37 protein-coding genes and 1 pseudogene (1 of these 38 running past the window's edge) are annotated in these 47,409 nt (G+C 60.8%); 18 read left to right on the top strand and 20 right to left on the bottom strand.

Annotated features, from left to right (window positions below; all coding sequences use genetic code 11):
• Positions 1-1,094: pseudogene (locus tag B1722_RS29575) on the bottom strand (autotransporter domain-containing protein); the annotation flags it as partial.
• Positions 1,095-1,595: 501 nt separating this feature from the next.
• On the opposite strand from B1722_RS29575, the gene B1722_RS11140 reads away from it, so the two are divergent.
• Positions 1,596-2,948, top strand: a complete 1,353-nt coding sequence (locus tag B1722_RS11140; RefSeq protein WP_041071679.1) for a HipA domain-containing protein — start codon at positions 1,596-1,598, stop codon at positions 2,946-2,948.
• Entirely contained in the window at positions 2,945-3,223 is a 279-nt protein-coding gene (locus B1722_RS11135) for a helix-turn-helix domain-containing protein (RefSeq protein ID WP_027610348.1), read from the top strand. The genes B1722_RS11140 and B1722_RS11135 overlap by 4 nt, the downstream gene beginning before the upstream one ends.
• A 31-nt stretch (positions 3,224-3,254) precedes the next feature.
• Here the strand turns inward: B1722_RS11135 and B1722_RS11130 are convergent, their stop codons facing one another.
• Complete coding sequence (locus tag B1722_RS11130) at positions 3,255-4,091, bottom strand: amino acid ABC transporter permease (protein ID WP_003229672.1); 837 nt, start codon at positions 4,089-4,091, stop codon at positions 3,255-3,257.
• Positions 4,088-4,909: an ABC transporter substrate-binding protein gene (locus B1722_RS11125; RefSeq protein ID WP_041071673.1), complete on the bottom strand. Its 822-nt coding sequence runs from the start codon at positions 4,907-4,909 to the stop codon at positions 4,088-4,090. The genes B1722_RS11130 and B1722_RS11125 overlap by 4 nt, the downstream gene beginning before the upstream one ends.
• Before the next feature lie 110 nt (positions 4,910-5,019).
• On the opposite strand from B1722_RS11125, the gene B1722_RS11120 reads away from it, so the two are divergent.
• On the top strand, positions 5,020-5,919 hold the full coding sequence (locus tag B1722_RS11120; RefSeq protein ID WP_041071671.1) for a homocysteine S-methyltransferase family protein: 900 nt from the start codon (positions 5,020-5,022) through the stop codon (positions 5,917-5,919).
• A gap of 88 nt (positions 5,920-6,007) precedes the next feature.
• On the opposite strand, the gene B1722_RS11115 is transcribed toward B1722_RS11120, so the two are convergent.
• From B1722_RS11115 to B1722_RS11105, 3 genes are read right to left on the bottom strand one after another with little or no spacing between them, the layout of a single operon-like run.
• Positions 6,008-6,679: a GNAT family N-acetyltransferase gene (locus B1722_RS11115; protein WP_086792494.1), complete on the bottom strand. Its 672-nt coding sequence runs from the start codon at positions 6,677-6,679 to the stop codon at positions 6,008-6,010.
• A gap of 12 nt (positions 6,680-6,691) precedes the next feature.
• A complete protein-coding gene (locus B1722_RS11110; protein WP_041071667.1) occupies positions 6,692-7,138 on the bottom strand; it encodes a GNAT family N-acetyltransferase in 447 nt (148 codons plus the stop codon).
• 10 nt (positions 7,139-7,148) lie between these two features.
• A complete protein-coding gene (locus B1722_RS11105) occupies positions 7,149-7,772 on the bottom strand; it encodes an FMN-binding negative transcriptional regulator (RefSeq protein WP_086792492.1) in 624 nt (207 codons plus the stop codon).
• Between the two features lie 92 nt (positions 7,773-7,864).
• Between B1722_RS11105 and B1722_RS11100 the strand changes: the two genes are divergently transcribed.
• Positions 7,865-9,421, top strand: coding sequence for a PLP-dependent aminotransferase family protein (locus B1722_RS11100; RefSeq protein WP_041071663.1), 1,557 nt, complete (start codon positions 7,865-7,867; stop codon positions 9,419-9,421).
• Between the two features lie 34 nt (positions 9,422-9,455).
• Here B1722_RS11100 and B1722_RS11095 read toward each other — a convergent pair whose 3' ends face one another.
• From B1722_RS11095 to aspA, 9 genes are all read right to left on the bottom strand, one after another.
• Entirely contained in the window at positions 9,456-13,970 is a 4,515-nt protein-coding gene (locus tag B1722_RS11095) for a hypothetical protein (RefSeq protein ID WP_086792490.1), read from the bottom strand.
• 22 nt (positions 13,971-13,992) lie between these two features.
• Positions 13,993-15,945 (bottom strand): hypothetical protein, encoded by a 1,953-nt coding sequence (locus tag B1722_RS29815; RefSeq protein WP_256578845.1) that lies wholly within the window; start codon positions 15,943-15,945, stop codon positions 13,993-13,995.
• 155 nt (positions 15,946-16,100) lie between these two features.
• On the bottom strand, positions 16,101-18,590 hold the full coding sequence (locus tag B1722_RS29810; protein ID WP_256578844.1) for a dermonecrotic toxin domain-containing protein: 2,490 nt from the start codon (positions 18,588-18,590) through the stop codon (positions 16,101-16,103).
• Between the two features lie 157 nt (positions 18,591-18,747).
• Positions 18,748-19,848: a polyamine ABC transporter substrate-binding protein gene (locus B1722_RS11085; RefSeq protein ID WP_086792489.1), complete on the bottom strand. Its 1,101-nt coding sequence runs from the start codon at positions 19,846-19,848 to the stop codon at positions 18,748-18,750.
• Complete coding sequence (locus B1722_RS11080) at positions 19,845-20,870, bottom strand: histone deacetylase family protein (protein WP_041071656.1); 1,026 nt, start codon at positions 20,868-20,870, stop codon at positions 19,845-19,847. Before B1722_RS11080 ends, B1722_RS11085 begins: the two co-directional genes overlap by 4 nt.
• 270 nt (positions 20,871-21,140) lie before the next feature.
• Positions 21,141-22,136: an AraC family transcriptional regulator gene (locus B1722_RS11075; RefSeq protein ID WP_086792488.1), complete on the bottom strand. Its 996-nt coding sequence runs from the start codon at positions 22,134-22,136 to the stop codon at positions 21,141-21,143.
• Positions 22,137-22,339: 203 nt separating this feature from the next.
• Positions 22,340-23,344, bottom strand: coding sequence for an asparaginase (locus tag B1722_RS11070; RefSeq protein ID WP_086792487.1), 1,005 nt, complete (start codon positions 23,342-23,344; stop codon positions 22,340-22,342).
• 166 nt (positions 23,345-23,510) lie between these two features.
• Positions 23,511-24,956, bottom strand: a complete 1,446-nt coding sequence (locus B1722_RS11065) for a sodium:alanine symporter family protein (RefSeq protein ID WP_086792486.1) — start codon at positions 24,954-24,956, stop codon at positions 23,511-23,513.
• 530 nt (positions 24,957-25,486) lie between these two features.
• On the bottom strand, positions 25,487-26,911 hold the full coding sequence (aspA, locus tag B1722_RS11060) for an aspartate ammonia-lyase (RefSeq protein WP_003229645.1): 1,425 nt from the start codon (positions 26,909-26,911) through the stop codon (positions 25,487-25,489).
• A 180-nt stretch (positions 26,912-27,091) separates the two neighbouring features.
• On the opposite strand from aspA, the gene B1722_RS11055 reads away from it, so the two are divergent.
• The 5 genes from B1722_RS11055 (at position 27,092) to B1722_RS11035 (ending at position 30,918) form a co-directional block, all read left to right on the top strand.
• Complete coding sequence (locus B1722_RS11055; protein ID WP_041071648.1) at positions 27,092-28,000, top strand: LysR substrate-binding domain-containing protein; 909 nt, start codon at positions 27,092-27,094, stop codon at positions 27,998-28,000.
• A gap of 331 nt (positions 28,001-28,331) precedes the next feature.
• The gene (gene purE, locus B1722_RS11050) at positions 28,332-28,823 is read left to right on the top strand and encodes a 5-(carboxyamino)imidazole ribonucleotide mutase (protein ID WP_003229641.1); all 492 of its coding nucleotides are present in this window, start codon (positions 28,332-28,334) and stop codon (positions 28,821-28,823) included.
• 10 nt (positions 28,824-28,833) lie between these two features.
• The gene (locus tag B1722_RS11045) at positions 28,834-29,916 is read left to right on the top strand and encodes a 5-(carboxyamino)imidazole ribonucleotide synthase (protein WP_086792485.1); all 1,083 of its coding nucleotides are present in this window, start codon (positions 28,834-28,836) and stop codon (positions 29,914-29,916) included.
• Between the two features lie 117 nt (positions 29,917-30,033).
• A complete protein-coding gene (locus B1722_RS11040) occupies positions 30,034-30,279 on the top strand; it encodes a GlsB/YeaQ/YmgE family stress response membrane protein (RefSeq protein ID WP_003229635.1) in 246 nt (81 codons plus the stop codon).
• Positions 30,280-30,381: 102 nt separating this feature from the next.
• A complete protein-coding gene (locus tag B1722_RS11035; RefSeq protein ID WP_027610367.1) occupies positions 30,382-30,918 on the top strand; it encodes a DUF3299 domain-containing protein in 537 nt (178 codons plus the stop codon).
• A 126-nt stretch (positions 30,919-31,044) separates the two neighbouring features.
• On the opposite strand, the gene B1722_RS11030 is transcribed toward B1722_RS11035, so the two are convergent.
• Positions 31,045-31,944, bottom strand: coding sequence for a D-hexose-6-phosphate mutarotase (locus B1722_RS11030; RefSeq protein ID WP_086792484.1), 900 nt, complete (start codon positions 31,942-31,944; stop codon positions 31,045-31,047).
• A gap of 58 nt (positions 31,945-32,002) precedes the next feature.
• Positions 32,003-32,407: an acyl-CoA thioesterase gene (locus B1722_RS11025; protein WP_003229628.1), complete on the bottom strand. Its 405-nt coding sequence runs from the start codon at positions 32,405-32,407 to the stop codon at positions 32,003-32,005.
• A gap of 376 nt (positions 32,408-32,783) precedes the next feature.
• Between B1722_RS11025 and B1722_RS11020 the strand changes: the two genes are divergently transcribed.
• From B1722_RS11020 to B1722_RS10985, 8 genes are all read left to right on the top strand, one after another.
• Positions 32,784-34,082 carry an MFS transporter gene (locus B1722_RS11020; RefSeq protein WP_041071641.1) on the top strand — a complete coding sequence of 433 codons (1,299 nt, stop codon included), beginning with the start codon at positions 32,784-32,786 and terminating at the stop codon, positions 34,080-34,082.
• 232 nt (positions 34,083-34,314) lie between these two features.
• Positions 34,315-35,319 carry a phosphate ABC transporter substrate-binding protein PstS gene (locus B1722_RS11015; protein WP_086792482.1) on the top strand — a complete coding sequence of 335 codons (1,005 nt, stop codon included), beginning with the start codon at positions 34,315-34,317 and terminating at the stop codon, positions 35,317-35,319.
• A gap of 454 nt (positions 35,320-35,773) precedes the next feature.
• Complete coding sequence (locus B1722_RS11010) at positions 35,774-37,807, top strand: ABC transporter permease subunit (RefSeq protein ID WP_174376841.1); 2,034 nt, start codon at positions 35,774-35,776, stop codon at positions 37,805-37,807.
• Between the two features lie 15 nt (positions 37,808-37,822).
• Positions 37,823-39,493, top strand: coding sequence for a phosphate ABC transporter permease PstA (gene pstA, locus B1722_RS11005; RefSeq protein ID WP_086792480.1), 1,671 nt, complete (start codon positions 37,823-37,825; stop codon positions 39,491-39,493).
• Positions 39,494-39,677: 184 nt separating this feature from the next.
• Complete coding sequence (pstB, locus tag B1722_RS11000; protein ID WP_007962289.1) at positions 39,678-40,511, top strand: phosphate ABC transporter ATP-binding protein PstB; 834 nt, start codon at positions 39,678-39,680, stop codon at positions 40,509-40,511.
• A 70-nt stretch (positions 40,512-40,581) separates the two neighbouring features.
• Positions 40,582-41,343, top strand: a complete 762-nt coding sequence (phoU, locus tag B1722_RS10995) for a phosphate signaling complex protein PhoU (protein WP_007962290.1) — start codon at positions 40,582-40,584, stop codon at positions 41,341-41,343.
• 178 nt (positions 41,344-41,521) lie between these two features.
• Positions 41,522-42,475 carry a response regulator gene (locus tag B1722_RS10990; RefSeq protein WP_086792478.1) on the top strand — a complete coding sequence of 318 codons (954 nt, stop codon included), beginning with the start codon at positions 41,522-41,524 and terminating at the stop codon, positions 42,473-42,475.
• A gap of 186 nt (positions 42,476-42,661) precedes the next feature.
• Positions 42,662-43,558, top strand: coding sequence for a M23 family metallopeptidase (locus B1722_RS10985; RefSeq protein ID WP_041071631.1), 897 nt, complete (start codon positions 42,662-42,664; stop codon positions 43,556-43,558).
• Positions 43,559-43,729: 171 nt separating this feature from the next.
• Here B1722_RS10985 and B1722_RS10980 read toward each other — a convergent pair whose 3' ends face one another.
• The 3 genes from B1722_RS10980 to phoB all read right to left on the bottom strand — a co-directional run bounded on the left by B1722_RS10980 (position 43,730) and on the right by phoB (position 47,244).
• Complete coding sequence (locus tag B1722_RS10980) at positions 43,730-45,070, bottom strand: hemolysin family protein (protein WP_007962298.1); 1,341 nt, start codon at positions 45,068-45,070, stop codon at positions 43,730-43,732.
• A gap of 123 nt (positions 45,071-45,193) precedes the next feature.
• Entirely contained in the window at positions 45,194-46,480 is a 1,287-nt protein-coding gene (gene phoR, locus B1722_RS10975) for a phosphate regulon sensor histidine kinase PhoR (protein WP_217436730.1), read from the bottom strand.
• Between the two features lie 74 nt (positions 46,481-46,554).
• Positions 46,555-47,244, bottom strand: coding sequence for a phosphate regulon transcriptional regulator PhoB (gene phoB, locus B1722_RS10970; RefSeq protein ID WP_003229608.1), 690 nt, complete (start codon positions 47,242-47,244; stop codon positions 46,555-46,557).
• A gap of 151 nt (positions 47,245-47,395) precedes the next feature.
• Here phoB and B1722_RS10965 point away from each other — a divergent pair, with 151 nt between their 5' ends.
• Positions 47,396-47,409, top strand: the 5' end (the start) of a protein-coding gene (locus tag B1722_RS10965) for a hypothetical protein (RefSeq protein WP_041071626.1). Its footprint extends 364 nt past the window's final position; only the first 14 of its 378 coding nucleotides appear in the window; its start codon is at positions 47,396-47,398; its stop codon lies off the right edge, out of view.

The following is a 47,409-nucleotide window of genomic DNA, read 5'->3' as shown; positions in this document are numbered from 1 at the left end:
TGAGGTTGCTGAGGTTGCTGAGGTTGCTGAGGTTGCTGAGGTTGCTGAGATGGGGAGGGTGTTTCGTCAATGCTTTGGGCGAGCGCATGGCTATTCTGCGTGGTCGCAAGGTTTTCGAGCCGCACATCGTTACGGGCATAGAGCAAGCCCACTCGTTGTGCTTCGTAGTGCAGCGTCGGGGTCATGTATGCCAGATCGTTTTCAACGGTGCCAAACTGTCCCTCAATCGTTTCCGCTTGCAGAACAGTGTGCTGACTGCTTTGCGGATAGTCGCCGGCGGTGACGAGTTTCAGGGTGGCGTCACCCAAATGCGCGGCTCCTTTTACGACCACCGTCTGACTGTTGCCGGATACATCCACGGCATAGGCCAGTACGGCAGAACGGGCCAGGCGCAGATCTCCCGAAACCTTGGGTGCGCCGTAGACATCGTCGACGGTCATGCGTCCGTACACATTCAAATGATTTACCGCACCATTCCCGGCTATATGGGCGTTTTCATGAACATCCACCGTGCCGTCAATGAGGCCCTGGTTGGTCAGGTCTCCGCCAGACGCGACAGTGGCGCCGCCATTGATCGCTCCTTTGTTGATCAGAATACCCTCGGTCACAGCCGTACCCAGAATTTGCCCATCGTTAACCAGCATTGCCTTCGGATGAACCAGTACGCCGATGTTGAAATCACCCGGTCCGCTACGGGTCCAGCTCCCGCGCCTGACCTCCAGCCCGCTGAAGTTACGGGTTTCACCCAGCACGCCTTTCTTGTTCGCGTCGAGTTGCAGCAGGTTGTCGCCCCCGCCACCGTCGACCAGACCGGCGAAACTGCCGCGAGATTGCACGATGACAAGATCGTTGCGCCCATCGAGCGCCAGCGCTACACCCTCCTGCGCCGGATACGCTTTGCTGACCTTCAGTTGGACGGTGTCCGGATGATTGGCGAAAGCGTTGATCGCTGATTTGAACGTTTCAGAGGGGGCGGGAGAGATGCCTTGAGTGTCGGGCGGTGTGTCCTGAGCCATGGACAGATCAGCACATCCCATCGCCAGAGTAATGGCCAGTGTCAGGTGTTTGGGTCGAAAGTGGGATTGAACGGGCATCGAGTTCAGCCTCTCTTGGAAGGAGGCCAAACTCTAAGTTGGAGCCTGCAGGCACCGATGTCAGCCGGATCGCCCGGTGCTGCGGGCTACGTCTGTTTGATCTTCGGAAAAGGGCGGCTCGACAAAGACTGTCGGATTGCGTCGTGCCGTCGCGTTGTCGTTTCCTACAAATTGAATTGCCATTAGCCGCTTGTAATGATCAGAAACTCATCTGCGACTGCCCGATCAACCCGTAGTTGCGACTGTTGGTGCCAATCTCGCCGCTGCAGGGCATGGATGGAGGGCCTTTTGTTATTAGCGGGCCGTTCGTATAGCGAGGGGTTCTTACAGAATGAAGTCGGAGGATGACCTGCATTATTTTGCGTTCAGATGATCTTAAGCTCAGTCTTATCTGCATTTTGTTGCATATTGCAATGCCCCATCATCTGTCGAAATGCACTATATTGCATCTACGGGCAATAAATCTCCTGTTTAAATGCAATTAAATGCAGGTGTTGAGACATGTACAACCTGACATTACAGATATTCAGTGCTGGAAAATGGCACGACGTCATGATTCTAAGTTTCGACAATCCTGAAATGGGGTTCGAAAGTCGCTGCAGTTTCGGCTACGAGACGCCATACCTTGTCGAAAATATTGAAGCCATAGGCTCTCCGTTTTCCAAGGCCGTCAGTGCGTTGTATCCATTGGATTGGGAAGGGCGACGCTCCAGTACGCCCGCATTTGTCTATGACATTGCCCCCGCAGGAGCGGCAAAAAAATTTCTGCTTGCGCGTCTGGGGCAGGAGAAACCGGCGCATATCGGTGCCGATCTGTATCTGCTCGGCCAGAGCACTCCAGCCCCCATTGGCAATATGCGCATAAAAGAGTCGGCCGAGGCTGTCGATGAGCGTGAACCCATCGGATTCAGGCGTGAGGATGTTATTCACCGCGACAGTCGCTTTCTGGAATACGCCTATGAGCAAGGCGCGGCAGTTGGTGGTGCTACAGGGGCAGGCGGTGAGGCACCGAAGCTACTATTGGCTGAAAACAAGACCGGCCTTTTGTACCCCGATGCGGTATTGGGCGATGAAGAGGTCAGGCAGCATTGGTTTATAAAATTTGCCAGAAACAAAGGAAGTCTGGTCGATCAAGATATCCTGCGCAGCGAGTTCCATTACTACAAGGCGCTTCAGAAACTCGGCATTGAAACGATCGCGGTAGAAGGTTTGGCATTAGAAGAAGCGAGTAAGCCGAGCTTGTGGATGCAGCGCTTTGATCGAGAAGTAACGAACGGTGAAGTCAATCGTTTTGCTGTCGAGTCAATCTATTCACTGGCTGAAGTAACGGCGCCGGGAAGTGCAATGAATCATCTGGATGTCATCCGCATGCTCGCCGGGCTCTGGCGAAAAGCAGGACAGGCCAGTCAGATCCCCGAACTTGTGACGGATTACTTACGTCGGGACCTGATCAACAAGATCCTCGGTAACTCGGATAACCATGGTCGTAACATCGCGATAATTCGCCAGGAAAGTTCGTTTCGTCTGGCGCCGATCTATGACTTGGCCCCGATGGTCATGGATGACGAGGGTGTGACCCGGACAACCAAATGGCCAAAAGATCTGGAGAGGGCGGGAGAGGTCGATTGGCGGGGAGTGTGCCGCGCATTGGCTGATATCACCGATCCCAAAGACCCTTTGGCAGGCTTGACCGACGCATCAGATCCTTTCGAACGCTTGCGTGAAGATGCCCAGCGTCTGGCGGCGCTCCCCGACATATTGACGGCGAGCGGTTTGCCCGACAGAACGATGAACCACCCGGGAATCCATCTGAAAAATCTGGAGCAACGTTTGAAAGAGTGGGATCTGAAATGAGCATGACGGTAGCCGAGCGCACGGTGCTCATCGAAAACATTCAAGAGGCGCTGGCCCAAGGGACACTGGAGATCGGTGAAGCGGTTCGCCGTCTACGCGTGGAAGTGACCGGTCTGCATCAAACCCAGTTTGCCAGGATGTGCAAAATATCGGTTCGCACGCTGGTGCATATCGAGCATGGCGAGGGCAATCAGACATTGAAATCGTTGAATGCAGTGTTTCGTCCGTTTGGACTGAAAATGGGCGTGGTGCGGATCCGACGAGAGATCAATTAAAACCCGACGCTGGCGCAAGGTGCTGATTAACCTAGCTGCGCCGCACATAAGCCTTGCCATAATGCCGTTCCATGCGCGCCTGAATCAGCTCCAGACCGATCGACATCAGCCAGTAAATGATCGCCGCCGTGGTCAGCATCTCGATGTAGCGGTAGCTCGAGCGTCCGTAGGACTGCGCCAGAAACATCACTTCCCAGACGCCCATCACCGAGATCAGTGACGAGTCCTTGAGCATCGAGATGAACTGGTTGGTGGTCGGCGGGATGATCGTGCGCATCGCCTGGGGCAGGGTGATGCGCCAGAAGATCACGCTCTCGCGCATGCCCAGCGCCAGCGAAGCTTCACGCTGGCCATAGGGCACGCCGAGGATGCCGGCGCGGAAAATCTCGCTGAGGTACGCGCCGTAGTTGAGTGACAGGGCAATGATCCCGGCCACCACTGCACCGGGCACCACGCCCAGTTGCGGCAGGCCGAGGTAGATCAGCAGGATCTGGATCAGCAGCGGCGTGCCGCGAAAGAACGAGGTGTAGAAACTGGCGATCCCGAATGCCACGGCGCTTTTCGAGAGGCGTGCCAGAGCGGTGACGAAGCCCAGCAAAGACGAAGCGACGATCGCGCAGGCGCAGAGAAACAGGGTCAGTGCCGCGCCCTGCAGAAAGCCGTTGGGCGCCAGGTGCACGCCGAGCAGATTCGGCAGCTTGTCGAGGATGATCGAGAGCTTCAGATCGAAGCTCAGGAAAAACCCGGCGAACAGGCTGAACATCGCCGCCCAGGTCAGGTACAGGCGCGTGCGGAAACCGAACAGCCGTTGCAGGCGCGATTCAGCTACCGGTTGTGGTGGCTGTGGAGGTGTCGGGAAGGCAGTCATTGGCTGATATCGGCGCCGATCCATTTCTGCGACAGCTTGCTCAGCGTGCCGTCCTGCTTGAGTTGCGCAAACACCTCGCGCACCTTGGCGTCCCACTCGGCATCACCCTTCTCGATGGCCACCGAGTTCGGCTCCGAGTACAGCGGCGCGCCGGCCAGTTTGAAACGCTGATCCTGATTCAGGCGCGGCTGCGCGGTCACCAGATTGGTGAGGATGGCGTCCAGGCGCACACCGGCGCCCAGGCCCAGATCCTGGAAGGCGACGTTGTCGGTATCGTACGGAGCGATCTGCACATCCTCGAACGGGTACTCCAGATGCGTGTCTTCGGCGCCTTCAATGACCAGATTCTTGTTCAGATAACTTTCGTAGCTGCTGGCGCTGGTCAGGCCGACCTTTTTGCCGCTCAGGTCCTTGGCGCCGTGGATGCGATCGTCCTTGGCGTTGACCACGATCACGGCGGGCGAGGCGTAGTACTCGACCGGGAAATCGAACACTTCGGCGCGCGCCTTGCTTGGGGTCATGGAGCAGATGCAGATGTCATAGCGCCCGCTCCAGCGACCGGCAGCGATCACGTCCCAGGATGGCGTTTCCAGGCGCAGCTTGACCCCCAGTTTTTCCGCGACGGCTTTGGCGACGTCGACGTCGAAGCCGTCGAGTTGATTCTGCTCATTGAGAAACGAGAAGGGCGGGTAGCTTTCCATCAGCACGCCGACCAGCTCTTTTTTCTGTTCGACGCGATCGAGTGTGGCGCCGCCGAAGGCTTGAGTGGACGCGGCCAGAATCGTCAGGCCCAAGGCCAGTAGCGGTTGAAGTTTCACAGTCGACACCTGAAAAAAGGGGTTGTTATTAACCGAATGGTGCGTATTAAATAGTTATAAGAACTACTCTGGTAGTGAGTAATTTTCATAAGCATATGAGCGAAAAGCATATGGGCACAGCAAGCACGGTAATTCTCGATGGCGGCATGGGCCGTGAGTTGCAACGCGCCGGGGCGCCGTTTCGGCAGCCCGAGTGGTCGGCGCTGGCCCTGATCGAAGCGCCGCAAGCGGTCGAAGCGGTGCACGCCGCCTACATCGCCAGCGGTGCCAATGTGATCACCAGCAACAGTTATGCGGTCGTGCCGTTTCATATCGGCGAGGCGCGGTTTGCCGCTGAAGGCCAGGCTCTGGCGGCGTTGGCCGGAGAGCTGGCACAGCGTGCGGTGCAGGCGTCGGGCAAAGCGGTGCGAGTGGCCGGTTCGTTACCGCCGCTGTTCGGTTCCTATCGCCCGGACCTGTTCGAAGCGACGCGGGTGAACGAATTGCTGGCGCCACTGGTGAACGGCCTGGCGCCGCATGTCGATTTGTGGCTGGCGGAAACCCAGAGCTCGATCATCGAGGCGCGTTCCATTCGTGCCGGTCTGCCGCAGGACGGCAAACCGTTCTGGCTGTCGTTTACTTTGAAGGATGAAGACACCGACGAAGTACCGCGTCTGCGTTCCGGTGAGCCGGTGGCTGAGGCAGCGGCCGTGGCGGCGGAGCTGGGCGTCGAGACGCTGCTGTTCAACTGCAGCCAGCCGGAAGTGATCGGCGCGGCGATTGACGCAGCGCGCGCCACCTTCGAACGCCTGGGCGTGCAGATTCACATCGGCGCGTATGCCAATGCATTTCCACCGCAACCGAAAGAGGCAACGGCCAATGACGGTCTCGACCCGTTGCGCGATGACCTGGATCCGCCGGGTTATTTGCACTGGGCGATTGACTGGCAGCAGCGGGGCGCCAGCCATTTGGGCGGTTGCTGCGGGATCGGGCCGGAACACATTGCGGTGCTGGCGCAGGAACTGGGGTAAACAACAGATCAAAAGATCGCAGCCTTCGGCAGCTCCTGCAGGGGATTGATGTTCACCCTGTAGGAGCTGCCGATTTTGCTTTGACGATTTAACGACGGCACTCGACCAAGCCTTTCACCTGCCCGGTCGGCGTCTGGTTGGCATCGCTCAACCACTGCTCGAACCCTGCCGCAATCGCCGGCCACTCTGAATCCAGAATCGAATACCACGCGGTATCGCGGTTCTGGCCCTTGACCACCATGTGCTGGCGGAACACGCCTTCGAAGCTGAAGCCCAAGCGTTCGGCGGCGTATTTGGAGCGGGCGTTGCCGTTGTTGCACTTCCATTCCAGGCGCCGGTAGCCCAGCGCGAAGGCATATTTGGCGAGCAGGTACACCGCTTCAGTGCTTTTCGGCGAGCGCTGCATCGACGCGCCGAAGGTCACGTGGCCGATCTCGATGCGGCCTTGCGCCGGGACAATCGACATCAGACTCAAAATGCCCTGCACCTGACCCGAGGCGCGGTCGATGATGCTGAAGAAATACGGATCGCTGCTGGCCGCATGGTTGTTCAGCCAGTCATTGAACGCGTTGCGCTGCGGAAACGGCCCGTAGGGCAAATAATCCCACAGCTTCGGGTCGGCGCCGGGGCCCTCAAGGGCGTTGAACAGCTCGTCGCCGTGGCGCGCCGGGTCAAGTCTTTCCAGGCGGATAAAGCGGCCTTCGAGCAGTTTGCTGGTGGGCGCCGGGACGCCTTTCCAGTCGGCGAGTGAAGTGGTCATGTACGCGGCTCCTTAAATGGCTTTGCGAAACTGGATGAACCCCGGGCGCTCGGCGATGCGCTCGTAGAGCTGGATCGCGGTGGCATTGGTTTCGTGGGTCAGCCAATGCACCTTGCAGCAACCGTCGGCCTTGGCGGTGGCGTAGACGTGTTCGATCAGCCGGCGTCCGACGCCAGTGCCACGGGTCTCCGGCGTCACCAGCAGGTCCTGCAGGTAACAGGAGTTTTCGATGCTCCAATTGGAACGGTGATAGATGAAATGCACCATGCCCACTGCTTTGCCGTCGGCCCAGGCGAGGGCAGCGTGGGTCGGCTCGCTCGGGTCGAGGAAACGCTGCCAGGTGCTGTGGCTGACGGCGTCCGGCAACTCGCTGTTGTAGAAGCGCAGGTAGGCCTGCCACAACGGCAGCCAGGCGGTGTGATCACCGGCAGTCACCGGGCGGATCTGGATCTGACTCATGCTGATTTCCTTAACGCATCAAGTGGGCGAGGGTCTGGTCATTGATGTCGGGGCTGGCAGCCAGGCCTTCGCGCACGCCGGCAATGTCTTCGGCGCTACGGTTCTGGCTGAGCTTGCGCTTGCCTTCGAGGCGGTCGATGGGAATGGCGAAACCGACGATGGCCTTGAGCATGCCGTCGATGTAGTCGGCTGGCGCGTCGTCGACTCTCCACGGTTGCGCGCGACCGGCTTCATGGCGATCAGTCAGTGTGCTGACGATGTCGAGCAGCCGCCCGCCGTCGCTGAAGGTTTCGGCGTGGCCGTAGGCGTGCACGGCGACGTAGTTCCAGGTCGGCACGACTTTGCCGTGCTCGGCCTTGCTCGGGTAAAACCCGGGGCTGACGTAGGCGTCGGGGCCGGCAAATATCAGCATCGCTTCAGCGCCGTCGCGCAGGTCTTTCCATTGCGGATTGGCTTTTGCCAGGTGCCCGTACAGCGTGCCGTTCGGACCCTGTTCGCGGTGCAGCAGCACCGGCACATGGCTGGCTTGCAGACCGTTTTCACCGTGACTCACAAGAATGGCAAGGCGAGTGGCGAGGATCAGTTCGTGCAATTGCGACAGGTCGTCGATGGCGAAGGCGCGGGGCGTGTACATGGAGAGATTTTCCTTGGCGAATGCCTGCATCCTAGGCAGGCTATTGGTCTGTTGTAAGAGCCATTGATGACCAATTTCATAGGTCCATTGCCATGCCCGAACCGACCACACTGTCTATGCCGTTCAATCCGGCCGGAATCGAACTCGACCGCCGCCAAGGCTTGAGCCGCCAGCTCTATCAGGCATTACGATTGCGCGTATTGGACGGGCGGCTGTGCAGCGGCACGCGGCTACCGGCCAGTCGTGATCTGGCGGCGGCGCTGGCCATTTCGCGTAACAGTGTGGTGCGCGCCTACGATCAACTGTATGCCGAAGGCTTCATCGAAGGTCGGGTCGGTGATGGCACTTACGTTGCGCATTTGCCTCACGCAGCGTTGCCAGCGAAAAAGTTGTCCACAAAAGTATCCACAGGGTTTTCAACAGGCTTACCCACAGCCTTATCCACAAAATGCCCGGATTTACCTGTGGATCCATCCAGCAACGTTATCCACAACGATCCGCTGACCCGGGTCAGAAATAACCATTTGGCCCGGCCGCCCAGTGGTCCGCCCCGGGCTTTTCGGGTCGGTGTACCGGCGTTTGATCTGTTCCCGTTCGACGTCTGGGCCAAGCTGAATGCGGCTTTCTGGCGAAAACCGGATTTGCAGCAGCTGTGTTATGGCGATCCGGCCGGTGATGCACGGTTGCGCGGGATGATCGCTGCCTATCTGCGCAGTTCTCGGGGCATGCAATGCACAGCTGAACAAATTGTGATCACCAGCGGTGCGCAGCAGGGAATAAGCCTTTGTGCACAGTTGCTGGTAGAGCCGGGTGACGGCGTCGCGATTGAAAATCCGGGGTATCGAGCAGCGGGTCACGCCTTCGCCGTGGCCGGTGCGAATCTGCACGGTGTGGCTGTGGATAACGAGGGCATCGACTGTGCCGAACTGACGAGGTTGAACGACTGTCGCCTGACTTATGTAACGCCTTCCCATCAATATCCCACCGGGGTGGTGATGAGTCTTGCCCGACGCCTTGAACTGCTTGCCTGGGCCGAGCGCACAGGAGGCTGGATCGTCGAGGACGACTACGATGGCGAGTACCGCTACAGCGGCGCGCCGCTGGCCCCTTTGGCGGCGCTGGATCGGCAGGGACGGGTGCTGTATGTCGGCACGTTCGGCAAGGTGGCGTTTCCGGCATTGCGCCTGGGGTATCTGGTGCTGCCTCCGGGGTTAGTGGAGGCGTTCGCTCAACGGCGTGCGGTGGATGTAAGGCATTCCGAAGTCAGCACCCAGGCGGTCATGGCCGAATTCATGGCGAGCGGACACTTCCAGCGGCACATCCGCCGTATGCGGCGAGCGGCGCTGAGCCGGCGCGACACGCTGCTCAAGGGGTGGCCGGCGCACATCCCGGGAGTCGGCCCGTTGCCCGTCGTGGCCGCAGGCCTGCATATGACCGTGCCAGTGGACAGCGTGGCGCGTGAGCGGGAGTTGATCGAATTGGCCCGTGACGTCGGGGTCGAGATCAATGGCTTGAGCAGCTATTGGTTGCCAGACTCCGGCGCTGAGCTGGAGCAGCGCGCCGGTCTGGTGATGGGGTTTGCTGCGGTGCCTGAACCGGCGATCGACGCCGCGCTGGACAGGTTGCGCAGGGCCTGGCAGGTGGATTGAAAGGGGCGGGCTCCAGACCGCCCCGTCGCCTGAGTCAGGGCTGGGGTTCAAGTTTGAAAAACAGCGCCGGGTCGCTGATTCGTCGCAGCACATAGTCAATCGGTGCCAATGTGCCGAGTGCCTCGCGGCGTTCGGCAGTGAATTGCTGCAAATGCGCATCAGCGATTTTCAGGTGCGCCGCTGTGAAGCTTTCCAGTGGAGCCTCCAGCGAGTCGTAGTGAAAATGCGCCAACCACAATGGTTGATGCTTGTTGGTTACATCCACAATCCGGTATTCCTGAAAGTAATCGCGACGTTTTTTGGTCCTGATCCTTCCCTGAACATTGCGTTCGATTTGCACTTGATGATTGTCCAGCATCCATTGCAGATAAGCCTGACGAGGCTGGCGCTGCTTGAGCATGCTGGCGCGGAGGTTGACGCCTTCGGTCCGTAATCGCTGGGCATCGGCGGTGAGATACGCCCCGATATTGCCCACCGGCGGCGTTGCGCCGCCAGTTGCGCGAATGCGGGCGAGGGCCTGGGCAGCATCGGCCGCCGCTCGCTCCAGAAGCGCTGCTCGTTGATCGAACAGATCCTGCATGTCCGCCGGAATCCGGTTGGGCCGTAACGCGTCCTTGCGTGTCTGTTGCGTGAAAGTCTGCACGTCATCAACCAGTTTCAGGCTATTGGCGACAATATCGATGTCTGCCAACGGCGGTTGCCGATTCGGACGCGGCCTCGGCGGCAGTACGCTCTCCAGAGGTTGTTCGGTTGTGGTTGAAGCGTTGATGGATTGCGGTTCGCGAGGACGGCTCTTGGTCACTTTTATGGCTGGGCGGGAGGGCCCCGCAACGGCCGGTCTGGGGGGGGCGCTGACAACGTTCTCGGGCAGCAGCGCGTTCAATTGATCCTGAGCCAGTTGCCGGAACTCGTTGATCAGGCCACGTATTCGTTCAAGCTGGGTCGGTTCCAGTTTGTCCGGCATTTCACCAGGAAGGTCTGTGAGGCGCTGATCGGTGTCGGCATAAACATCGATCAGCTTGCTCAGACGTTCGATGTGCAGCGCGATTGCATCTGTCGCGGTCGGCGTTTTGAGCAATTGTGCATGCTGATGGGTGGCGGTAGCTGCCTCGATGATCAGCAATCCCACCACGTCACGCTCCGGCGCGGCCGCTGCGCTGGCCGAGTTACGCATGCACAGCTCGTGGGACATGCCGATTTCGTTGGACTTCAGATCCCACTCGGTGAATGACGGCAGCAACGCGCGCAAGCGTTGTGCAGCGGTGATACCGGCACTTCCCAGGGTTTCGAGAGCGGCCAGTGAGGTCTGGGACAATCGCAGGCGCGTCACCATGTCCTGACTCAATGCCAATGTCTGTCTGACATTTTCGATATGAGTTTGCAGCGCGGTGTCCGATTCGATCTCGTTGTTCTCGACCAGCTTGTGGGCAAGGCTGGCATAGGCGTTGCGTTTGAGGGAAAGCCACAGGGCGAGGTTTTTCTGCAGCAGCGTGGTCAGGCGCAGCACATCATGCAAATAGCCTTCGCTGCCGCCTTTCTGGCGCCATTGCTCGAGGTTTTTCAGGGCGGCGTCATAATCGCCAATCAGCGTTTCAACCTGTGCGAGATAGCGCTCGGTGGCTTGCTCGTGCGCAGGGCCGCTGGCCGCGAGCATTTCATCCAGCGCCCGTTGCAACGCGGCATCGGCCGCGGGTTCCTGGCGTTTGAAGTCATTCAGCGCGGTTTCCAGCTGTTTTCGCTGTTGCTCCTTCTCCCTGCGTTGGGCCCTGAGCCGGTTTTGCAGACTCTGCCCACCGGCTCCCCCGCGCAGGCGCAGACGCGTATCGACCACCCACTGGCCTTGAGCAAATTGCGCCAGAAGCGGCCCGGTTTTCCGCGGATTGCCGGCAAATACGATCTGCAGTTGTTGATCATCGTTTTCGATCACCGTGTACCAGTGTTCGCCGACCTGTGCGTACAGCTGATCATTGAGCCTGTACAGGCTGGCACGACCGCGCCGCAGGGTCTGCACATTCGGATCAGTCAGGTCCGGAGCCGGGACTGCGGCATCTTGCAGATACGCGATCAAGGCCGCAGGGCTCCTGCGAGGTATGGAGCCGCTGGCTTCCAGTGAATTGTAATGAGCGGGAGGCAGTTCATCGGTCAGTGGCGTGGGAATCAGGGTCACGACAGGTTTGGCGGGCGCTACGGCCGGTTTCTGCGGCAAGTCGGCTACGTTGTTGTCGATGTCTGACCATGGGCGTGGGCCGGCCTTGCGGCGTACGGCAGCGTGATGGGCCAGGAGAATGCCCAAGGTCAGCAACATGTCGCCCACCGAACTCCATTCGTTGAGCCTGTCGCCGCGTTGATGCGCCTCCAGCGCATGTTCGATTTCAGTGAGGCTTTGCCAGATCCAGATGGCCGCGCCAGCCGGGCCGCTGAGAAAGTTCGCAGCAACATTGAACACGGCCCAGCCGCTGTCTCGCAGCAAGGCCCAGCGGCGTTCAGCATTGGATTGCGATTGCCGGTCAGCCAGTTGTGCCATCGCTTGGGCATGGGACTGGAACAATTTGGCGAATACATCGCCGCTCAGTTCCTGCGACCCGAGCTCGACCGGCCCGGCCCAGTTCACGGAGGTCCAGGGTTCCAGCAGCAACTCAGCGCCGAGCCATGGGGTGGGCAAGCCGATCGGGAAGGTGAATTGAGCGTATTTGAAGCTGATGGCTGCATCGGGCAACCACGCCAGCACCGAATCCCTCAGCTCTCCCGGTTGGTGCAAGGCGTACAGCAGGTTTTGCGCAGAAGGGAACTGCATCAGCGATTGTTCGAACAGTGGCCGGTACAGCACGCAGGGGCCGGCCTCGGGCTGACGGGGGCCGATGATGAACATGTTGTCCACCGTATCACCGATGCTTTCTCCGGAGCGGATGAAGGTCAGAGGGCGTATCACCACCGGTTGCGGATGAGCGGGTGTCGGTTTGAGCCATTCGCACACATAGCGATAGCCCTGCTCATTGAAACCGGCGATGCGACGGATTTTGTTCTCCAGTGCAACGAGCGGCAGCACAGCCTGGAGTTGTCTGATATAGAACTGTGCTTGTAATGCAGCTTGCGGCCGATCATTGATCAGTTTTTCCTTGATCAACTGTGGATAGGTCGTGCCGATGTTGACCTGGCTCGCCATGTTTGTCAGATAGGTCGCGTTCAACCAGCGGGGAACGGCTTGCGGCGGATTGAAGCGCAGGCTTGCCTGGTAGGGGGCGGCGTTCTGCAGTGCAAACTCACCCAGGGTTTCCGTATGAGTATCGTTGGGGTTGGGCAGCGTCAGGCCCCCCGACTCGAAGCTGTTGGTGATGGTGATTTCAAGGGTTTCCAGCGGCAGCCCGGCCGCAGATTTTTTATCGGCCAGAATGGCTTCGCGCATACACCTGCCAGCGAAGGTCGTGATGGACGCAATCCGGAACAGGTTCTTGTCTGCCAGTTTGTATAGCTTGCCCAGCGCACTGACCGATCGGCTGTAGCGCTCCATGTCCGCCGCCGAGGCGCCGATCAGCCAGTCGGGAATGGCGTCGTCCAGTCCGGTATCGCGGGGATGGTCGGCACGAGTGAAGTCCGGGGCGTACGGCGTGTGATCGGCGGCGAGTTCTGCGCTGGTGATCGAGGCGATGGCATCGAGTTGACTGGCAATCAACGCCCAGGCCATGTGATCGAAGAAATTGCCTGCAGGCTCGAACAACTGCCACTTCAGGTTGCGTCCGGCCAATTGTTCGGGCAGGCGATCAGATAAAGACGCTCCGAGCGATTCCAGAGTGTCGAACGACTCATAACCCTTCTCTACCGAGTACATCATCACCAGGTCGCGCTGCCGATAACGCCCCGTGAGCACGGCCGCGCCGCCGACGATCAGATGCCGGGTCTCGCCCTTGTCATCGACCGTATCGACGTCGATCAGGCAGGCCTTGATCGACGAAACCTCGGGAGCCCGAGTCGGCCTCTGCTGCTTGTCCGGGAACTGCGAGACGGCTCTGGCCACGTGGCATTGGCTTTCATCCCAGCCACTGTCGGTCTGCACATCAAGGGCTTTGCGCAGGGCATCGGACAACTCCTGCCAACGCGTTGACTTGGGTCCGGCGCTGTTCCAGTAATCCAGCTGACGTTCGCCAAAGGCGGTGAAAAGCAGGGGCGCGTAGTCGTTGAGCAAGGTGGCGATGGCTTCGATGCCGATGTCCAGGTGCAGCACGGGTGTGGCTTGCGGATCGGTTGTCAGGAAGTGTTCGCCTTCCAGGTAATTGGCGCTGGTGGCGGTGAAGAACTGCCGGACTACAGCTTGGGTCAGAGACTCGAACCGGATGGGCATTGCCGTCAGCGTACCGTCGTCCCATTGCCATTGAGGGGTGCCGATGAGCGTATGGTCGGGGTCGATATCGCGTTCGGGAAACCTCTCTTTCAGCGCTTTACGCAGCATTTGAGCCGCCACTTCGTCGACGGTGGGGCCTTGGCTCGTCTGCCGCACGACGAGGTTTTTCTTCAGCAGGACGGGGGGACGGAGGTTGTCGACAGAGTCGGTCATTGTCAGTTTCCTTTTTGACATTTCAGGCATGCGAAAAGAACAGGGCACGAGCCAGTTGCGGGCTGATCTCGCTGCGATAAATCGCGATGAGCTGCGGGTTTGCAGTGTCGGCGCGGACGTCGAAAGCCCCGGCCAGCAAGCGCTGCTCCCGGGTCTTCAAATGAGCTGCGGTAAAGGCGTTGATGGCCGCGTCGAGCCGTGGGTAATGAAAGTGTGCGTACCAGAGAGTCGCTGCCCCGCGACGCTCGCGAATCTCGTATTCCTGAAGAAAATCCTTGCGCGGCCCCTTGAGCCGGCGCCGATCACCGTTGCGCACGATGTCGATTTCACCTTTGCTCAGGAGCCATTCCACCCGCGCCGCCGTCGGCGGTTGCCGCTTGATCATGTCGACGCGAACCCGGTAACCCTCGGCGTACAGTCGCTCCTTTGCTTTCTCAAGCGCCGCCTGCAATCGGGTGGCGGTCTGGCTCTGGCCGTCAATCGTGCTGAGAGGGGTCATGGCTTGCGCCAGGCCACTGGCGCTTTGTCCGAGGTGTTCGGCTTGTTGTCGAAACAGCTCCTCGGTTTCCACCGGGATACGGCCGGGTTTCTTCGATTGGGCTTCGGTTCGCCGAATGAAATCCTCCAGGCCATCAAGCAGTGCCTGGCCCTGCACCAGCTGTACTGCCAGCGCCGGTGCAGGCGCGACCGGACGGCGCCGCGGGGCCGGGATGCGTTCCAGCCAGACCCCGGGTGTCTTTTCGTGAAAGGTGGCGATGACCTTGCCGGTCACGGGTGCGCGAACCTCCAGCAAAACGGGTTCACCGGGAGCCGAAGGGCGCATTTCGCCGACCACGGTGCCTTTGAAGCGCGTCTTGATGACCCGTTTGCGCGAGGTTCGCGGCGGTTGTGAAGGTACGGAACGTGACTCCGTCGTCGGCAGTTCACGCAGCAATTGCGCCAGATGATCTTCAGTGTCTTTGTGGAATTCGCTGACCCGTTTGCGCACTTGCTCGAAGGACGGCTGGATCAGCACTTCCTTGTGGCTGAGGGACATGTCTTCGAAGGCTTGAGTAATGCCCGTGAACTGCTCCAGCACGCCATCAAGCGCTTCGGCGCGCTGGATAATCCCCTCGGCGCTGTCTTCCTGAATCAGTTCCTGTGAGGTCTGGATCGCCAGGTTGGTGGTGTCGAGCAGGCGGGTGAAGTCGCCTCGCGCCTCATTCAGAGCAACGCTGTCGCCTGCTTCGAAGCAGACCTCACGCGCCAGTGAAACTTGCAGCGCCTTGAGGTCATTCACGCTGAAAGCGGGTAATTGCCTGCGGTACTTGTTGGTGATCTCGGCAGCGTTTCTGCCTAGCCTGCTCAGCGCCTGGAACCGCGAGTGGGCAAACTCGATCTTGCCGATTACGCCTTCAGCGAGATCAATCATCTGTCGATAGATCGTCCGGTCGCCCACGCCCGCGGCAGTCTCTTGCGCCTCCAGCAGTGCCAGGGTTTCACGCAGTGTCCGGCTGAAGGTGGCATTGTTCTCATCGAGCCAGCTCTGGTTGAAGTACAGCTGGGTATCCAGCATCGAAGTCATGGCGGAGCGGTAGTTGGGCAAGCTTTCAAGCAGGCTGAGCGCCTTGAGCTGTTCGATGGGGGCTTCGTACTGGCTGCTGCGCTGCTCGAGCAGGTCTAAAAATTGTTGCTGCAATGCCGGTCGAGCCTCGGTGCTGGCAGCTTTCATCTGGTTGTAAGCGGCGATCAGTTCGGTTTTGGCGTTGGCGCGTTCCTCATCAAACGCGGCCAACTGCTGCTTGAGCTCGGCGATCCGTTGAGCGTTTTGCTGTTTGATCGCTTTGCGCCGGGCAGACAAGCCGCCGCCTCGCAGACGCAGGCGGGTGTCGACGAACCATTGCCCACGGGAATTGCCGATCAACGGCGGCCCTTGGCGTGGCGGTTGTTGGCGAGCGTCGATGATCGAGACCTCGCCGTTTTCCTCCACGGCCACCTCGAACCAGCGCTCCCCGACCTGGGTGTAGTAGCGGTTGTCGTGGCTGTAGAGATGTCGGTACGCACCGCTATCGGCAGCGGGCGGAGTCAGAGGCTCGGGTCTGCTGATTTGGAAACGGTCCAGCGTTTCCCTAAGGCTCAGGGCCGGGCCGGTCAGTAGGGATACAGGGTGCCGGGCAGTAGCGGAATCGCCTGCCCTGTCGGGCAGTTGCACGATAGAGGCCGGTGGCGGTTCGACGGCTTGCCGAATCTCGGTCGTGATGGCACGACAGGCTTTTCTTCGATCTGGCGGGCCGTGGTATGACGCGTCGCACCGCGGTGCGCGAGGACCATGGCCAATGTCAGCAACAGGTCGGTCATCACGGCTTTCTGCTGGTCACGGTCGCCTGTTTCTGTGGCGTCCAGGCCTTGTTGCAGGTCCTCCAGAATCTGCCAGATCCACGCGGCGGTACCGGCCGTACTGCCCAGAAAGGGCAGCGCCGCATTGAGGATCGCCCACGCCGCCTGTTTGAAAGTCGCCCAGCGGTTTTGCGCGTTGGACACCGATTGCCGCTGTGCCAGATCCACCAGTGCCAAGGCGTTGCTCTTGAACACAGCAGCCAGGTAATCGTTGGCAATGACTTGCGTGCCAAGGGACAGCGTGCCGCCCATTTGCAGAGGGGTCAGCGGGTCTGCCAACAGCTGCGAGAGCGACCAGACCGAGGGCAGGCTGCCGGTGAATACGTAGTCGGAGTAATGGCTGCGTACCCTGTCCGGTAACCAGGCAAGCACCGATTGGCGCAGGGTGGCCGAATGCTTGATGGCATAAATCAGGTTGGCCGGTGTCGGGTACTGGCGCAAGGACTGGTCAAGTAACGGCTGGTAAAGCAGGCAGGGGCCCTTGTCCATCTGCCGAGGACCGATGACAAACATGTTGGCCACTTCGTCCGCAGAGGCAAGCAGCCGCCAACCGGGATTGAATGCCAGTGGGCGAATGACAATTTCCTGGCCGTCGACCCGGCGATTGGCATCGAGCACCTGCACCACGGCCGCGACATAGCGATAGCCGAGCTCATTGATCCCGCCCTGGCCGCGAATCTTTTGTTGCAAGGCCAACAGCGGTAGCTCAACCCGCATATGGCCGGTGAACAGATTCTGCCGGCGCAGGCTTTCCAGCGGATCGTCAAGCAATTTGCCTTTGATCAGGGCCGGGTAGGCCTTGCCGATGTCGACACTGACGATCAAGGCCTCCAGGTACGCCGCGTTCATCCAGGACGGCAGCGTCGAAGCACTTTTGCTGCGCACGGTCTTGTCACCCAGGGGGACGGCGATCAGGTTTTGCAGCGCCAGATCGACCAGGCTCAAGGTGCTACGTTGTGGTACCGTCGGTGGCACAAAAGTGCCCCAGACCACGACACTGTCGACCACGATTTCGATGTCTGCCAGATCCAGATCTGCAGCCTCGGGATGTTGCTTGAGCATGGCCTCGCGAAGTTTCTCCAGGGTGTACTCGCGGATCGGCTTGATCCCGTCCTGAAACGACTGGTTGGCGTTCTGTGTGCGAAGGGTCGCCAAGTCCATCAGATGACGACTGTAGGCCGTGAGATCGACGGAGGACGCGTTGAGCATCCAGTCCGGCAACCCTTGCTCGACCCGGTTGAAGCGCGAGGGTGCCTGCCTGTCCGTCGGGTCGTGTCCATCTGCCGCCCGACTGATGTGGGGGGCCAGATCGCGGTTGCGGATGTCGGTATCGGTCGCCAGTGCACCGATCGCATCGGCTTGCAGGGCAATCAGGTTACAGGCCAGGTGGTCGAAGTAATTGCCTTCGGGTTCGATCAGGCGCCACTGCCAGGCATTGCCGGCGTCATTTTCTGCCGTGTAGCTCAGCAGGGACTCGCCCAGAGCCTGCATTGACTCGTAGCTCTGAAAACCACCGGTTACGGTGTAAGTGAGGATCAGCGTGCGAGTGCCCAGCGTTCCGGTCAGCACCGCCATGTCGAGGGTGTTCAGGTGTCTTGCAGCACCGTCGTCGACCTGGTCGAGGTCGATCAGGCAGGCCCGCGATTGATAGCGGTCGTTGGTCAGGCGAGCGCCCTTTTCCGGATAAGTGAACAAGTGGCGGGCCATGGCAACCTGATCGGCATCCCATGATGGCCCGGGTTCAATGTTCCAGCGCTCGCGCAGTGAGTGGGACAACTGCTTCCAGCGTGGCGTCGAGGGGCGCGTGAGCTGGTTCCAGTAATTGAGCTGTTGCTCCTGAAACGCAATGAACAGCAAGGGCGCAAGTTCGTTGAGCAAGCGCCCGATAGCCTCGATGTTGACCGGCAATTGCACCGGTACCGGCGCCAGAGGTTCCAGGGTGAGGTAATGCTCGCCATCGAAATACAGCACGGGCGTGGATGCCACCCCATGACGGACCAGGGCGCCCGTCAGTGATTCGTAGCGTCTTGCGCCGGGGATGACCTGCGTTGCAGCAAAGGCCCAGGTCGGTGTCACCACCATGGCCAGACGCGGATCAATGGTCAGTTGCGGGTAGAGGGTTTTCAGGGCCGGCAACAGCGCCTGGGTGGCGACTTCCCTGATCGAGGGCCCCGTCACCAGTTGGGTGAGCAGGTCATTCTGCTCATTCGGGAGGGCGGCGGGTGGGGCGGAATCTTCGCTCATGGTCACTTCCTGTGAGGTGGGCGCGGGTACCGTTGGGCGTTCGGTGCGCGTTCGGGCTCAAGGTAATGACCGTCGGGGCCGGCATGGCGGTATATAGATATCGCGGACAAAAAAAGGCCTGCATCAACGCAGGCCAATAAAAAAACCGAAGTGAAGGTCAGGTGCCGGACTTGATCTTGGTCCAGGCCCGTGTGCGCGCCCGTTCGGCATCACGCGGCAGCGGTTGCAGGGTGTAGAGCGTGCTCATCGCCGCATCGGTCGGGTACAGGTTGGGGTTGTTGCGGATCGCCGGATCGACCAGTCCGGTAGCGTCCTTGTTCGGGTTCGGGTAGCCGACGAAATCGCTGACCGGGGCGATCACCGCCGGTTGCAGCAAGTAGTTGATGAAGGTGTAGGCGTCTTGCGGATTCTTCGCGCCCTTGGGAATGGCGAGCATGTCGAACCAGATCGGTGCGCCTTCCTTGGGCAGGCGCATGTCGACCACGACACCGTTCTTCGCCTCTTTGGCGCGGTTGGCCGCTTGCGAGAAGCTGCCGGAATAACCCACCGCGACGCAGATGTCACCGTTGGCAATATCAGCCATGTATTTGGACGAGTGGAAGTAAGTGACGTACGGGCGGATCTTCATCAGCAACGCCTCGGCCTTGGCATAGTCCGCCGGCTTCTTGCTGTTGGGGTCCAGGCCCAGGTGTTGCAGGGCCAGCGGCAGGATCTCCGACGGCGAGTCGAGCAGGGCGACGCCGCACTGCTTGAGCTTGCTGATGTTCTCTTCCTTGAAAATCAGGTCCCAGCTGTCCACTGGCGCGCTGTCACCCAGTGCGGCCTTGACCTTGGCCGGGTTGAAACCGATCAGGATGGTGCCGTACATGTACGGCACAGCGAACTGGTTGCCCGGGTCGTTGGCCTCGATCAGCTTCATCAGTTTCGGATCGAGGTGATTCCAGTTCGGCAGCTTGCTGCGGTCCAGCGGCTGGAACACCCCGGCCTCGATCTGCTTGGCGAGGAACACATTGGACGGCACCACCACGTCATAGCCGGAGTTGCCGGTCAGCAGCTTGGCTTCCAGCGCTTCGTTGGTGTCGAAGATGTCGTAGACCAGTTTGGTCTGGCTGTTCTGCGCCTTGAAGTCTTCCAGCGCCTTGGGCGTGATGTAGTCGAACCAGTTGTAGACGCGCAAGGTGCGTTCTTCGGCGTGGGCGCCGACGCTGAGCAGCGCCGCGCACAGGGCTGGTGCAATGCAGTGCTTGAGTCGGTTCATTGTTCGAACCCTTCGAGCACGTTCACTGCGTTGATGCCGATTTCCTCCACCGCGTAACCACCCTCCATGACGAACAGCGTCGGCTTGCCGAGGGCGGCGATGCGTTTGCCCATGGCCAGGTAATCCGGGCTGTCGAGCTTGAACTGCGAGATCGGATCGTCCTTGAAGGTGTCGACGCCCAGCGACACGACGATGATGTCGGCACCGTAGCTGTCGATCTCGTTGCAGGCCTGTTCCAGCGCCGCGCTCCACACCTTCCAGCCGGAGCCGGCCGGCAGCGGATAGTTGAAGTTGAAGCCTTCACCGGCGCCTTCGCCGCGTTCATCTTCGTAGCCGAGAAAGAACGGAAACTCCGCTTCCGGGTGGCCGTGGATCGAGGTGAACAGCACGTCGCTGCGCTCGTAGAAAATCGACTGCGTGCCGTTGCCGTGGTGATAGTCGACGTCGAGGATCGCAACTTTCTGGTGGCCTGCATCGAGGAATGCCTGAGCAGCGATAGCGGCGTTGTTGAGGTAGCAATAACCGCCCATCAAGTCGCTGGCGGCGTGGTGTCCCGGTGGCCGGCACAGGGCGAAGGCGCTGCGGGCGCCGCGCTGGATTTCGGCCTGCGCAGTCAGCGCCACTTGCGCTGCACTGTAGGCTGCTTGCCAGGTGCCGGCGGTGATCGGCGCGCCGCCGTCGAAGCTGTAGTAGCCGAGCTGGCCGTGCAGGCTGGTCGGTTTGATCTGCCGCAGAGTGCGTGCGGGCCAGGTGTAGGGCAGCAAGTCGCCGTCGGTGTTGAATTCGGTCCAGCGTGCCCACGCACCTTTGAAGAAGTCGAGGTAGTCGCGGCTGTGGATGCGCGCGATCGGTTCGAGACCGAAATCCTTTGGCGCTTCCACCGAACCGAGGTTTTGGTTCTTGACCCGTTGCAGCACGTGGTCGGCGCGCGACGGCATTTCGAAACACGGCTTGAGCTGGCCGTCGATGAGTTCGCAGCGACCGTGGTGCAGGTGGTGATCGTCCGAGTAGATCGTCAGCATTTGTTGTTCTCCGCAGGGGGCTGATTCGGTTGCCCCCAGTGTTGCGGTGCGCGGCGAATCGGAGAACGGCAGGAAAGGCCAAAAGGGGATCGATATGGCCAAAAACGCTGACCGAAATTCGCCCCTTGTTGGCGCAGGTTTGCACCTGTCATGGGCAGGCAATACAAAATCTGTGGGAGCTGGCTTGCCAGCGATAGCGTCGTGTCAGGCGAGATCTTTGGCGGCTGTACTGACGTCATCGCTGGCAAGCCAGCTCCCACACAGGAATCATCAGTGCGGTCTGAACTGACTCGGCGCCACCCCGCTCCAGCGCACGAACGCATGGCGGAAACTCGCGGTTTCGCTGAAACCCAGGGTCTCGGCGATGCGGTAGATCGGCAACTGATCCTCAAAGAGCATCTGTTTGGCGCGCTCGAAACGCAGTTCGTCGAGCAGCTCTTGATAACTGCTGCCCATGTCCTTGAGGTGGCGGCGCAAGGTGCGCGGCGAGCATTTCATCTGCTGGGCCAGTCCCTCCAGCCCCGGTGCTGCATTGAGCTGGGCACTGAGCAACTGGCGAATCCGCCCCAGCCACGCCTGACGTCCGGTGAACTCGATGTTTTGTTTGCGGCAGCGGTCGGCCATGGCCTGGTGGGTGATGCTGTCGGCCAATGGCAACGGTTGATCGAGCCAGCGCCGGTCGAAGGCAAAGGCGTTGTCCTTGGCGGCGAAGTGCAGCGGGCTGGCGAAGTGCTCGGCATAACTGTCGCGATAATCCGGCGCGGCATGTTCAAAACGCGTCGCCAGCAGTGGCAGCGGATGCCCGAGCAGGTCGTCGCAGATGACCTTCAGCGACACCAGGCAGAATTCCGCGTTGAACACTGCCATCTCCGGGCTCTCGCGGTAATCGGCAGCGACGAACCAGACGCGCTCGCCATCGTCTTCCAGGCTCAGTTCGAAAAGTGTTCCCAACAGCGCCGGATAGCGAATCGCCAGGCGCAAAGCGTCACCGAAGGTGGCACAGGTCAGCAGCGCGTAACCGAGGATGCCGTAGCAGGAAACATGCATCCGCCGTCCCAGTTCCAGGCCAATGTCATGCTTGAGCGCAACGGCGTTGGCGCAGACCTGCATCTCCTGATTGGTGGTGATGCGCGTGTCGGCACGGGCCAGATCCGCTGCACTGATGCCGCTGCCGGCCAGCAGCGCTTCGCTCGACAGGCCTTCGGTCTTGAAGGTGTTGAGCACCAGTGAGACGGCGTTGAGCGTGGTGAGGTGGGAGTGGAGCATAAGATCTTCCAGCCTTGGGGGTGCTGGAAACGGCAGCAAGTTATATGCCGGGTGAAGATCAAACGGTATGAGGGCTGTTGTGGCGAGGGAGCTTGCTCCCGCTGGGGCGCGTAGCGGCCCCAAAACACTGCGACTGCTGCGCAGTCGAGCGGGAGCAAGCTCCCTCGCCACAGGGGCTCACTCCTGCAAGGGTTCGGGTGGTGTCAGATCAGTTCGCCACACAGGTCGAGTTCGATCAGACGCCGCACTTCGGCGTTGTCCAGACCCGCACCGAGCAAGCCGTGCAACTTGCCGAACGCCGCCTCGCGGGTCATGCCGCCGCCGGATAGCACGCCCACGCCGCGCAAACGGCTGCCGGCTTCATACACATCCAGCTCGACGCCGCCTTCATGGCACTGCGTGACCGCAACCACCACCACACCGTTGTCCCGTGCGCGGCCGAGGCTGGCAAGGAACTCGGGATTGTCGCTCGGTCCGGTGCCGCTGCCGTAGCACTCCAGCACCAGACCTTTGATACCGCTGGCCAGCAGGCCATCAACCACCTCGGCGCCGATGCCGGGGAACAGTGGCAGCACAGCAACCTTGGCCAGTTGTTTCGGCTGGTTGTAGTTCAGTGCGGCTGGAATCGACGGCGCTTTCACCCCGCCGCCCTGACGCTCCAGGCGCTTGAACGGATGCCGACCGAAGCTGCGCACTTTCGCGCAACGGGTCGGCGCCAGCAGCTCGCCATGGAAATACAGGTGCACGCCCGGCGCCAGACCCTGACCCAGAGCAACCATCGCGCCACCGAGGTTTTCCCAGGCATCGCTGTCGGTGACGCCGGCCGGCAGCATCGAGCCGGTGAAACACACCCGGGCATGCAGGCCGAGCAACTGGAAACTCATCGCCGCAGCGCTGTAGGCCAGGGTGTCGGTGCCATGCAGGATCAGTACGCTGTCGCAGCCTTGCACGTCCACCGCATCGACCACCGCTTCGCGCAGTTGCTGCCAGTAGGCCGGGGTCATGTTGGCGCTGTCGATCAGCGGCGACATTTCCCGGAAGCGCCACTGCGGCACCACCAGTTCGGGCTGGCTGTGCAGGTAGTCGCGCATGCGGGCTTCGAAACCGGACGCCGGGGCCAGGCCGTTGGCGCTGGCCTGCATGCCAATGGTGCCACCGGTGTAGAGCACCATGACGTGTTGGGCGGCGGGATAAGTCGAAGGGTTCATAGGATTCTCCGAAACGATGAGTTCCTGTGGGAGCGGGCTTGCTCGCGAATGCGGTGGGTCAGATACCAGAATGTCGACTGATCCGCCGCTTTCGCGAGCAGGCTCGCTCCCACAGTTTTACGAACTGTAACTGACGGGCGCAGGGGATGCGCCCGTCATTCACCTGTCAGCGTTGCGCTGCAGGGATGCCTTGCGGCTCGACTGCGGTCTTGCCGACGGCTGGCGCCTCGGTCGGCCAGGCCTTCAAGTCCAAATCCAGATCGGCAAATTTGCTGGAATCGAACACCGGCTGCTTGATGCCGGCGCGGCGCTGCTCGTCGTAGTCGCGCATGACACGCATGCCGACCTTGAACAGCATGGTCAGGGCCATCAGGTTGACGAAGGCCAGGCACGTCATGGTGATGTCAGCGAAGGCGAATACGGTCGAGAGGTCTTGCATCGAACCCCATACCACCAGCGCCAGGACCAGACCGCGGAAAACCATCAGCAACGCGCGGTTGCGGCTGAGGAACTGCAGGCTGTTTTCGCCCAGGTAGTAGTTGTAGAGGATGCAGGTGAAGACGAACAGCGACAGCGCGACGCTGACGAAGATGCGTCCCCAGTCACCGACCACGGCGGCCAGCGAGTTCTGGGTGAGAACGATGCCGTCACCTTCGAAGCCCGGGGTGTAGAAGCCCGACAGCAGGATCAGCAGCGCGGTGCAGGTGCAGATCACGAAGGTGTCGAGGAACACGCTGAAGGCCTGAACCACGCCCTGAGCGCCCGGGTGTTTCACCGAGGCCACGGCGGCGACGTTCGGCGCACTGCCCAGGCCCGCTTCGTTGGCGAACACGCCACGCTTCACGCCCATGACGATGGCGCTGCCGAGCAGGCCACCGAAGGCCGGGTCGAGACCGAAGGCGCTCTTGAAGATGGTTTCCAGCATCGCTGGCACGTGTTCGATCTGGGTGCCGATCACGTACAGGGTCACGCCGATATAGGCCAGAGTCTTGACCGGTACCAGCAGGTCGGACACGGCAGCGATGCGCTTGATGCCGCCGATGAAGGTGATGGCCAGCAGCACTGCCAGGACGATCCCGGTGTGGCTTGGGTCGAAGGCAAAGGCGTTTTGCAGCGAGTGGGTCACGGTGTAGGACTGCAGGCCGATGAAGGCGAAGCCGTAGGTGACCAGCAGCAGGACCGAGAACACCACCGCCATGCCTTTGAGTTTCAGGCCGTGCTGGATGTAGTAAGCCGGGCCGCCACGGTACAGACCGTCACCGTCGGCGCGCTTGTAGACCTGCGCCAGGGTGCATTCGAAGAAGCTGCTGGACATGCCGACCAGTGCGGTCACCCACATCCAGAACACCGCACCCGGACCACCGAGGGTCACGGCGATGCCGACACCGGCGATGTTGCCTGCACCGACGCGGCCAGCAAGGCTGAGCATCAGGGCCTGGAACGAGCTGAGTTGCCCGCCGCTGCTTTTGAGGCTGTCGCGGAATACCGCGAACATGTGGAAGAAGTGGCGCAATTGAACGAAACGCGAGCGAATCGTGAAGTAGCTACCGAGCCCGACAATGAGCACGATCAGTACTTTCCCTGAGAGGAAGTCGTTGATGACTTCGAGCATGGATTTTTCCTCGCTGTTTTTTGTGTAAGCAAATGCTGGATGTTCAGAAACATCGCGTTACACCGGTTTGCGCGCGGCACGACAGGTGAGGCGAAGGTTTCGTCCCGGATCCATTTCGCGGGTTTGTTATTAGTTCGGGTTTCGCATGGGTTATGGCCTCGTTACCGACGACCGCTCACGCGAAGAGGGGCGGCACTATACCGATCAGTGCGGCGCCCGTCTGCACGCTCGTGGTGCAAGCGACGAAACGAAGCCTTGAAACACCCGGCGTTACCGGCGCCGGGCTTGTGCGGGAACTGCTCTTCTGTGGGAGCGAGCTTGCTCGCGAAAGCGGTGTATCAGGCGCATTGGCGTTGAATGTGCCGCCTTCGCGAGCAGGCTCGCTCCCACACTGTTCAGTCCCCAGACATACGGGTCTCAGTATCAGAAAGTTAAAAAAAAAGGCTTGGGGACAAATCCCCAAGCCCTCAAAAGGTGAGAGGTGTCTAGTCCCTCGACCTGGTGAGCGGTGCTACAAATAACGCGTCGGCTCAGGCTTTGAGCGGAACCAGACGCGGGGCAATCATGTTTTCCGGGCGCAGGATGTCGGCGAGCATGGCTTCGTCGAGCAGGCCTTCTTCGCGCACCAGTTCCAGCACGCCACGGCCGCTTTCAAGGGCGATACGGGCGATGCGGGTGGCGTTTTTGTAGCCGATGTACGGGTTCAGCGCGGTGACCAGACCGATCGAGTGCTCGACCAGTTCGCGGCAGCGGGCTTCGTTGGCGGTAATGCCGACGATGCAGTGCTCGCGCAGCATGTCCATGGCGCGTTGCAGCAGGCGGATCGAGTCGAGGATCTTGAACGCGATCAGCGGCTCCATCACGTTCAGCTGCAGTTGGCCGCCTTCGGCTGCCATGGTCAGCGCCAGGTCGTTACCGATGACCTGGAAGGCCACCTGGTTAACGGCTTCCGGGATTACCGGGTTGACCTTGCCGGGCATGATCGAGCTGCCTGGCTGACGCGCCGGCAGGTTGATCTCGTTGATGCCGGTGCGTGGGCCGCTGGACAGCAGGCGCAGGTCGTTGCAGATCTTCGACAGCTTGACCGCAGTGCGCTTGAGCATGCCGGAGAACAGCACGAAGGCGCCCATGTCGGAGGTGGCTTCGATCAGGTCGGCAGCGGGCACCAGCGGCTGACCGCTGATCAGCGCCAGACGCTGAACGGCCAGCGCCTGATAGCGCGGGTCGGCGTTGATGCCGGTGCCGATCGCGGTACCGCCCAGGTTCACTTCAGTCAGCAGTTCCGGGGCCAGCGTCTTCAGACGGGCCAGGTCTTCGCCCATGGTGGTGGCGAATGCGCGGAACTCTTGACCCAAGGTCATTGGCACAGCGTCTTGCAGTTGGGTACGACCCATCTTCAGGACGTGGTTGAATTCTTCACCCTTGGCGGCGAAGGCCTGAATCAGGCTGTCGAGGCTGGCCAGCAGCGCGTCGTGACCCAGCAGCAGACCCAGACGGATCGCGGTCGGGTAGGCGTCGTTGGTCGACTGCGCCATGTTCACGTCGTCGTTCGGGTGCAGGTACTGGTACTCGCCTTTCTGGTGACCCATTGCTTCGAGCGCAATATTGGCGATCACTTCGTTGGCGTTCATATTGGTGGACGTACCGGCGCCACCTTGAATCATGTCGACCACGAATTCTTCGTGGAAATCACCGCGGATCAATCGGGCACAGGCTTCGCTGATGGCAGCGTGCTTGGCTTCGCTCAGGTGACCCAACTCACGGTTGGCGTCAGCGGCGGCCTGTTTGACCATCGCCAGACCCACAACCAGTTTCGGGTAATGCGAAATCGGAACGCCGGAGAGACGGAAGTTGTTCACCGCTCGCAGGGTCTGGATGCCGTAATACGCTTGAGCCGGTACTTCGAGGGCGCCAAGCAGGTCGTTTTCTGTGCGGAAAGATGCAGCGGAGGACATGATAGAAATCATCTCGATATGGACCCGGTCTATGCCGGAACGCTGCGAATGCTAGGCTTACGGGATTTTTTGGGCCAATGCTGTTAAACACTGGCCTATGCACATTCGGCATAATGCCCGTGTGACGCCGCCTGCGCGGCAGACGTGTGACCTGTTTTGGTGCGTTCCCGGGAGGGCGTGATGAATCTGGAAAGCAAATGGCTCGAGGACTTCAGTGCCCTGGCCGCCACCCGCAGCTTCTCGCAGGCGGCCGAACGGCGTTTCGTGACCCAGCCGGCGTTCAGTCGGCGGATTCGCAGCCTCGAAGCGGCGCTGGGCCTGACGCTGGTCAACCGCTCGCGCACGCCGATCGAATTGACGGCGGCCGGGCAACTGTTTCTGGTGACCGCGCGCACCGTGGTCGAACAGCTCGGTGAAGTGCTGCGTCATCTGCATCACCTCGAAGGCGGGCAGGGCGAAGTGATGCAGGTCGCCGCCGCGCACTCTTTGGCGCTGGGCTTCTTCCCGCGCTGGATTGCGCAACTGCGTAACGAAGGGCTGAATATCGCCACGCGATTGGTGGCAACCAACGTCGGCGACGCGGTGCACGCGCTGCGCGAAGGCGGCTGCGACCTGATGCTGGCGTTCTACGACCCGGACGCAGCGATGCAGATGGACCCGGAAATCTTCCCGTCGTTGCACCTGGGCCAGACCGAGATGCTGCCGGTGTGTGCGGCGGATGCCGAAGGCAAGCCGCTGTTCGATCTGGAAGGCGACGTCAGCGTGCCGTTGCTGGCGTACAGCGCCGGGGCGTTTCTCGGGCGCTCGGTGAATGGTTTGCTGCGTCAACGTCAGCTGCGCTTTACCACGATCTATGAAACCGCCATGGCCGACAGCCTGAAAAGCATGGCCCTGGAAGGCCTCGGCATCGCCTGGGTACCGCAACTGAGCGTGCGTGCCGAGCTGGCCCGCGGCGAACTGGTGGTCTGCGGCGGCCCGCAATGGCATGTACCGCTGGAAATTCGCCTGTACCGCTGCGCACTGGTGCGCAAGGCTAACGTGCGGTTGTTGTGGCGCAAGCTTGAAGGCGGCGCTGCGCAGGCTTCTTGAACCCACCCAACAACCCTGTGGGAGCTGGCTTGCCAGCGATGGCGGTGGGTCAGTCACCGCCTGTGGTTACTGATCCGACGCCATCGCTGGCAAGCCAGCTCCCACAGGTATCGAGTGATGCTGGAGCGCTGACCTTCAAGTCAATAAAACCGGGCCTTTCGCTGATTTGACAGATGGTCGTTTCGGGGGCTGTTTATTGCTTTCTTTGCGGTATACTGCGCGGCCTTCGGCCGGTACGTCCGGCCATTTTTCGTACAATCAAGCCACGCAATCCTGCGTGGCTTGTTGTTTTTGACGCGCCTGCGGGCGCCCAGAGAGAAGAGGCGCGACGATGAGTGCACTGGTTGGCGTGATCATGGGCTCCAAGTCCGATTGGTCCACCCTTAGCCACACCGCCGATATGCTGGAAAAGCTCGGCATCCCGTACGAGGTCAAGGTGGTTTCCGCCCACCGCACCCCGGATCTGCTGTTCCAGTACGCCGAAGAGGCTGAGGGCCGTGGCATCGAGGTGATCATCGCCGGTGCCGGTGGCGCAGCCCACCTGCCAGGCATGTGTGCGGCCAAGACCCACCTGCCGGTGCTGGGCGTTCCGGTGCAGTCGTCGATGCTCTCGGGCGTCGATTCGCTGCTGTCGATCGTGCAGATGCCGGCGGGCATCCCGGTTGCCACCCTGGCCATCGGCAAGGCCGGCGCGATCAACGCCGCGCTGCTGTCGGCGAGCATCCTCGGCGCCAAGCATCCACAATTCCACGCGGTACTGAAAACCTTCCGTGCCGAGCAGACAGACAGCGTCCTGGACAATCCAGACCCACGTATTGCCTGAGGTTGTTGAGATGAAGATCGGTGTAATCGGTGGCGGCCAGTTGGGCCGCATGTTGGCGCTGGCGGGCACTCCGCTGGGCATGAACTTCGCTTTCCTCGACCCTGCGCCGGATGCTTGTGCCGCCGCGCTGGGCGAACACCTGCGGGCCGATTACGGCGATCAGGATCACCTGCGCCAACTGGCTGACGAAGTCGACCTGGTGACCTTCGAGTTCGAAAGCGTCCCGGCGGAGACCGTGGCGTTTCTCTCGCAATTCGTCCCGGTCTATCCGAGCGCCGAGGCCCTGCGCATCGCTCGCGACCGCTGGTTCGAGAAGAGCATGTTCAAGGACCTGGGCATTCCGACCCCGGCCTTCGCCGACATTCAATCGCAAGCCGACCTGGACGCCGCCGTGGCTTCGATCGGTCTGCCGGCCGTGCTGAAAACCCGCACCCTGGGGTACGACGGCAAGGGTCAGAAAGTCCTGCGCAAGCCTGAAGACGTGATCGGTACCTTCGCCGAGCTGGGCAGCGTGGCCTGCCTGCTGGAAGGCTTCGTGCCGTTCACCGGTGAGGTTTCGCTGATCGCCGTGCGTGCCCGCGATGGTGAAACCCGCTTCTACCCGCTGGTGCACAACACCCACGACAGTGGCATCCTCAAGCTATCGGTGGCGAGCACCAATCACCCGCTGCAGGCTTTAGCCGAAGACTACTCCAGCCGTGTGCTCAAGCAGCTGGATTACGTCGGCGTGATGGCGTTCGAATTCTTTGAAGTCGACGGTGGCCTCAAGGCCAACGAAATCGCCCCGCGCGTGCACAACTCCGGGCACTGGACCACCGAAGGCGCCGAGTGCAGCCAGTTCGAAAACCATCTGCGCGCCGTAGCCGGCCTGCCGCTGGGCTCGACGGCCAAGGTCGGCGAGAGCGCCATGCTCAACTTCATCGGCGTGGTTCCGCCGGTTGAGAAAGTCATCGCCATCGAAGACTGCCATCTGCATCACTACGGCAAAGCCTTCAAGGCCGGGCGCAAGGTTGGTCACGCCAACCTGCGCTGCGCCGACATGGCCACGCTGCAGGCGCAGATCGTCAAGGTCGAAGCGCTGATCGCCGAGTAACGACAGTTTCATCTGGCAGCGGCGGAACCATTCAGGGCTCGCCGTTCTCTCATGGCAGGATGCCAAAGTCTGACTAGGCTTTGGCATATCTACTATTAAGTGTCAGAGGGAAATGCCATGGGAATTATCGGAACCATCTTTATCGGCTTGATCGTCGGCCTGCTGGCACGCTTCCTCAAACCGGGCGATGACAGCATGGGCTGGATCATGACCATCCTGCTCGGTATCGGCGGTTCGCTGGCGGCCACTTACGGCGGCCAGGCCCTGGGTATCTATCAGGCAGGTCAAGGCGCTGGCTTCATCGGTGCGCTGGTCGGCGCGATCGTGCTGCTGGTGATCTACGGCCTGATCAAAAAGAACTGATCCAAGCGACCAAGTCCTCTCTGCCAACGCGGCAGGGAGGGCTAGAATGCTCGGCGATTCAACGTCCTTCCTTTATCCGAGCATTTTTTACCGAGCACCTCCATGCGCCGTCTTTTGTTGACTCTCCTTTTGCTGGGCAGCGGTCTGGCCCACGCCGGCGAACTGCCGGAAACCGACTGGCTGGAACTGATGCCCAAGTCGGACCAGAAAGCCCTCGAGGCCATGCCCGAAATCGACCACAACTCCCCGGAAGCCACCGGCACCTTCACCGAGAAGGGCGGCATGAAGCAGGCCAAGGGTTTGCCGGCGGTGATGTATTCGACCAAGACCGTGGCGTCGATGAACGACAAGCACATCCGCATCGGTGGTTACCCGGTGCCGCTGGAATCCGATGCGAAGGGTCGCAGCACGCTGTTCTTCCTCGTGCCATACCCGGGCGCGTGCATCCACGTACCGCCACCGCCGCCGAATCAACTGGTGCTGGTGCGTTATCCAAAGGGCTTGAAGCTGGATGACATCTATACGCCGTTGTGGGTAACCGGCACGCTGAAGATCGAGAAGGTCAGCAATGACCTGGCCGACGCGGCGTATGCGCTGGAAGCGGACAAGGTGCGGGTGGTGCAGGAGTCCGATCTGTAATCGTCACCCCAAAACAACTGTGGGAGCGAGCCTGCTCGCGAAAGCGGTGTATCAGGCACTTGAAGAGTGGCTGACATAACGCATTCGCGAGCAGGCTCGCTCCCACATTTTGTTTTGCGGTACTGGTTAAAGCGGTTTACTACCGACGCTGACACCCATCGTATGGCTCGCACCCGACGCCAGATTCACCACATCATTCATCACATTCGCCGTCTCGATGCACAGCATGCGCTGCCAGCCGTCGTTGTCCATGTCGCTGAACGCGGCGGCGCGGTCGATCCACGGGTTCCAGATCACTGCGGTGCGTGAGCCGCTTGCGGTCAGTACGATGCGCCGCTCCCAGGCCGGGTCGACGATACTCAGTTGCGGCGGAGCCTCGAGGTAGATGCGGTCGGTTTCCCCGGCGAAGCGCAGTGCGCCTTGCTGGTGGTGAGTGTTCCAGTTGTCCAGGGTCTCGACGTACTCCAGACCGTCCACACCGTCGACGTGCACGTTGCGCACATCGCTGACTGCGAAATAAGTGTGCAGCGCCTGGCTGATGCTGACGGTTTCGACACCCCGGTTATGGCTGGTCAGGCTGATGTGCAACTGATCATTCAGATGCAGGGTCAGGGTCAGATCGACCTGATGCGGCCAGCCCGGCAGGCCACCTTCGGGGTAGGGCAGCTTGAATTCGACCTTGACGCCGTCAGCCTCTGATTCGATGCCGCCCAGCTCCCAATCCATCGCTCGCACCAGACCGTGTGCGGGTGCCGGTTGCTCACCGGTGTACATGGCCTGCACGTGCTGCGGGTTGCGTTCGAACTTGCCGAACCACGGCCAGCACACCGGCACACCGGCGCGGATGCTCTTGCCGGTCTTGAACACCGCCTTGTCGTTGAGCCAGATGATCGGCGGCTGGCCGTCGATCTGATAACTGAGGATGTGCGCGCCTTGCTGGGCGACCAGCACTTCGGCCTGACCGTGGCGGATGCGCCAGCAGTTCAGTTCATCCAGTTTCACGGCTTCAACGTTGGGCGTGTTCATGGGACAGCTCTCGATCAGACACTTGGGACGACTATCGACCGCAAAACCGCGGCGATGTTTAACGCGCGCGCGGTGGCACTGAGCGGGTGCGACCGCTGCCGTCGATGGCGACGAAGACGAATACCGCCTCGGTCACTTTACGCCACTCGCTGGACAGCGGATCGTCGCTCCACACTTCGACCATCATCTGGATCGAGCTGCGGCCGATTTCCAGGGTCTGGGTATAAAAGGACAATTGCGCACCGACCGCGACCGGCACCAGAAAGGCCATGCGGTCGATGGCCACGGTCGCCACACGGCCACCGGCAACGCGGCTGGCCATCGCGGTCCCCGCCAGGTCCATCTGCGCCACCAGCCAGCCGCCGAAAATATCGCCAAAGCCGTTGGTCTCGCGCGGGAGTGCGGTGATTTGCAAGGCCAGGTCGCCTTGCGGGATCGGATCTTCTTGTTCGAGCTCTATCATGCCGGGGGTGCCTCTGACCCGTGACTCTTCGTTGGTATTGCTGGTGGTAGCCGTCTTCAGGAAAAACGATTCAGCACCGAACATACTGCGTTCGTCACGTTTTCCATAGGCGTCTAAAGGGAAACTCTGCGAAAGCGGCTGGATCCACGCACCAGGGCGACCAACGACGTTTTCGCACAGCAACCCCCTACAAACCGGAGCAAGGTTGCGAGTATATCGGTCGGTAGACTCCACGACGACCTTCGGGTTCTGATTTTGACCGGCAAATACGCGCCTCTATGTGCTTTTTCGAACAATTTGCTATGGTGCCGAACCTGCCCAAGCCACAGCCAGCGTTGTTGTGGCGGTAGATCCGCCTATAAGAGAAGCCCTTGCCATGACCACAGCGCCTTCGAGCCTCGCGCAGCCCGAGCAACCTGCACGCCCCCTGACCCGCAATGATTACAAGACTCTGTCGCTATCGGCCTTGGGCGGTGCGCTGGAGTTTTACGATTTCATCATCTTCGTGTTCTTCGCCACCGTGGTCGGCAAGCTGTTCTTCCCGGCCGACATGCCCGAGTGGCTGCGCCTGATGCAGACCTTCGGCATTTTCGCCGCCGGTTACCTCGCGCGGCCGCTGGGCGGCATCGTCATGGCGCACTTCGGCGACCTGCTGGGGCGCAAGAAAATGTTCACCCTGAGCATTTTCATGATGGCCGTGCCGACCCTGATCATGGGTCTGCTGCCGACCTACGCACAGATCGGCCTGTGGGCGCCGATTCTGTTGCTGCTGATGCGGGTGATCCAGGGCGCAGCGATTGGCGGAGAGGTGCCGGGGGCGTGGGTCTTCGTTTCCGAACACGTGCCGCAAAGGCACATCGGCTACGCCTGCGGGACACTGACCAGCGGTTTGACCGCCGGCATCTTGCTCGGCTCGCTGGTCGCCACGGCAATCAACAGCATCTACACGCCAGTGGAGGTGTCCGACTACGCCTGGCGGATTCCATTCCTGCTCGGCGGCGTGTTCGGCCTGTTCTCGGTGTACCTGCGCCGCTGGCTGCACGAAACCCCGGTGTTCGCCGAATTGCAACTGCGCAAGGCGCTGGCCGAAGAAGTACCGCTGCGTGCGGTGCTGCGTGACCATCGCGGAGCAATTGCGATCTCGATGCTGCTGACCTGGCTGCTGTCCGCCGGGATCGTCGTGGTGATTCTGATGACCCCGACCGTGCTGCAGACGGTCTATCACTTCTCGCCAACGGTGGCGCTGCAATCGAACAGCCTGGCGATCGTGTTCCTCAGCGTCGGTTGCATCATCTCCGGCGCCCTGGCGGACCGTTTCGGCGCCGGCCGGGTGTTTGTCTTCGGTAGCCTGGGCCTGCTGATCAGCTCCTGGACTTTCTACCACAGCCTCGCCGACCACCCGAACTGGCTGTTCCCACTGTATGCGCTGACCGGTCTGCTGGTCGGCACTATCGGTGCGGTGCCCTACGTGATGGTCAAGGCGTTCCCGCCGGTGGTGCGCTTCAGCGGGCTGTCGTTCTCGTACAACGTGGCGTACGCGATCTTCGGTGGCCTGACGCCGATGGTGGTCAGCCTGCTGCTTAAAGAGAGTGCGATGGGCCCGGCCTACTATGTGGCGGTGCTGTGCGCGATGGGGATTCTTGTTGGCGCGTGGCTCTGGAACAAGGGTCGCTGATCCGTAATTTCCTCCAGCAGTACCGGCCCCTTCGCGAGCAGGCTCGCTCCCACATTGGAATGCATTTCAACTGTGGGAGCGGGCCTGCTCGCGAAGGGGGCGACTCGAATCATCCATTAAAAACTCCCATGCTGGCCTTTCATCCAATTGTCATATTTCAGCCATAGAGTGTTCACACGGCCTGCTGATACTTGGCCCCGACTTAACACACCCTATCTGCTAGGAGTAAGGCATGAAACTGAAGCGTTTGATGGCGGCAATGACTTTTGTCGCTGCTGGCGTTGCGACTGCCCACGCGGTAGCCGCTGGCGTTGACCCGGCAATTCCGGCTTACACCAAGGTCACCGGTGTATCGGGCAACTTGTCCAGCGTTGGTTCCGACACTCTGGCCAACCTCATGACCCTGTGGGCTGAGAACTACAAGAAAGAATACCCGAACGTAAACATCCAGATTCAGGCTGCTGGCTCCGCCACCGCGCCACCTGCGCTGACCGAAGGCACCTCCAACCTGGGCCCGATGAGCCGCAAGATGAAGGACACCGAACTGGCGGCCTTCGAACAGAAATACGGCTACAAGCCAACTGCTATTCCGGTGGCCGTGGACGCCCTGGCGGTGTTCGTGCACAAGGACAACCCGATCCAGCACCTGACCATGGAACAGGTTGACGCGATCTTCTCGTCTACCCGTCTGTGCGGCGCCAAAGCCGACGTGAAAACCTGGGGCGACCTGGGCGTGACCGGCGACCTGGCCAACAAGCCAGTGCAACTGTTCGGTCGTAACTCGGTATCCGGCACTTACGGCTACTTCAAGGAAGAAGCCCTGTGCAAAGGCGACTACAAGCCTAACGTCAACGAACAACCAGGTTCGGCGTCGGTTGTGCAGTCGATCAGCTCCTCGCTGAACGGCATCGGCTACTCGGGCATCGGCTACAAGACTGCCAGCGTGAAGACTGTTGCTCTGTCGAAGAAAGGCAGCACTGACTTCATCGAAGACACCGAAGAAAACGCCCTGAACGGCAAGTACCCACTGTCGCGCTTCCTCTACGTTTACGTGAACAAGGCCCCGAACAAGCCTCTGGCCCCGCTGGAAGCCGAGTTCGTGAAACTGGTTCTGTCCAAACAGGGCCAGGAAGTGGTGGTGAAAGACGGCTACATCCCACTGCCAGCCAAGGTTGCTGCAAAAGCACTGGCTGACCTGGGTCTGCAGGAAGGCGGCGCTGAAGTCGCAAAAAAGTAACAAACTGAGTCAGGGGTAAACCCCGCCTGACTCATGTGGGAGCGAGCCTGCTCGCGAAGCGGCCTTCAGAACCGGCACTTTCGCGAGCAAGTTCGCCCCACACTCCCCGAATTCTTTTATCCACTGCCAGTGCCCCGCTGGCGGCGGATTTGCTGCGTCACTGCATTGTCATCTTTCTGTCATACAGGATCGCTAGGGTGTGCGCATGAATGATCTGGCCAATTCCAAAATGACTACGAACCCTCCCAAGCGCATTGACTTCAATACGCCTGAGTTGCAACGCAAGCGCCGCATTCGCGCGCTCAAGGATCGCTTCACCCGCTGGTACGTCCTCGTTGGCGGTCTGGCGGTGCTGGCAGCCATCACGCTGATCTTCTTCTTCCTCGCCTACGTCGTTGCCCCGTTGTTCCAGGGTGCCAGCCTGACCGCGAAAGATGCCATTACCCCAGCCTGGATGCAGGACGCCGGCAAGCCGCTGATGATTTCGCTCGAAGAGCAGAATCAGGTGGCAATGCGCGTTTCCGACAAAGGCCAGGCGCTGTTCTTCGACATCGACAGTGGCGCTGAATTGAAGCGCGTCGATCTGCCGGTTCCTGCTGGCGCGACCGTCACTTCCATTGGCGAAGATCAGCCAGGTCATCCGCTGGTAGCGGTGGGCCTGTCCAACGGCCAGGCGCTGGTGTTCCGTCACACCTATAAAGTCAGCTATCCCGATGGCAAGAAAACCATCACCCCGGCCATCGAATACCCGTACGGCGAAGCCCCGATCGCAGTGAACGAGAGCGGCGGTGCGCTGGAGCACGTCAGCCTCAACGCCACCGATTCGACGCTGATGCTGGTCGGCTCGACCGGTGCGCAACTTAATGTGCTGTCGCTGACCAGCGAAGAAAACATGATGACCGGCGAAGTCACCAACGAGCAGAAGCGTATCGAACTGCCGCAGATGACCGAGCCGGTGAAAAACATCTTCGTCGACCCGCGCCAGCAATGGCTGTACGTGGTCAACGGGCGCGCCCAGGCCGACGTGTTCAGCCTGCGCGACAAGAGCCTCAACGGTCGCTACAAACTGCTGGAAAACGCTGACGCCGAAGTCACTGCGAGCACGCAACTGGTGGGTGGCATCTCGCTGATCATCGGTGACTCCAAGGGTGGCCTGGCCCAGTGGTTCATGGCCCGTGATACCGATGGCGAACTGCGCCTGAAGCAGATCCGTACTTTCCAGATGGGCACCACGCCGATCGTTGAAATCACCGCCGAAGAGCGTCGCAAGGGCTTCGTGGCCCTTGATGCCAGCGGCAAGCTCGGTGTGTTCCACAGCACCGCGCACCGCACGTTGCTGGTCGAGCCGGTGGCCGAAGGTCAGGGCCTGTTCGGCCTGTCGCCGCGCGCCAACCGGGTGATCGTCGAGGCCGGCGGCAAGCTGCAACCGCTGCTGCTCGACAACCCGCACCCGGAAGTGTCGTGGAGCGCGTTGTGGAGCAAGGTCTGGTACGAGAACTACGACGAGCCTAAATACGTCTGGCAATCGACGGCGGCCAACACCGATTTCGAACCGAAACTGAGTCTCTCGCCACTGACCTTCGGCACCCTGAAAGCCGCGTTCTACGCGATGCTGCTGGCGGCACCGCTGGCGGTTGCCGCTGCGATCTACACCGCCTACTTTATGGCCCCGGGCATGCGCCGCAAGGTCAAGCCGGTGATCGAGTTGATGGAAGCGATGCCGACGGTGATCCTCGGGTTCTTCGCCGGTCTGTTCCTCGCCCCGTATGTGGAAGGGCATCTGCCGGGCATCTTCAGTCTGCTGATGCTGTTGCCGATCGGCATTCTGGTCGCCGGTTTTACCTTCAGTCGCCTGCCTGAGTCGATCCGCCTGAAAGTCCCGGATGGCTGGGAAAGTGCGCTGCTGATTCCGGTGATCCTGTTTGTCGGTTGGTTGTCGCTGTACATGAGCCCGTACATGGAGAACTGGTTCTTCGGCGGTGACATGCGCATGTGGATCTCCCACGACCTGGGCATCACCTACGACCAGCGCAACGCTCTGGTGGTGGGTCTGGCGATGGGTTTTGCGGTGATCCCGAACATCTACTCGATTGCCGAAGACGCCGTGTTCAGCGTGCCGCGTGGCCTGACCCTCGGTTCCCTGGCGCTTGGTGCCACGCCGTGGCAGACCATGACCCGCGTGGTGATCCTCACCGCCAGCCCGGGGATCTTCTCGGCGCTGATGATCGGCATGGGCCGTGCGGTCGGCGAAACCATGATCGTGTTGATGGCCACCGGTAACACTCCGGTCATGGAAATGAACCTGTTCGAAGGCCTGCGCACCCTGGCCGCCAACGTCGCGGTGGAAATGCCTGAGTCGGAAGTCGGCGGCAGTCACTACCGCGTGCTGTTCCTCTCGGCGCTGGTGCTGCTGTTGTTCACCTTCGTCATGAACACCCTGGCAGAACTGATTCGTCAGCGTCTGCGCAAGAAATACTCGTCGCTTTAAGAAAGGTAGAAGTCTGTGAAACAGAACTCCCTGAATGGATGGTTCAAGAGCGGCGCCCCGGGCGTCTGGATCAGCGGTGGCGCGGTGTCCATCGCGGTCATCATGACCATTGGCCTGCTGGCGGTGATTGCCGTGCGCGGTCTGGGTCACTTCTGGCCGGCGGACCTGATCCACGCCAGCTACGACGTACCGGGCCAGGCCAATCACCTGGTCATCGGCGAAGTGGTACAGAAAGAAGAAGTACCGCGCGCACGCCTGAAAAGCGCCGGCCTGCCGGTGCCTGATCAGGGCCCGGAATTCATGACCCGCGAGCTGATCAAGGTCGGTAACCGCGACCTGAACGGCAACGACTTCACCTGGGTGGTCGGCGAGTGGCTGACCAAGCAGACCACGCCGCCGGAACTGATGGCGATCGAGCGTCGCGAGTGGGGCAACTTCTACGGCTACCTGGTCAACGTCAAACAGGACGGCAAGGTGATCGCCGAAGGTGAAGCGGCGTGGCCTGAGCTACAAGCGCGGATCAACCGGGTGAACGGCCTGGCTGCACAGCTCAAATCGCTGGAAAAGACTGACATCGGTGCGATCAACGCAGGGCTGGAACGCATCCGTCTGCACGGGCGCAAGCTGGAACTGGACGGCAAGCTCGACGCCACCGCGCAAGCGGACATGGACGCCGAGCGTGCCGAGCTGAACGCGCGTTATCAGGACGTCGAAGCACGCCTGAGCGATCTGCATGCGCAGTTCAACCGCGACGCGTTGACCGCCCGCGATGCCAACGGCAAAGAGATCGAAATCAGCCTGGGCAAAGTGGTTCACGCTTACCAGCCGAACGCCATGGGCACGATGACCAAGATCGGTTTCTACTTTGGCAAGGTCTGGGAGTTCCTCTCGGATGACCCGCGTGAAGCGAACACCGAAGGCGGGATCTTCCCGGCGATCTTCGGCACCGTGATGATGACCCTGATCATGGCGATGATCGTCACCCCGTTCGGCGTGCTGGCGGCGGTGTACCTGCGTGAATACGCCAAGCAGAACGCCCTGACCCGGATCATCCGCATCGCGGTGAACAACCTCGCCGGTGTTCCGGCGATCGTTTACGGCGTGTTCGGTCTGGGCTTCTTCGTCTACGTGCTGGGTGGTTCGGTCGACCGTCTGTTCTTCCCCGAAGCACTGCCGGCGCCGACGTTCGGTACACCGGGTCTGCTCTGGGCCTCGTTGACCCTGGCGCTGCTGGCGGTGCCGGTGGTGATCGTGGCGACCGAGGAAGGTCTGGCGCGTATCCCGCGCACCGTCCGTGAAGGCTCGCTGGCACTGGGCGCGACCAAGGCCGAGACGCTGTGGAAGATCGTCCTGCCAATGGCCAGCCCGGCCATGATGACCGGCATGATCCTCGCCGTGGCCCGCGCCGCCGGTGAAGTGGCGCCGCTGATGCTGGTGGGTGTGGTGAAACTGGCGCCGTCGCTGCCGGTGGACGGCAACTACCCGTACCTGCACCTGGACCAGAAGATCATGCACCTGGGCTTCCACATCTATGACGTCGGCTTCCAGAGCCCGAACGTCGAAGCGGCACGACCGCTGGTGTACGCCACGGCGCTGCTGCTGGTGCTGGTGATCGCCACGTTGAACCTGTCGGCGGTGTGGATTCGTAACCACCTGCGCGAAAAATACAAAGCTTTGGACAGTTAATACAGACCCTGTGGGAGCTGGCTTGCCAGCGATGCAGGCAACTCGGTCTGCCAGTAACACCGCGGTGATGCCATCGCTGGCAAGCCAGCTCCCACAGGAGTCGCGACAGACACAGAATTTGAGTAATCCGCTGGCGTTGTCCGGCGGTTCAACGAACCGAATTTGTTAGCACAGGGAGCCTCCCATGCAGCACGAAACACATACCCACGGCATCAACATGTCGGCCCTGGGTCGCGACAAGCAGAGCCTGAGCCTCGAGCAGGAAACGGTGGCCATCGAAGTCCCGGGCCTGAGCCTGTTCTACGGTGAGAAGCAGGCGCTGTTCGACGTCAGCATGAACATCCCGAAACAGCGCGTGACCGCGTTTATCGGCCCGTCCGGCTGCGGCAAGTCCACGCTGCTGCGCACCTTCAATCGTATGAACGACCTGGTTGACGGTTGCCGTGTCGAAGGTGCGATCAACCTGTACGGCAACAACATCTACCGCAAGGGTGAAGACGTCGCCGAGCTGCGTCGCCGCGTCGGCATGGTGTTCCAGAAGCCCAACCCGTTCCCCAAGACCATTTACGAAAACGTGGTCTACGGCCTGCGTATCCAGGGCATCAACAAGAAGCGCATCCTCGACGAAGCGGTCGAGTGGGCGTTGAAAGGCGCTGCACTGTGGGATGAGGTCAAAGACCGTCTGCACGACTCGGCACTCGGCCTGTCCGGTGGTCAGCAGCAGCGTCTGGTGATCGCGCGCACCATCGCCGTTGAACCGGAAGTGTTGCTGCTCGACGAGCCGTGCTCGGCCCTCGACCCGATCTCGACCCTGAAAGTCGAAGAGCTGATCTACGAGCTGAAGTCAAAGTTCACCATCGTCATCGTGACCCACAACATGCAGCAGGCCGCGCGGGTTTCCGACTACACGGCGTTCATGTACATGGGCAAACTGGTGGAATTCGGCGACACCGATACCCTGTTCACCAATCCGGCGAAGAAACAGACCGAAGACTACATCACCGGTCGTTATGGCTGACAGTTGCGGTTATTCACAGAATTGACGCTGCGGCCCACCGCACCTTACCGGACGCTCCAAGGACGCCAACATGATTAGTAAAGAAGGCCTTACCCACCACATCTCCGCGCAGTTCAACGCCGAGCTTGAGGAAGTGCGCAGCCACCTCCTGGCCATGGGCGGGCTGGTCGAGAAGCAGGTCAACGACGCGGTCACCGCGCTGATCGAGGCCGATTCCGGTCTGGCCCAGCAGGTGCGCGAGATCGACGACCAGATCAATCAGATGGAACGCAACATCGACGAAGAATGCCTGCGCATTCTCGCCCGTCGTCAGCCGGCGGCGTCCGACCTGCGGCTGATCATCAGCATCTCCAAGTCGGTGATCGATCTGGAGCGCATTGGCGACGAAGCGACCAAGATCGCCCGCCGCGCCATCCAGCTGTGCGAAGAAGGCGAAGCGCCGCGCGGTTATGTCGAAGTGCGTCATATCGGCGACCAGGTGCGCAACATGGTGCGCGATGCGCTGGACGCCTTTGCCCGCTTCGACGCCGATCTGGCGCTGTCGGTGGCGCAATACGACAAGGTCATCGACCGCGAATACAAGACCGCCCTACGCGAGCTGGCGACCTACATGATGGAAGACCCGCGCTCTATCTCGCGGGTTCTGAGCATCATCTGGGTGCTGCGTTCGCTGGAGCGTATCGGCGACCACGCGCGCAACATCTCGGAGTTGGTGATCTACCTGGTACGCGGCACCGATGTGCGCCACCTGGGCCTCAAACGCATGAAAGAAGAAGTTCAAGGCACAAGCGGCGAAACCGCTAATGTTCCGGGCGATGCTGACGATAAGTAAGATTGCCTGAGAAAAGCGCCCGGCCCTTTGGCCGGGCGTTTTTGTTTATGGCGCTTGAACAGAAAATCGAATTGAAAAGCAGCACCCGCGAACGAAAAGTCCCGGCGTGACTGAAGATTGTTGGCAATGTGCCATCAGCAAAGCGGTATGCTTGCCGGGATTTTTATAGGGGTGTTGGATGAGCAAGATCAGTGTGTTGGTCGTGGACGATGCTTCGTTCATTCGCGACCTGGTGAAAAAGTGCCTGCGTAATTACTTCCCGGGGATCCGCACCGAGGATGCCATCAACGGCAAAAAGGCTCAGGCCATGTTGGCCAAGGAAGCATTCGACCTGGTGCTGTGCGACTGGGAAATGCCGGAAATGTCCGGTCTTGAACTGCTGACCTGGTGCCGCGAGCAGGACAATCTCAAGACCATGCCATTCATCATGGTCACCAGCCGTGGTGATAAAGAGAACGTAGTGCAGGCGATTCAGGCCGGCGTTTCCGGCTACGTCAGCAAGCCGTTCACCAACGAGCAACTGCTGACCAAGGTCAAGCAGGCGCTGAACAAGGTCGGCAAGCTCGACACCCTGATGAACAGCGCGCCGACCAAGATGAATTCGGCGTTTGGCAACGATTCCCTGAGCGCGTTGACCGGTGGCAAGCCTGCGGTGGTCGGTGCTGCGCCGGCCGCTGCGGCGGCCAATCCGTTCGCCAAGCCTGCCGCTGCGGCGGCACCTGCTGCGGCGCCGTCCCGCGGCTTGCTCAACAGCCCGCCAGTCCAGGCTCCGGCCGCCTCCAAAGCGCCGGCCGGCGGTCGTGGCCAGGGCCAACTGCGCCTGCCCGGCGGCACCCAGCAATGCGTGATCAAGGCCCTGAGCATCAAGGAAGCGCTGTTGGTGGTGAAACGCACCGATGCCCTGCCGCAGATTCTCGACAGCGCCGTGCTCGATCTGGAGCAGGGCGACAACGCCGAAATCGCCCGCCTCAACGGCTACCTGCACGCTATCGTTGCCCACGAACAGAAAGCCGACAGCGACTGGCTGCAACTGACGTTCCGTTTCGTCGACCAGGATGCGCAGAAGCTCGACTACATCTCCCGCCTGATCGCCCGCGGTACGGCGCAGAAGCACTTCGTTCCGGGCGCGTAAGCGGCGTCTGTGAAAAGATCGCAGCCTGCGGCAGCTCCTACATTGGAATGCATTTCCCTGTAGGAGCTGCCGCAGGCTGCGATCTTTTGCTTTGTGCGCTGGGCGACTTGAAACATCTGTCGACTAGCCTGGTCTGTCTCAGCTGCTAGGCTCTTTTCCAGGCCTTCCTTCGACAGATTTCTGCCCATGCTCGCGCGCCTGCTGTTTCTCTGTGGTCTTTTCCTGGCCTCCACCTCGACTGTGGCCATGACCATCTACAAATCCACCGATGCCAACGGTGTCGTCTCGTACAGCGATCGACCGAGCAAAGGCTCGCAGGTGTTCGTGTTTCAGGACCGCATGGTCGAACATCTGGAGCGCCAGGTGTACCTCGACATCAAGAAGCAGAAGGGCGCCGACGTGGTGTTCGTGCGCAACGATCTGTATGCACCGGTCGAGATTGCGCTGGCGTTTACCGGGATGAGCAACGTGCGTGGCGTGCCGGCCCAGACCATCCGCCGAGTGCTGCCTGCGCGCAGTAATACCCGGTTGGCGCTGCTCACAGCGATTACCCAGGGTCAGCCGCTGGTGTATTCACCGCAATTTCAGTATTCGCTGGGTGACCCTGCAGGCGCCGCGCAGAGCTATCGCTATCCGTTGCCGTGGCGGGGCGGGCCGTTCCGTCTGAGTCAGGGCGCCAACGGCCAGTACAGCCACTACGGGCCGAAGAACCGGTATGCGATGGACATCGCCATGCCGGTCGGCACGCCGATCATCGCCGCACGGGCCGGGGTGGTGGTGAAAACCGAAAATTCGCAGAGCGGGCGCGGCAATGATGCGTCCGGCAATTTCGTCCGGGTGCTGCATGACGACGGCACGATGGGCGTGTACCTGCACCTCAAGCAAGGTTCAGTGAGCGTACGCGAGGGGCAGCGGGTGACGGTTGGCAGCCCGCTGGCGCTGTCGGGCAATACCGGCAACAGCAGCGGCCCGCACCTGCACTTTGTGGTGCAGCGCAATACCGGGCAGGGGCTGGTGTCGATTCCGTATCAGTTCAACCAGCCACTGGGGGCGTTGCCCAACTTTGCGTTGGGCAAACAATAAAGGCAGTGGAGCTCAACTGTGGCGAGGGAGCTTGCTCCCGCTGGGCTGCGAAGCGGCCCCAAAGCCCTGAAACCGCGTTCGATCAGATACACCTTGCACGCGGCTTTGCGGCTGCTGTGCAGCCGAGCGGGAGCAAGCTCCCTCGCAACAAAAGCTGTCCTGCAATCGCGATCAATCCAGCATCAACACCTTGGCCAGCACAATCTTCGGCCCTTTCATCTTCTTGATGATGATCCGCAGGCCTTCGACTTCCAGCACCTCTTCCTCTTCCGGGACGCGCTTGAGAGTCTCGTAGACCAGCCCGGCGAGGGTTTCTGCTTCGATGTGATCCAGGTCGATACCGAGCAGGCGTTCAACCTTGAACAATGGCGTGTCGCCGCGTACCAGTAGCTTGCCCGGCTGATACGCGAGGATCCCGCGCTCGGCCTTGCGGTGTTCGTCCTGGATGTCGCCGACCAGCACTTCCAGCACGTCTTCCATGGTCAGGTAGCCGATGATGTTGCCGTCGGCCTCTTCGACCACGGCAAAGTGCGAGCCGCCCTTGCGGAACTGCTCCAGCAGCTGCGACAGCGGCATGTGCCGCGACACGCGCTCCAGCGGGCGGGTCAGCTCGGCCAGGTTGAACGACTCGGGAATGTGGTCCAGCGCCGCCAGTTCCAGCAGCAGGTCCTTGATGTGCAGCAGGCCGACGAACTCCTGGCGCTCGCTGTCGTACACCGGGTAGCGGCTGAACTTGTGGCGACGGAACATCGCGAGGATTTCTTTCAGCGGCGCGTTGAATTCGAGGGTGATCAGGTCTTCGCGGGAGTTGGCCCAGTCGACCACCTCCAGTTCGCCCATCTCCACTGCCGAGGCCAGCACGCGCATGCCTTGGTCGCTCGGGTCCTGACCACGGCTGGAGTGCAGGATCAGTTTCAGCTCTTCGCGGCTGTAATGATGCTCGTGATGCGGGCCGGGTTCGCCCTGGCCGGCGATGCGCAGAATCGCATTGGCGCTGGCGTTGAGCAGGTAGATCGCCGGGTACATCGCCCAGTAGAACAGGTACAGCGGCACTGCCGTCCACAGCGACAGCAGCTCGGGTTTGCGGATCGCCCATGACTTGGGCGCCAGCTCACCGACCACGATGTGCAGGTAGGAAATGATGAAGAACGCGGTAAAGAACGAAATGCCTTTGACCACTTCCGGCGACTGCACGCCGACCGCGCTCAGCAGCGGCTCGAGCAGGTGCGCGAACGCCGGTTCACCGACCCAGCCCAGGCCGAGGGAGGCGAGGGTGATACCGAGCTGACAGGCCGAGAGGTACGCATCCAGTTGACTGTGAACGGTGCGCAGGATGTGCCCGCGCCAGCCGTTCTTGTCGGCGATGGCCTCGACCCGGGTCGAGCGCAGTTTGACCATGGCAAATTCCGCCGCAACGAAGAAGCCGTTGAGCAACACCAGGATCAGAGCAAAAAGAATCATGCCGAAATCGGCGAAAATCGTAGCGAGGGACAAGCCAGGGGAAGGGTCCATGATGGAGTTTTGCAGGTTCCGTGTGATTCGTAAGAGAGAAAAAATCGCGCCTGAAAGGCAGACGCAAGTCAGCCAATGTAGCGGCTGACTTGGCGATTGCCTAGTGGCGCGTGCTGGCCGGTATCACTCGGCGGCGCTGATGGCCCGTGCCTGGGCCACCTGGGCCGGGGCGAAGTGGCAGGTGAACGTGCTGCCATGACCAGGCACGCTGCTGATCTCCATCCGTGCGCGGTGGCGCAGCAACACGTGTTTGACGATTGCCAGGCCCAGCCCGGTGCCGCCGGTGTTGGAGTTGCGACTGGAGTCGACACGGTAGAAGCGTTCGGTCAGGCGCGGCAGGTGCTTGCTGTCGATGCCGATCCCGGAGTCCTGCACGCTCAGGTGCGCGCCTTGCTCGTCGCCCCACCAGCGAATGCGGATGTTGCCCTCGGCCGGGGTGTACTTCACGGCGTTGAACACCAGGTTGGAGAAGGCGCTGCGCAGTTCCGCCTCGCTGCCCTTGAGCAGGATCTTGCCGTCGGCTTCGAGGGTGATTTTCTGGTTTTTCTGCCCGGACAACTGCTGGGCGTCGCTCTTGATCGATTGCAGCAGGGTGTCGATCTGCACCGGCTGATTGTCCGACGGGTAATCGGTGGCTTCCAGTTTCGCCAGCAACAGCAGGTCGTTGAGCAGCGTCTGCATGCGTCCGCCCTGTTGCTGCATCTGCTGCAGGGCGCGGCTCCAGCGCGGATTCACTTCCTCGACATTGTCGAGCAGGGTTTCCAGGTAGCCGCAGATCACCGTCAGCGGCGTGCGCAGTTCGTGGGAGACGTTGGCGATGAAGTCTTTGCGCATCTGTTCCAGTTGATGGATGCGCGTGACATCGCGCACCAGCATCAGATGCTCGTTGTTGCCGTAGCGCGTGAGGTACAGCTGGATGCGCACACGATCATTGGTCGGCGAAGGGATCTCCAGCGGTTCGGCGTAACTGTCCTGCTCGAAGTATTCCTTGAAGCGCGGATGGCGCACCAGGTTGGTCACCGGTTGGCCGCTGTCTTGCGGGGTCTTGAGGCCGAGCAGGGTTTCGGCGGCGCGGTTCCACCATTCCAGGTTGCCGTCGCTGTCGAGCATGATCACTGCATCTTTGAGCGCGGCGGTGGACTCCTGTACTCGGTCGATCACCGCTTGCAGGCGTCCGCGTACCCGTTGGTCGCGGCGTTGCAGGTGGTAGATGCTGTCGAACACCTCGCCCCACAGGCCATAGCCATCGGGCGGTGCTTCATCGGGTTGGTGCAGACGCAGCCATTCGTGCAGGCGCAGCAGTTGCTTGAGCGTCCAGGCCAGATACAGGCCCAGGCCTGCAGCGAGGCTCCAGCCGTAATAGCCGCTGATCAAGCCGATCACCAGGCAGGCGGTGACCAGCAACAGCATGTGGCGAATCAGGGTGCCATGCCAGTTTTGATTCACGGAAAATACGGTCCTTGTCAGCGAGTCTGGCGGTCGGATCAGGCCTTGGTGGAAAACCGGTAGCCGGTGCCGCGCACGGTTTGTACCAGATTTTCGTAGGCATCGCCGAGGGCTTTGCGCAGGCGCCGGATGTGCACGTCGACGGTGCGCTCTTCAACATAGACGTTGCCGCCCCAGACCTGATCCAGCAACTGCCCGCGCGTGTAGGCGCGTTCCTGGTGGGTCATGAAGAATTGCAGCAGACGGTATTCGGTCGGGCCCATCTCGGCCGGACGGCCGTCGATGGTCACACGGTGGCTGATCGGGTCGAGCAACAGGCCACCAACTTCGATCGGCGCTTCGCCATCGGTCGGGCCGGCGCGGCGCAGCACAGCCTTGAGGCGGGCGACCAGTTCGCGTGGGGAAAACGGCTTGGTGATGTAGTCGTCGGCGCCGACTTCAAGCCCCTGGATCTTGTTGTCCTCTTCGCCCTTGGCGGTGAGCATGATGATCGGGATGTCCCCGGTCAGCTCGTCACGCTTGAGGCGGCGGGCCAGTTCGATGCCGGAGGTGCCGGGCAGCATCCAGTCGAGCAGGATCAGGTCCGGTTTGCGGTCAACGATGATGGCGTGTGCCTGCTGCGAGTTCTCCGCCTCGAGGCAGTCATAGCCGGCCATTTCCAACGCAACGGCGATCATTTCGCGAATGGGCGCTTCGTCGTCGACGATCAGAATGCTCCTGCCAACCATGCCTTAATCCTCTTGTCATTTAACTGTCTTGCGCCGCATTAGATAACGGAATTATTGCAGTCGTGTGACAGTATTTTAGTCGCCCGGCGGTTGGCGTGATCCTGGGCTAAGCTCTAAGTCCGAATCCTGACAACCACAAAAGAAGGTTTCCATGACTCAAATGAC

Source organism: Pseudomonas sp. SCPG-7 (genome assembly GCF_002156405.1).
GTDB lineage: Bacteria > Pseudomonadota > Gammaproteobacteria > Pseudomonadales > Pseudomonadaceae > Aquipseudomonas > Aquipseudomonas parakoreensis.
The sequence above is the reverse complement of the archived record's forward strand: the minus strand, read 5'-3'. Positions and strand labels throughout refer to the sequence as shown.

What these genes read in the sequence shown, in the direction of transcription:
- B1722_RS11140 (WP_041071679.1), top strand. Translation starts at nt 1,596, where the DNA reads ATGTACAACCTGACATTACAGATATTCAGTGCTGGAAAATGGCACGAC.
- B1722_RS11135 (WP_027610348.1), top strand. Translation starts at nt 2,945, where the DNA reads ATGAGCATGACGGTAGCCGAGCGCACGGTGCTCATCGAAAACATTCAA.
- B1722_RS11130 (WP_003229672.1), bottom strand. Translation starts at nt 4,091, where the DNA reads ATGACTGCCTTCCCGACACCTCCACAGCCACCACAACCGGTAGCTGAA.
- B1722_RS11120 (WP_041071671.1), top strand. Translation starts at nt 5,020, where the DNA reads ATGGGCACAGCAAGCACGGTAATTCTCGATGGCGGCATGGGCCGTGAG.
- B1722_RS11115 (WP_086792494.1), bottom strand. Translation starts at nt 6,679, where the DNA reads ATGACCACTTCACTCGCCGACTGGAAAGGCGTCCCGGCGCCCACCAGC.
- B1722_RS11110 (WP_041071667.1), bottom strand. Translation starts at nt 7,138, where the DNA reads ATGAGTCAGATCCAGATCCGCCCGGTGACTGCCGGTGATCACACCGCC.
- B1722_RS11105 (WP_086792492.1), bottom strand. Translation starts at nt 7,772, where the DNA reads ATGTACACGCCCCGCGCCTTCGCCATCGACGACCTGTCGCAATTGCAC.
- B1722_RS11100 (WP_041071663.1), top strand. Translation starts at nt 7,865, where the DNA reads ATGCCCGAACCGACCACACTGTCTATGCCGTTCAATCCGGCCGGAATC.
- B1722_RS11095 (WP_086792490.1), bottom strand. Translation starts at nt 13,970, where the DNA reads ATGACCGACTCTGTCGACAACCTCCGTCCCCCCGTCCTGCTGAAGAAA.
- B1722_RS29810 (WP_256578844.1), bottom strand. Translation starts at nt 18,590, where the DNA reads ATGAGCGAAGATTCCGCCCCACCCGCCGCCCTCCCGAATGAGCAGAAT.
- B1722_RS11085 (WP_086792489.1), bottom strand. Translation starts at nt 19,848, where the DNA reads ATGAACCGACTCAAGCACTGCATTGCACCAGCCCTGTGCGCGGCGCTG.
- B1722_RS11080 (WP_041071656.1), bottom strand. Translation starts at nt 20,870, where the DNA reads ATGCTGACGATCTACTCGGACGATCACCACCTGCACCACGGTCGCTGC.
- B1722_RS11075 (WP_086792488.1), bottom strand. Translation starts at nt 22,136, where the DNA reads ATGCTCCACTCCCACCTCACCACGCTCAACGCCGTCTCACTGGTGCTC.
- B1722_RS11070 (WP_086792487.1), bottom strand. Translation starts at nt 23,344, where the DNA reads ATGAACCCTTCGACTTATCCCGCCGCCCAACACGTCATGGTGCTCTAC.
- B1722_RS11065 (WP_086792486.1), bottom strand. Translation starts at nt 24,956, where the DNA reads ATGCTCGAAGTCATCAACGACTTCCTCTCAGGGAAAGTACTGATCGTG.
- aspA (WP_003229645.1), bottom strand. Translation starts at nt 26,911, where the DNA reads ATGTCCTCCGCTGCATCTTTCCGCACAGAAAACGACCTGCTTGGCGCC.
- B1722_RS11055 (WP_041071648.1), top strand. Translation starts at nt 27,092, where the DNA reads ATGAATCTGGAAAGCAAATGGCTCGAGGACTTCAGTGCCCTGGCCGCC.
- purE (WP_003229641.1), top strand. Translation starts at nt 28,332, where the DNA reads ATGAGTGCACTGGTTGGCGTGATCATGGGCTCCAAGTCCGATTGGTCC.
- B1722_RS11045 (WP_086792485.1), top strand. Translation starts at nt 28,834, where the DNA reads ATGAAGATCGGTGTAATCGGTGGCGGCCAGTTGGGCCGCATGTTGGCG.
- B1722_RS11040 (WP_003229635.1), top strand. Translation starts at nt 30,034, where the DNA reads ATGGGAATTATCGGAACCATCTTTATCGGCTTGATCGTCGGCCTGCTG.
- B1722_RS11035 (WP_027610367.1), top strand. Translation starts at nt 30,382, where the DNA reads ATGCGCCGTCTTTTGTTGACTCTCCTTTTGCTGGGCAGCGGTCTGGCC.
- B1722_RS11030 (WP_086792484.1), bottom strand. Translation starts at nt 31,944, where the DNA reads ATGAACACGCCCAACGTTGAAGCCGTGAAACTGGATGAACTGAACTGC.
- B1722_RS11025 (WP_003229628.1), bottom strand. Translation starts at nt 32,407, where the DNA reads ATGATAGAGCTCGAACAAGAAGATCCGATCCCGCAAGGCGACCTGGCC.
- B1722_RS11020 (WP_041071641.1), top strand. Translation starts at nt 32,784, where the DNA reads ATGACCACAGCGCCTTCGAGCCTCGCGCAGCCCGAGCAACCTGCACGC.
- B1722_RS11015 (WP_086792482.1), top strand. Translation starts at nt 34,315, where the DNA reads ATGAAACTGAAGCGTTTGATGGCGGCAATGACTTTTGTCGCTGCTGGC.
- B1722_RS11010 (WP_174376841.1), top strand. Translation starts at nt 35,774, where the DNA reads ATGCAGGACGCCGGCAAGCCGCTGATGATTTCGCTCGAAGAGCAGAAT.
- pstB (WP_007962289.1), top strand. Translation starts at nt 39,678, where the DNA reads ATGCAGCACGAAACACATACCCACGGCATCAACATGTCGGCCCTGGGT.
- phoU (WP_007962290.1), top strand. Translation starts at nt 40,582, where the DNA reads ATGATTAGTAAAGAAGGCCTTACCCACCACATCTCCGCGCAGTTCAAC.
- B1722_RS10990 (WP_086792478.1), top strand. Translation starts at nt 41,522, where the DNA reads ATGAGCAAGATCAGTGTGTTGGTCGTGGACGATGCTTCGTTCATTCGC.
- B1722_RS10985 (WP_041071631.1), top strand. Translation starts at nt 42,662, where the DNA reads ATGCTCGCGCGCCTGCTGTTTCTCTGTGGTCTTTTCCTGGCCTCCACC.
- B1722_RS10980 (WP_007962298.1), bottom strand. Translation starts at nt 45,070, where the DNA reads ATGGACCCTTCCCCTGGCTTGTCCCTCGCTACGATTTTCGCCGATTTC.
- phoR (WP_217436730.1), bottom strand. Translation starts at nt 46,480, where the DNA reads ATGCTGTTGCTGGTCACCGCCTGCCTGGTGATCGGCTTGATCAGCGGC.
- phoB (WP_003229608.1), bottom strand. Translation starts at nt 47,244, where the DNA reads ATGGTTGGCAGGAGCATTCTGATCGTCGACGACGAAGCGCCCATTCGC.